The organism is Bradyrhizobium sp. LB14.3 (genome assembly GCF_040547985.1).
Taxonomy (GTDB): Bacteria; Pseudomonadota; Alphaproteobacteria; order Rhizobiales; family Xanthobacteraceae; genus Bradyrhizobium.
This window is the reverse complement of record NZ_JBEPQT010000004.1, coordinates 275,852-330,821: the sequence shown is the minus strand read 5'-3', so window position 1 is coordinate 330,821 and position 54,970 is coordinate 275,852. Positions and strand designations below refer to the sequence as shown.

Genomic DNA, 54,970 nt, shown 5'->3' with positions numbered 1-54,970 from the left:
TGCGCAAGCCTGGCTTGATCAGTTCGAGCGCACGCTGGGTGAGGCCGGCACGCTGGATGGGCTGTTCCTGGTCGAAAGCTATTGGCGCGACGTGCTGGCACTGAGCTGGAACCTGCAAACTATCGCAGGCGGCGACTCGATCAAGCGGGAGCTGACAACGCTTGCGGCAAAGGTCGCGCCGGGCAGCTTCAAGATCGCACCGAACCGTGCGCCGCCGCGCTGGGTGACGCGCGCCGGCACCAACAATATCGAAGCAATCTTCAATTTCGAAACCGTACTGGGACGCGGCAGCGGCATCGTCAGGCTTATGCCCGACGCTGCCGACGGCGACCGGTTGAAAGCGTGGACGCTACTCACCGCGCTCGACGAGCTCAAAGGGTTCGAGGAACAGCTCGGCACCTCGCGGCCGCGCGGCCAGGCCTATTCGCGCGACTTCCGCGGGCCGAACTGGCTCGACCTGCGCAACGCCTCGTGTGACTACACTAATCGCGATCCCATCGTGCTGGTGGTCGGCGGCGGCCAGGCCGGGCTCGCGATTGCGGCAAGGTTGAAGCAGTTGGGGGTCGACACCCTGATCGTCGATCGCGAGGCGCGGATCGGGGACAATTGGCGCAAGCGCTATCACGCGCTGACCCTCCATAACCAGGTGCAGGTCAATCATTTGCCCTACATGCCGTTTCCGCCGAGCTGGCCGACCTATATCCCCAAGGACAAACTCGCCAACTGGTTCGAAGCTTACGTCGATGCGATGGAGCTGAACTTCTGGACCGGCACCGAATTCGAGGGCGGCGCCTACGACGATGCCAAGGGCAATTGGACCGTCACGTTGCGGCGCGCCGACGGTGGCAAACGGACTATGCATCCGCGCCATGTGGTGATGGCGACCGGCGTCAGCGGCATCGCAAATGTGCCTGTTATTCCGACCCTCGATAACTTCAAGGGCACGCTGCTGCATTCGAGCCGCTACGAGGACGGCGAGAACTGGACAGGCAGGCGCGCCATCGTCATCGGCACCGGCAACAGCGGCCACGACATCGCGCAGGATCTCCACTCCAGCGGCGCGGAAGTGACGCTGGTGCAGCGTTCACCCACGCTCGTCACCAATATCGAGCCGTCGGCCCAACTTGCTTATGCCACCTACAACGAAGGCACGCTCGAGGACAATGATCTGATCGCGACCTCGATGCCGACGCCACTCGCGAAGAAGACCCATGTGATGCTGACGGAGCAGTCGAAGGAGCTCGACAAGGAGCTGCTCGACGGACTCTCCCGTGTCGGCTTCAGCCTCGATTTCGGCGAGGCCGGCACCGGCTGGCAGTTCAAATACCTCACCCGCGGCGGCGGCTATTACTTCAACGTCGGCTGCTCCAACCTGATCGCCGAAGGCGCGATCAAGCTCAGGCAGTTTTCCGATATCGAGGGTTTCGTCACCGAGGGCGCGCGAATGAAGGATGGCACGACCCTTCCGGCCGACCTGATCGTGCTCTCGACCGGTTACAAGACGCAGGAATATCTGGTGCGGAAACTGTTCGGCGACGACGTCGCCGACCGGGTCGGCCCGGTCTGGGGCTTTGGCGACGGCCTCGAGCTGCGCAACATGTATGCGCGCACCAGGCAGCCCGGCCTCTGGTTCATCGCCGGCAGCCTCGCACAATGCCGGATCAACTCGAAATATCTCGCACTCCAGATCAAGGCGATCGAGGAAGGGATTTTGGCGCGTGAGGCGGGCGCAACTTGAGCCTCTCCGTCATTGCGGATGCAAACGAGCACGACAGAAATAGCTAGAGGAAGGGACCACCCATGCCAGCCATTCTCGGCACCGGCGAACACCGCTACCGCGTCGTCGAAAATTTCGCGAAACTTCCCGACGGATGGCAGCTCACCGACGTCGCTTCGGTCGCGGTCGACAGCAAGGACCGCGTCTACGTCTTCAATCGCGGGGCCCATCCGATGGTCGTACTGGACCGCGAGGGCAGTTTTCTCGGCAGTTGGGGCGAAGGTCTGTTCTCGCGCGCCCATGGCCTGCACATCGATGCCGACGACAATCTCTATTGCACCGACGACGGCGACCACACCGTGCGCAAATGCACCACCGACGGCAAGGTGCTCCTGACGATCGGCATTCCCGAAAAACCATCACCGTTCATGAGCGGCGATCCCTTCCACCGCTGCACCCACACCGCGCTGTCGCCGCAGGGCGAAATCTATGTCTCCGACGGCTATGGCAATGCGCGCGTGCACAAGTTCACGCCCGATGGCAAGCTGATGAAGAGCTGGGGTGAGCCCGGCACCGATCCCGGCCAGTTCAACATCGTGCACAACATCGCCACCGACTCCGACGGTTTTGTCTATGTCGCCGACCGTGAGAACCACCGCGTGCAGGTGTTCGACGGCAACGGCAGGTACGAGACGCAGTGGAACAATCTGCACCGCCCCTGCGCGCTGTGCTGTTGCGGCGGCGGCAAAACCCCGACCTTCGTCATCGGGGAACTCGGCCCCGGCCTCGCCGTCAACCGCAAGGTGCCCAATCTCGGCCCGCGGCTGTCAATCGTGGATGCGAAGGGCAACCGCATCGCGCGGCTCGGCGGCGAGGAAGGCCCCGGCGTTGCGAGCGGAAAGTTCTTGGCCCCGCACGGCATCGCGCTGGATTCTAGAGGCGACATCTATGTCGGCGAGGTCGGCGTCACCGACTGGAAGACCAGCTTTCCGGACGAGGAGATGCCGGCGGCGGTGCGCGGGACGCGATGTTTGCAGAAGCTGGAGCGGGTGCGGGAGTAGCTGCCCCAGCAACGCCGCGACGCGCTGTCAGGAAGACGCCGGCTCCCCCGACGTCGTCCTCATTCCCGTAAATCACGGCGTTTTTGGGCGCTTTGCCACTCCCCGGCCGCATTGCTTTGCGCCGGAATAACTCGCTCAACGGGCTTCACAATCCCGTCACGCTGCATGTAGTATGTCAGTACATGCTGCTTCGCAGCGTACATTGGAGGCCAGGAGCGTTACTTGAACGCACATGTCTCGCAAGGTCATTGGCCGGTGTTGGTGCTGAATGCGGACTTCCGGCCGCTGAGTTACTATCCACTGTCTTTGTGGTCGTGGCAGGACGCGATCAAGGCGGTGTTCCTCGACCGCGTCAACATCGTCGCGCATTACGATCAGGCGGTGCATAGTCCCACGCTGCAAATGCAGCTGCCGAGCGTCGTCTCGCTCAAATCCTTCGTCAAGCCGACCACCCACCCCGCCTTCACCCGGTTCAACGTCTTCCTGCGCGATCGCTTCAACTGCCAATATTGCGGCTCGCCCGAAGACCTCACCTTCGACCACATCATCCCGCGCAGCAAAGGCGGCCAGACCACTTGGGAGAACGTGGTCGCGGCCTGCTCGCCTTGTAATTTGCGCAAGGGCAATCTCACGCCGGTCCAGGCAAAAATGTTTCCGCGCCAGCACGCCTTCGCGCCGACCGTGCACCAGCTCCACCGCAACGGCCGGCTGTTTCCGCCAAACTATCTGCATGATAGCTGGCTGGATTATCTCTACTGGGACACGGAGCTGGATCCGTAGGGTTCAGAGGCAGCGCCTCACACCCCGATCGCATTCCTTGCCACCACGTCGCGATAGAACGCCGCACTGAGTTTCGGCACGCGCCGCTCGCTCGCATCGGAACGGGCAAGAGCAGCCCCGCGACCGTGCGCCAATTCGGGAGCGCAGTGCGCAGGCGCGACCCACATTTCCGTGCGCTTAAAAAAAGAAGCCACGGCCATGGACAGGGCCTAGCGGGGCGAGCGCCGGGGGACGGAACCCGAAGCGCCGGCATCCGTTCAGAGTCGAGGCCGGATGTCTTGCGAGCGCCGACTGTCCGCGACAGACATATATGGCCTCGCCACAGCAAAAGGGGAGAATGGTTATGCCTACAAGCGAGACGGATCACGTCTACAAAATCCTGGAACTGGTCGGATCGTCGGAGACCTCGATCGAGGATGCGATCAAGAACGCGATCAGCCGTGCCGCCAAGACTCTTCGCGAGATGAAATGGTTCGAGGTGGTGCAGACGCGCGGCCACATCGAGAACGGTGCCGTGCGCCACTACCAGGTCACGCTGCGCGTCGGCTTCACGCTGGATGGATGATACACGGCAACGCCAGGCGTCGTGCACCCTGTCCTGACCGCCGCAGCTGCGGATGACGTTCGCGACGCACGCGGCGGCCATAAAGACGGAACTCTGGGCGCTCAGCAATCCGGCGCTGTCTCGCATTTGTCTCCTGGGTTCGGGCAAGATATGACTAAGGATCACGGCCGGATGTTCGGCCAATCCGAGCGTGCTGCTGTGACTGGTGGGATCAAACTCGTCCTCTTCGACATGGACAATGTCCTCTGCGACTACGACAGGGGAAAGCGTGTCGCATGGCTGGCGAAGCTTGCGGGGGCCACGAGCGAATTCGTCCACAAGGCGATCTGGGACAGCGGCTTCGAACTGCTCGGAGATTCCGGCACTCTCGATGCCGGGGACTATTTGCGGGGTTTCGGCGAGCGCATCGGCTATCCGCTGTCACTGGACGAGTGGATCGAGGCGCGACGCCGTTCAATGCAAGCCGATCCTGAGATGCTGGAGATTGCCGGCAGCTTATGTAAAGCCGTCGACATTGCCGTCCTGACCAACAACACCACGCTGGTCGCCGACCATATCAATATGCTGCTGCCGGAATTGCCGCCGCTGTTCGGCGCGCGAATCTACACGTCGGCCCGGTTCAAGACGGCGAAGCCGGACCCGCGCTGCTACCGCCTCTGTCTGTCGGAGCTCGACGTGAGGCCGGAGAACGTTCTGTTCGTCGACGATCTCGTGGCCAATGTCGCCGGCGCGCGCGAAGCGGGTCTGTTCGCGCATCACCACACCTCGGTGGAGACTTTCAGGCTGGCCCTTTCGGAGTACGGCCTGCTTCATGCATGAATACGCGCTTCGCTTTCCTCGGCCTCACGCCAGATGGCACGCCACAAAATGCCCACCTGCGCCTTCCCTCAGCTCAGGGGCGCTCTCCGAACAGCGCGGCTGGGCGATCGGACAGCGGGTGTGGAAGTGGCAGCCTGACGGCGGCTTCATCGGGCTCGGGACGTCGCCCTTGAGACGGATGCGCTCGCGCTTGAGCCTGGGATCGGGCACTGGCACGGCGGACAACAGCGCCCTGGTGTAGGGATGCTGCGGGTTACGATAGAGGTCGCTGGCCTTGGCAAGCTCGACGATGCGGCCGAGATACATCACCGCGACGCGGTCGGAGATGTGCTCGACCACCGACAAATCATGCGCGACGAAGAGATAGGTGAGGTTCAACTCGGCCTGAAGATCTTCCAGCAGGTTGATGACCTGGGCCTGAATCGACACGTCGAGCGCCGACACCGGTTCGTCGCAGACGATCAGCTTCGGCTCGACCGCGAGCGCACGCGCGATCACGATGCGCTGGCGCTGGCCGCCGGAGAATTCGTGCGGATAGCGGCGCATATGCTCGGCTTTGAGCCCGACCTTCACCAGCAGGCTCGCGACGCGATCCTCACGCTCCTTGGCCGATGAGCCAAGCTTATGGATGATCAGCGCCTCGCCGAGGATCGCGCCGATTGTCATGCGCGGGTTGAGTGAGGCGAAGGGATCCTGGAACACGAGCTGCATGTTCCGCCGCATCGCGCGCAAATCAGTGCCGCCGAGCTGGCGGACGTCTTGGCCGTCGAACACCACCTCGCCGTCGGTCGGCTCGATCAGGCGCAGCACGCAGCGTCCCGTCGTCGACTTGCCGCAGCCGGATTCGCCGACGAGGCCGAGCGTCTCGCCGCGATTGACCGAGAACGAGACGCCGTCGACCGCGTAGACGCTGCCGACCTGGCGCGACAACAGCCCGCCGTGTACGGGGAAATATTTCTTCAGGCCGCTGACGCGCAGCAGGGGTTCGCTCATGCCGCACCTTCCAACTGCGTATCGCCGAGATGACAGGCCATGCGGTGGCCGGGCGCGATCTGGCGCAGCAACGGCTCCTTCTCGGTGCAGACGTTCATGGCGTGGCGGCAGCGCGGGGCGAAGCGGCAGCCGACCGGCGGATTGATCAGGATCGGCACCGAGCCGCCAATCGCCTCCAGGCGCGTCTTGTGCTCGCTGTCGAGATCGATGCGCGGGATCGAGCGGATGAGTCCTTGCGTATAGGGATGGCCGGGATTGCTGAAGAGATCGTCGACAGGCGCCTCCTCCACCACCTTGCCGGCATACATCACGACGACCCGCTGCGCGGTCTCGGCGACGACGCCCATCGCATGGGTGATCAGCATCACCGCCATGCCGAAGCGTTCCTTCATGTCCTGGAGCAGGTCGAGGATCTGCGCCTGGATGGTGACGTCGAGGGCCGTGGTGGGCTCGTCGGCGATGATCAGCTTCGGCTTGCAGGCGAGCGCCATCGCGATCATCACGCGCTGGCGCATGCCGCCGGAGAACTGGTGCGGATAGTTGTGCACGCGGCCTTCGGCGTTGGGAATCTGCACCAGCTTCAACATCTCGATGGTGCGCTCGAGCGCCTGCTTCCTGGTCACCGCTTCGTGGCGGCGCAGGCTCTCGGCGATCTGCTCGCCGATGGTGAGCACCGGATTGAGCGAAGTCATCGGCTCCTGGAAGATGAAGCCGATTTCCTTGGCGCGGATCTCGTCGAGCTGACGGCTCGTCAGCGGCACCAGATCGCGGCCCTCGAAGATGATCTCGCCCGCAGCGATGCGGCCCGGCGGCATCGCGATCAGCTTCAGGATCGACATCGCGGTGACGGTCTTGCCGCAGCCGGATTCGCCGACGACACAAAGCGTCTCACCCCTGTTGATGGAGATGTCGACGCCGTCGACGGCCTGGAGGATGCCGTCGTCGGTCGAGAAGTGGGTCTTCAGTCCCTTGATCTCGAGCAGCGGCGCCATCAGATCACCCGCCGCGCATCGAGCGCATCACGCAGGCCATCGCCGATGAAGTTGATGGCGACCACCGCGATGAAGATCGCGCCGCCCGGAAACAGAGCCCAGTGCGGCCCGATGTCGAGGAAATCCTTGGCGTCATAGAGCAGCCGACCCCAGGTCGGTGTATCCGGAGGGAAGCCGAGGCCGAGGAAGGACAGTGTCGATTCCGCGATGATGGCGGCGGCGACGTCGATGGTGCCGGCGATGATCACCGGACCGAGCGCATTGGGCAGGATGTGGCGGACCACTTGCCGCACCGGGCTCGCCCCGAGCGCGCGCGCGGCTTCGACGAATTCCTTCTCACGGATCGACAGGAACTGCGCGCGAACGAGCCGGGCGACCGGCATCCAGCGCAAGCCACCGATCACGAGCACGATCAGGATGAAAATGCCGCCCTCCGGGCCGAACGCGGCCTTTAGCCCGTCGCGGAACAGATAGATCAGCAACAACAGCAGGGGCAATTGCGGCAGTGACAAAAAGAGATCGGTGAGCCACATCAGCCCATGGCCGAGCGCACCGCGCGACATGCCGGCAAGCGAGCCGATCAGCACGCCAACAAAGACCGAGACCAGCATCGCGGCGAGGCCGACCGCGAGCGAGATGCGCCCGCCATAGATCATGCGGGCGAGGATGTCCTGTCCGAGATCGTCGGTGCCGAAGGGATGGACCAGCGACGGCCCCTGCATGCCCGCCACGATATCGATGTCGTCGATCTTGACCCGCCAGACAAAGGGGCCGGCCACCACCGCCAGGATCAGAATGAGGAGCAGGAACGCACTGACCACGGCAAGCTTGTGGCGGCTATAGCGCCGCCACGTCTCGCGCCAGGGCGAATAGACCCGCCGCTCAGCGGAGGGAGATGCGAGGGTCAAGCCAGCCATAAAGAACGTCCGCGATGAGATTGAACAGCACGACGAGGCACGCAAAGACGAAGGTGACGGCCATCACCACCGGCGTGTCGTTTGAAAGGATGGAGGAGATCAGCAGCGAGCCGATGCCGGGGATGCGGAAAATCTGCTCGGTGACGATGGCGCCGCCGAACACCGCCGGGATTTGTAACGCGATAAGCGTGACGACCGGGATCATCGCGTTGCGCATCACGTGCTTGACGATCACCCGTCGCTGGCCGATGCCCTTGGCGCGCGCGGTGGTGACGTAATCCAGCCGAATGACGTCGAGCATCGCCGAGCGCACGAAGCGCGTCATCGACGCAGCCTGGAACAGGCCGAGCACCGCTACCGGCATGATCGCCTGACGGATCATCTCCAGCACCCAGTGAATCCCCGTGCCCTTGATGTCGGTCGTGTAGACGAAAGGCAGCCAGTCCAGCGTGACCGAGAAGATCAGGATGAACAGGATGCCGGTGAAGAAGGTCGGCAGCGAGAAGCCGACAAAGGCGAGCGTGTTGGCGACCTGGTCGAACAGCGAATAAGGTTTCGTCGCGGCATAGACCCCGACCGGGATCGCGATCAGGAGCGCCAGAATCTGCGCCGAGCCGATCACGTAAAGCGTCGTAGGCAGTCGCTGGAGAATGAGCGTGTCGACGTTCATCCGGCTGACGAAGGAGAAACCCCAGTCGCCGTGCAGCATGGCGTTGAGCCAGTGCAGGTAACGAAGGTAGATCGGATCGTCGAGGCCGAACCTCGCCCGAAGCGCGGCTTGCACTTCGGGCGGCACGTTCGGATTGGTCGCCAGTTCCGAGAACGGATCGCCCGGCGCTAGTGCGAGCACGACGAAGAGCACGAGCGAAATTCCGAGCAGGCTCGGAATCGCGATCAGGAGGCGACGCAGGACATACTGACTCATGAGAGAAGGACCCGCTCTAGGCGCGCGTGATCATTCCTCGCGATACCAGTCGAACAAATTGTCGGTCTCGTTGGCCCAGCCAGAAATGACCGGGCGCAGATTGGTGGCGGCCGCCTCGACCTTCAGGCGGTGCTGCACCGGGATGAACACGGTGTCCTGGTACATGAGGTCATTGGCCTTGATGTAGAGCGCCGCGCGCTTGACCGGATCCATCTCGCCGTCGGCGGCCTGGATGGTCGCGTCGTAGTCCTTGTTGACCCAGCGCGGGAAGTTGGTGCCCTGCCACTTGTTCTCCTTGGTGGCGACAAGGTTCGAAAGGTAGCGACGCATGTGTTGCGACGGATCGGGCTGGCTCAGCGGGATCTGGAACATCTCCATGTCGGCGTAGAACTTGGAGTAGGTATCGGGATTGCCGACGTCGGAGGAGAAGAACACGGAGGCGACGACAGATTTCAGCTCGACTTCGATGCCCGCCTTCTGGCAGGCCTGCTTGACGATCGCCTGGGTCTTCTGGCGCGGGCCGTTGATCGAGGTCTGGTAGACGAGCTTCAGCTTCTTGCCGTCCTTCTCGCGGATGCCGTCGGCGCCCGGCTTCCAGCCGGCATCGTCGAGGATCTTCGAGGCCTTCTCCACGCTGAACTCCCATGAGGTGTTCTTGGAGACGAATTTTTCCGGCCCGTTGAGGAAGTTGGCGGAGGTGCGGCCGGCGCGGCCGTAGATCGCCTTCTTGACCGACTCGCGATCGATCAGCAACGAGAGCGCCTTGCGCACCGCCGGATCGGAAAACAGCGGGTGCTTGGTCTTCATCGAAGAGCGTTCGCCATCGACCTCGGTGTTGGGATCGGTGAAGTTCAGTGCGATGAATTCAGTGTCGCCGCCGACTGCGTAGACGGTCTTTCCCTTGCCGCCCTTCTCCAGGCGCAGCAGCACGTCGTCCTCGACCTGAATGTTCCAGCCGAAATCATACTCGCCGGTCTGGATCACCGCGCGCGCGGCAGAGACGGCATCGCCGCCGCCCTTCATCTCGATCGAATCGAAATAGGGGCGGTTCGCCATGTGATAATCGGGATTGATCACGCCGCGGACAAGATCGCCCGGCTTGAACTCGACGAACTTGTAGGGGCCGGTGCCGACCGGCGAGAGGTTGCTCGGCGCCTCCCGCGATTTGGACCCCATATAGTCCTTGAACAGATGTTTCGGGATGAGGGTATTGGGAGCCCCGACAAAGGCGTCGGCCCAGAACGGCGTCGGCTTGTTGAAGACGATGCGGACCGTGAGGTCGTCCACCTTCTCGACCGTGATGTCGCGGAGCGTCCCGATCGTCAGCGCGGAGGTCGCCGGATCCTTGCCATATTCCCAGTTGAACACGACGTCGTCGGCTGTGAACGGCGTGCCGTCATGCCATTTGACGCCGGGTTTAAGCTTCCAGGTCACCGACTTGCCGTCGGCGGCGAGGCCGCCGTTCTGGATCGAGGGAATTTCGGCGGCCAGAACCAGCTTCATGTTGCCGTCGGGATCCCAACAGGCGAGCGGCTCGTAGAACAGGCGCGCGCCGTCCTGGTCCTTGGTGCCGGTGGCAAAATGCGGATTGAGCAGGGTCGGCCCCTGCCACCACAGCAGCTTGAGCGCACCACCGCCGCCGCGCTTGGTCGGCTTGTAGGTCGAGACGCCCTCAGCCATCGCGACACCGCCAAGCGCGAGGATCTGGTTGGCCAGAGGCGCGGTGAGACCCACGGCAGCCAGGCGCTGAATGAAGCCGCGGCGATCCATCCGCCCGTCCTTCACGTCACCGATCATCGAACGTAGTTCTTTATCCAGCATGGTTGTCCCCCGTCTGGTTCCCGTATGGATGCAGGCGGTCGCGCGAGGCGACCACCGGGCTTGGCTGGCGGTAGATGGCACACCGAATGGGGTGCGCGTCAACAGCGAGCGTGTGTATGCAAACGGTCTTCTGACTGTCTGTTGGGCAAAACCATATTCCGCAGCCCATCCGTTCGGCAATCCAGCATCAAAACAAGCTGGATTCCGCGCTGCACTGCAGAAAATTTGTTCGCCGGATCAGACGAAGTATCGAGGCGAAATTCTACGCCACGGACATGTCGAGCGGTGGCGCGATGTGGTCCGGCAGCGGACAGACGTAAGGCGTCCTGGCCGTCCGCTTCTCGAGGTCAGCCTTGGCGGCCTTGATCAGCTCCGGCTCCGTCAACGCCTTGATGCCGATGCCGGCCATCGCCTTGGCGGCCTGCACCATGGCCTTGTGCGCATGCGCGCTCTTGCCCTGCGCAACCACCTGCCAGGTATGGAAAGGCGTGCCGATTGCAACCGTGGGTGAATGGACCTGCACGGTCGGCACCACCCAGCTCACATCACCCACATCGGTCGAGCCGACCTGCGGGTTACGCTTGGCATCGAGTGGCACCAGGAAGTCGGCCAGCGGCCGATCGGTCGGCTCCATGCCGATCGCATAATAGACCGCGGCGATGTCCTTGTCGCTCAGCGTCGCGCGGATTTGGGTCGCGAAGGTCTTGTCGGCGTCGTCGAAATGCGGCGGGCCGAGCTCTTCCATGACCCGGTGCAGCGCCTGCTCCAAGGGAGCATTGGGCAGGATGTTGGAGACCGCGGAAATGACCTTCATCTCCATCTTGGTCTCTGTCATCAGGGCTGCGCCCTGCGCGATCTTGTTCACGCGCCCGACCAGCTCGTTCATGCCGGACAGGTCGCGGGCGCGGATCGAATAGCGCACACGCGCGTGGGCCTGCACCACGTTCGGCGCGATCCCGCCGGTATCGAGCACCGCGTAGTGGACGCGAGCATCGCTCGGCATGTGCTCGCGCATATAGTTCACGCCGACATTCATCAGCTCCACCGCGTCGAGCGCGGAGCGGCCGAGATGCGGCGAGGCTGCCGCATGCGAGGTACGGCCGGTGAAGATGAAATCGGCGCGCGTGTTAGCGAGGGACGGCGTCACCGCCACCTCCCATAAGCTGCTCGGGTGCCAGGTGATGGCGACATCAGCGTCCTCGAACGCGCCGGAGCGGACCATGAATGCTTTTGCTGCGCCGCCTTCTTCCGCCGGGCAGCCGTAATAACGCACGCGGCCCGGCAACTTGTTCTCGGCGAGCCAGTCCTTCACCGCGGTCGCGGCCAGCAGCGCCGCCGAGCCGAGCAGATTATGACCGCAGCCATGGCCATGGCCACCGGTCTCAATTGGACGGTGTTCCGCGACGCCCGCCTCCTGGCTCAGGCCCGGCAGCGCGTCGTATTCCCCCATGAAGGCAATGACCGGTCCGCCCTCACCCCACTCGCCCAACACCGCGGTCGGAATGTCCGCGACGTTCTCGGTGATGCGAAAGCCCTGATGACGCAACTCGGCGAGATGCTCTGCGGCTGACCGCGCCTCGGTGTAGCACACCTCGGGCATGCCCCAGACTTTGTCGCTGAGGTCGATGAAACGCGCCTTGATCGTGTCGATGCCACGCCAGATGTCGCTGCGGTTGTCCATGCTTCGGTCCGTGATCCCTGCGTCAAACGAAGCGGCAATGGTTAGCAGCTTCATTGTACCGCGCCTAGCACCTCGCCGAACAGCAGCCATGCGGCCAATGCCGGAGGCCGCCCTGCCGACCGAGCATGAACCGTTCCATTGCCGTTCAAAGATTTCACACGGCGTTCTCCGGAATTGTTGGGGAACGAGGCTTTCAAGACGGCCTCCTCCAGCCTAAATTATGCGTGCTTCGCGCGCCGTTCCGCTAGCCACGGCGGAGCAATGCTCTCAGCCAGGAGAACTCGATGCCCGCCCTGACCGAATGGAGAGTACCGCTGGCCAATCAGCCGCGTGCGAGCGATTATGGTTTCGATCTCGACCGCGCGCTCGCGTCCGTGGTCGGCCTGCATGCCATCATCCCGCCGGACGCCTTCAGCGCCGAGACACTGGGCACCGAACGCGCCGGCAACGGCGTCGTGATCGACGACGGGCTGGTGCTCACCATCGGTTATCTGATCACCGAAGCAGAGTCCGTGTGGCTGCATGTCGGAGACGGGCGCGTGGTGGAGGGACATGTGCTCGGCTTCGATGCTGTCACTGGCTTTGGCCTGGTGCAGGCGCTCGGCCAGCTCGACGTCGAACCCTTGCCGCTGGGTATCTCGGCCGAGACCCGGCTCGGCGACCGCGTCGTGGTCGGCGGCGCCGGCGGACGCACGCGTTCGGTTGCGAGCCAGATCGTGGCCAAGCAGGAGTTCGCCGGCTATTGGGAATATCTGCTGGACGAGGCCATCTTCACCCTTCCCGCACACCCGAACTGGGGCGGCACGGCGCTTCTCAACGAGCGCGGCGAGCTGATCGGCATCGGCTCGCTCCAGCTCGAACGCGAGCGCGACGGCAAAGCCGAGCACGTCAACATGATCGTACCGATCGACCTGTTGAAACCGATCCTGGATGATTTGCGCAAGTTCGGCCGCGTCAACAAGCCGGCACGGCCATGGCTCGGACTCTATTCGACGGAGATCGACAACCGCGTGGTGGTGATCGGGATCTCCGCCAACGGCCCGGCCGCCCGTGCCGAGCTCAAGACCGGCGACGTCATCCTCGCCGTGGACGGCGAGAAGGTCACAAGCCAGACCGGCTTCTACAACAAGATGTGGGGGCTCGGCGCAGCCGGCGTCGACGTGCCGCTGACTGTCCATCATGAAGGCGTCACCTTCGACGTCACGGTGACCTCGACCGATCGCTTCAAGCTCTTGAAGGCGCCGAAGCTGCACTGACAAACCGAACTCAAGCAAGGAAGCGACGATGACCGAGGCCGTCGTTGACGACATCGTGGCCGTGTTGCCGCCGCTGCTCAACGCGCTGGAAGCACTCGGCTTCTTCCAGCGACATTTGCACCCGCCGGCCTTTGCCACCGTGATGAATGCGATCGGCGCGCCGGACGAGGCGCTGCAAACAGCACGCGCGGCGATCAACGCCTGGCCGGAACAGTTCACCGGACTGCGCGAGCGGCTCGATCGTGCCTGCGACGAGACGCTCGCCGCCTTCGCCGGCATACGCGAGGTCGAGCGCGGCAATGGCGATCTCGTCGCGGTCTTCCGCGCGCTACGCCACGTGCCGCGCGCGCAGGAGGCACTTTATCCGCTGACGGCGCAGTTTCCGCCGGTGAGCGGCTTCTTCCTCAACGCCGCCAATCGCGAGAATGCGGACCTGTTGTCGCGGCTGGAAGCCGGCGCGGGCGAGCACACCGGCATCATCCACGACCACAACGAGCCCGGCAGCCGCGGCGGCTTTTCGGTCTACGTGCCCGAATATTACACGCCCGACCGCGCCATGCCGCTGGTGATGGCGCTGCACGGCGGCAGCGGCAACGGCCGCGGCTTTCTATGGAGCTGGCTGCGCGACGCCCGCAGTCTTGGTGCGATCCTGGTGGCGCCGACCGCGACGGGCCCGACCTGGGCGCTGATGGGTGACGATTCCGACACGCCCAACCTCATGCGCATTCTCGAAACCGTGCGCAACCGCTGGACCATCGACGCCTCGCGCATGCTGCTCACCGGCATGAGCGACGGCGGCACCTTCTGCTACGTCACCGGGCTAGAGGCCGCCTCGCCCTTCACACATCTCGCGCCGGTGTCGGCGACCTTTCATCCGCTGATGGCGGAGATGGCCGACGCCAAGCGCCTGCAGCGTCTGCCGATCTTCATCACCCACGGCAAGCTCGACTGGATGTTTCCGGTGCAGACCGCGCGGCAGATCCAGGCCACGCTCTCCGCCGCCGGCGCCGTTATCACCTATCGCGAGATCGACGACCTCAGCCACACCTATCCGCGCGAGATCAACGCAGAAGTGGTGCAGTGGCTGAACGCATGGCCGACGTCATCATAGCAAGCCCTGCCGCAGAGACACATCGGGCAACACGCCGACACGATCCCGAGCCTCACGCAGGATTCGGCGATCGACAGCACCCAAGCTGCGAAGATCTCCATCCTCGAAGAAGCCTAACGCGCGCAGCACTTGCGCTGGCTCACCGCCAAACATTCCCCTAACTGCTGCGAGCCCGCGTGGCAGCGACACTCCGGCAGAAACCATTTCAGCAATGTCCCGATAGTCCTTGGCCTCAGCACGATCGAGCGTGGCCTTGAGCTTGGTCGCCAGCAAGTCTTCCAACGACGCCACGAGTATCATGCCGTCGGCCGTCTGCATCGGGTCGTTGACGCGACCAAATCCGATATGTCCGAAAAAGGAAATTTTCACCGAGCCCGAGGGCATATCGGCCAAGATGACCATCGTATTGGGCGCATCCTGAAGGATGGCAGCGCCGTTGAGGAAGCCGAACTGCGCGCGGACGTCCCCCTTGTCCAGTGGAGCGGAGCAAAAGAAGTCGAAATCGAGCGACTCTCGATGTCCGAGTTGGAGCGCCACGGCGGTACCGCCATAGAGGACGAGTCGCAGACGCAGCGCCGGAGCAAGTAAGGGCCAAACTTCGCGCTGAGCGGCAGGCAGGATCGATAATTTTGGCTCAAAACGTCGCGGCATCGAACGCCCTTCGTGGCGCATGCTCCGGCAGCGCTGCACCTGTCGCAAAGGACAGGCGCCCGCGCCAGAATTCCCAGGAACGATCGCTGAACCAACCGGGCTCGGCGTGCAGCATGACATCGACGAGATGCGCGCTCCCCAGCGCTGCCTCCAACTGGAGAATGTCGTCGTACGTTCCGAGGTTCATGATTTGCGAAACGATGCGCCGCTCGGCAAATGGCTCCCCGTCGACCGGTCGCCACCAGAGATATTTGCGGCCGAGCTCGCGGATCAGGCTTTGTGCAGTGTCGCTTGTCATTGGTAGGAGTATAGCGTTTCCAGCCACCTTAATCCACGACCATACGGCCAATCCGGTCCGAACTTGCCTCCCGGTTGCCGACGGAACTGTCCTTGGCGATCCACGTTATCGCCCGTCACCGGAGGTTCGCCATGCAGATTTTTTTCGGAATGATCTTGGGCGCGCTGCTGCTCGGTTGCGGCGTGTACGTCTATGACTCCATGCAGACGTCGTCGGTCGCCAACGGCGAGGTCGCGACGATCAATCGCACCATCGTGAACTGGGATGTCGCCAAGGCCGACTGGGACGCGCTGCGTGATCGCGCGCACAAGGACTGGGTCCGCTTCTCCTCGAAGTAACAACACCGTATCGGGAATGAGGCGCCGTCGCGGGTCCGCGGCGGCGCCTTTCTGTTGCGCAGTGAAGATCGCTCGCGTCAGTTCATCTTGGCCTTGCGGGCGTCGGCGATGATCCGCTCGAAGTCGCTGATGCTGAGCACGCCAGGCACGCGGTACTTGCCGACGATAAAGGACGGCGTGCCGCGGAAGCCGAAGGCCTCAGCCTGTTCGTTATTGCGCTTGAGCACGGCATCGATGTCCTTGCCATGGTCGGTGAGATCGCGCTTCAGGCGGTTCATGTCGACGCCGGCGGCCGCGAGCAGATCGTCGATGCGCGACTCGGTCAGGCGCGAGCTGACACCCATCATGGCGTCGTGGGCCGGATGGTATTTGTCCTGGTATTTTGCCGCGAGAGCGATCCGGGCGGCCGTGACCGAAACGGGCCCGAGAATCGGCCAGTCCTTCATCACCAGCCTGACCTTGCCGTCGTCCTGGACGACCTGACGCAGCTCCGGCTCGAGCTTGCGGCAATAGGGGCAATTGTAGTCCGACCATTCGATAATGCTGATGTTGCCGTCGGGATTACCGGCGACGGGAACGTCGGGGTCGCGCAGCACCTTGGATTCGGTCAGCACCTCGTCATTGTCGGTGGCCGCCAACGCCGAGGCGATCGCGCCTGTCGCGAGCGCGCCGGCTCCGATCAGCGTCAATGCCGCGCGCCGCGTCGGCAAAAGGCTCTTATTCCTGATTCCGGCCATATCTCGCCCCGTTTCGGTCCCATCGCCGCAAATACGGCTCGGGGCCGGGAATTGTTACGCGTCATATAATGCGTTGCGGGCGCGATGTCATCGCCGCGCTATGCGGGGATCGCGGCCGGAGCTTGCGAAACCGTAACGCGGGGCAGCATCGCCATCAGCGTTCCGGTCATCGTGGCGATCAACGTGCTCTTGCCGTCCTGCTCGGCAAACGCCTTGGCCTCGCAAAAAGTCAGCGTGCGGCCGGGCTTGACCACCTCTGCCTTGAAGACGAAACGCTCGCCCCGGGCCGGTGCGAGCAGCGTCGTCTTAAACTCGACGGTGAGGATGTCCGCCTCGCGCGGCATCAGGGTGAAGGCGGCGACGCCGCAGGCATTATCGAGCCCAGCTGTAATAATGCCGGCGTGGATAAAACCGTTCTGCTGCGTGAGGGCCGGCGAGTGCAGCATGGCCAGCTCAACCTCGCCCGGTGCCAGGCGGACGATCACAATGCCGAGCGTGTGCATCGCCGGCTGGCCGTCGAACATGGCGACGTCAGCCGCGCGATAACCCGGGTTCTTCGGCTCGTATGCGGCCATGGCTCAGGCCTCCGCCGGCTCGGCGAGATGCCTCATGGCGATCTCGCGGATGGCATCCGTGAACGGCCCCGATTTGCGCTGGCTACGGTCCATGTGCACGACCGTGATCTCGCAGAATACGGCGATCTCGTCGGTCTCGGCATTGGCCATGTCGTGCCGGAAGCGGATCGATTTGTCCCGGATCTCGAGCAGATGACTGCGGATCCCGACAATGTCGCCGGCGAGCCGCTCGCGCTTGTAGGTGACGTTCTGCTGCACGGCGGCCATGCCGCGGCCGGAGCCGCGCGGATAGCTCGGCGTCAGCCCGAGACGGGCGAACAGATTCCAGTTGGCCTCGTTGAATTTGCCGACATACCACATGATGTTCATGTGGCCGACGTGATCGCACTGCCACGGATAGACCGTGCCGCGATCGGTCGCCTCCTGCTCCATCGCAATTTCTCCCTGCCCTTTTCCGGCCTTTGATTGCTGATACGGTAGCGTATCAGCCTCCTCCCGCGCTAGCAATACGGCACCGTATCAAGCACCGGTGAGGCTTCCTTCATGAGCGACGGCAAGGGCGATGTCTGGGTCGAGGCGGGGTTCACCGAGCTCGCCCGATCAGGGGTCGAGGGGGTGCGGGTCGAGGTGCTCGCCAAGAACCTGGGCGTTACCAAGGGCGGCTTCTACCGCCGCTTCGCCGACCGTGCCGCGCTGCTCGGTGTCATGCTGGAACGCTGGCGCGAGGGGCGCTCGACAGCGATCGCGCAGCAGACGAGTCTCGGTGGCCAAGAGCCCCGCGAGCGGCTGAAGGCGGTGATCCAGCTCTATTCCGAGCGGCTCAATCCGGACGGGATGGCCATCGAGCTCGCGATCCGGCAATGGGCCCGCTCGGACGAGGGCGCCGCGGCAGCGGTGGCAAGCGTGGACGCAGCGCGGCTGAAGCACGTCGCCGAGCTCTACCGCGCGACTGGCCTGGAAGCCGAGGCGGCTGAAGCGCAGGCCTTCCTGTTCTACTGCTTCATCTTCGGCCAGAGCCTGCTGTTCGTCGAGCGCGGCCCGCGCAAGCGATCCCAGCTCGTGGCGAAATCGGCCGAGAAGCTACTAGATTAAAGCGAGAGGCCGGAGCTTGGCTCCGGCCTCTGCATCGTCGTGAAGCTTCAGGCGGCGCCCTTCAGCTTCTTGTTGCATTCGCTGTAATAGCCGCCGCCCTTCTCGATCCACTTCATGCCGCCATTGCCGTTGGTGGCCTTGTTGGCGTTGTACTGGTCGACGCAGGTGTGGAGGCGCGCCTTGCCCGCGGTCTCCTTGGCGTATTTCGGATCGACTGCGTTCGGATAGATCGCAGGGCCGGCCGGCAGGGTCGGGGCGGCAGCGGGGGCTGCCTCCTTCTTCGCCTGCTTCGGCTCGGCGGGAGTCCCGGGCGCGGCAGGAGCAGCCGCGGTCGGAGCGGCGGCAGGCGTTGCGTCGGCACCGCACTGAGCCTTGCGGAAGTCATTCCACTTCGTGGTGCCGAGCGAGCCGTCCTTCTTGGCGGCCTGATATTTCGCGCTGCACTCCTGGGAAGTCAGCGCCTGCGCCGGCGCACTCGCCACCAGCGCGGCAAAGCCCGACAGCGCAACTGCACACAGCATTTTTGATTGAATGGTCATCCGTGGTCCTCCTCCTTGATCTTCCCCCGAGGGAAGTGAAACGAGGATTGCTATCCTAACGTGCCGCTGGCTTGCGACAAGGAAGCGATGGCTCCTGCCGCCAAAATATAGTGGTCCCTTCCGTTCAGATTGTTCATGTTGCGTTCAGCAATGCGAGCCGACGTTCCCAACCCTTCGCAATTCTCGCAAAGAAGAGTGCAACACCATGACCTTCACCTCTCGCCTCGCCGTCGTCGCCCTCGCCTCCCTGTTCGCCACCGGCACCGCCTTCGCGCAGACTGCCGCGCCGGCGGCCAAGACCGACACCAAGACCACTGCCGCCCCCGCCGACAAAAAGGCGCCGAAGGAGCACTCGGCCGAGTCACTCGAATGCTCCAAGCAGGCGGATGCCAAGGCATTGAAGGGCAAGGAGCGCAAGAAATTCCGCCGCGAATGCATGAAGGAAGCCAAGGCCGGCACGACCGCCGCCCCCGCTGACAAGAAGTAAACCCATCACGGTCTTTGCCGGCTCTCGGCGAGAGGCGCGCGCATTGCGGCATGACGTGGCCGCAATTGTGCGCCTCTTGCTGATTTGCGATAAGGCGGTGTGAAGCAAATCACCGCCTCCCTGCCGTTCGAATTGCCAAGCCGTGCCAAGATCTTGAGCACAGTGGAAACGCTCGTCATCGGCCCCGCGGGAGGCCTCGCGTTTCTGCTCGCGGGCCTTCCCGGCGGATTGATCTCGGGCTCGATGATCGCGGTCGGGATCGCTGCGATCGCCGGACGCCAATTGACGCTGCCGCCGATCCTGACCCAGACCGTGCTGGTGCTGCTCGGCATTTCGTTAGGGTCAGTCGTCTCGCGCCATCTGCTTCAACAGGTCGGTGCCTATCCGCTCACCATCGGCCTGCTTGCGCTCGCGACCTTCTGTTCGACCTTCGGCTCGAGCTATTATCTTCAGTGCGTCCACGGCTGGGACCGCACCTCGGCCTTCCTCGCCGGCAGCCCCGGCGCGCTGTCGCAGATCACGATTTTGGCGGTCGAGCGCGGCGCCGATTTGCCAGGCATCGCGGTGGTGCAGACCATGCGCGTCATCATCCTCACCGCGGCGCTGCCGATGGTGCTGGCGTTCGCCGGCGTCGCGCCCTCCGTCGCGCCTTCCCTGACGACGACGATCGCCTCGCCGCTCGACCTCGTCGAGTTGGTCGCGGCCTCGCTGGCCGCGGCGCTCCTGCTGCGGCTGATCAGGTTTCCGGCGAGCTGGATGTTCGGCGCGATGATCGGCTCAAGCGTGCTGCATGGCGCCGGCTGGGTCGAGGGCGGTCTGCCGGACTGGGTACGCGGCGTGGCGCTGGTCGGCATCGGCGCTCTGATCGGCAGCCGCTTCGCGCGGATGCGGATCAAGACGCTGGCCGGCCACATCAACGCGGCACTGGGTTCGTTTACTGTCGCCATCGCCGTCTCCGCGATCTTCGTCGGCATCGTGGCGCTCACCACACAGGTAAAATTCTCCGACGTGGTGGTCGCCTACGCACCGGGCGCGATGGACGCCATGCTGGTGGCGCTGGCCCTGACGCTGCACATCGACCCGATCTTTGTCGGCGCACATCACCTCTCGCGTTTCGTCTTCGTGACGATTGCGACGCCGGGCATCGTGCACCTGTTCGGCCGCACGCAGGACGATGTGGATGATTAGCTAGCGCTTCGCCGTCCGCACAAATCCCCACGCGGCGATCGCCGCCATCAACAACGAGATCAGCAAATTGTAGCCGGCGAGCGAGAGGCCGAGGAAGCGCCACTGCACCTCATCGCAGCGGACCACCTTCACGGTGTCGAGCCGCGACAGCAGATCGGTGGCGCTGCCGAGATTGACGACCGGACCGGAGCAGTCGGTCGGTCCTTTCCAGAAGCCCCATTCGACGCCGGAATGATAGGCGCCGAGCCAGGCATTGGCGAGGCTCGCCAGCGCAAGGATCGCAAGGCCCGCGAGCAACAGCGGCCTCGGCGCACCGCGCCGCACCGCGAGTGCGATGAGCAGGCCCAGCGGGATCGCAAGGTAATAGGCGTAGCGCTGCTCCAGGCAGAGCGGACAGGGCACGATCCCGAGCACCAGCTGGAAGAACCAGGCGCCCGCGATGGTCGCGGCTGCAATCAGCGTGACCACGAGCGAAGCAGCCAGCGCGGGGTTCGTGGCCGCCGGTTTGAACGCAGGTATTGCGGCACTCTGGGTCGTCACGGCAGCCTCTTTCGGATGGACGCTGACTTAAGCCTCTAACCCCGCCCCACGCGGCTGTCGAGAACGGCGGGATCACTTTGGCGCGGGTTGACCCCGTCCGGTCCATGGCTATAGTCCGCCGGCTTCGCGACGCCCTGTTTGGGGCTGACCGAGGGCCCCTGTGGCGGAACTGGTAGACGCGCTCGACTCAAAATCGAGTTCCGCAAGGAGTGCTGGTTCGATTCCGGCCAGGGGCACCAGACCATTCCTCGGCACCGATACGTAGCAAACATTCAGTGGCCTGGACCGTTCTGAACACGTGACGCTCGACATCGTTCGCGCGTCACGTCACCATCGCTCTTTCAAGATGGGGAGCTTATGTCTCTGTTTGTTCAGAAGAGTGCGATCATATCAAGTTGCGACCTCTACCGCTACGAGCTGCGGCGCATATGGAATGACTCACTGCCTCCCTACGTATCTGGCATGCTCAATCCGTCGACTGCTGACGATAAGATCGACGATCAGACGATCGTTCGCAACATCAGGCGCGCTGAAGCACGTGGCTGCGGCTCGCTCATCGTGTGGAATCTCGGCGCTGGCCGTGCGACTGATCCGGAGGTCTGGAAAGCGATGGCCGATCCCATTGGGCCCAACAACGACGCTCACATTGAGCGTATCCTGACAGAGTGTCGCACGCGCAAAGGCATCGCCGTCGTGGGTTGGGGCAATGACGGTTCATTCATGTGCCGCGACAAAGTAGCAGTCCGCATCGCCGCGAAAGTCGGTGTTGCGTTCCACTGCGTTGCAATGAACAAGGGTGGACAGCCCAAGCACCCGCTCTACGCCGGTTACGCCAAACCACTCATCCCATGGCGCTGTGGAAAATCTTAAAATTCGTTAGACTTTACAAGGCGGATACTCAGCCCATCGTCTTGAATCTCCAACGTATTTTCACTATATTCTAATGTGAAACGACTGATTCGGGATTGACGTCATGTTGGGCGGGGACGAACTCCTGCGGATGCAGCGCGAGCAGTTCCGGCATGATGAACGCAATCACAAAGACATCTTGTGTTTGCCGAAGCCGGACCGCCTGAAGCACTACGGTCTGCATTATGCAAAATACGTTGGCCGTCTTGCGCGCGGCTCATCGGAAGAGAAAAGGAGCGAGCAGACCCTGATCGACGCGATCTTGGTAACGCTCAGTGCTGCCAACACGCTCTTGCAAGACCTCTCGAAGGCTGACCTTTCGCCAGAGCAACCCGCATCGGATCAGATCGATCCTCTGCGCGTCTTCGCGGACGCTATGGGCCGCTTTGCTGATGCCTGTGAGAAGATCGATCACTTTGAAGACAATCACACGCTCGCTTTAGATGCCAACATCGATGTGATGCGGTGGCTTTTGAACACCGCAGTTGAGCACAAGATCGACATTCACGGCGCGATCAAGAAGCGCCGCGCCGAAATTTCCAAGCGACATTTCTATATCGCCGACTGAAGGCTCTCCCATGGTTGAAAGCGCGCTGGCTGCACCGCCACAGGACGGTCCATCGCCTCTTCCTGATAACGTCCCTCTTGGCTTTTGGAGCGGTGAAACCCTCTTAGAAATTCAGAAGAGCGGCGTCGAACTCATCAAGCCGTTTCACGAAGAGCAGATCGATTGCAACTGCTACACCCTTCGGATGGGCGACCACTACTTCGTCACATCCACAAAGGGCGACTCTGAGCCGCCCACCAAAACCAAGGTCGCATCGAAGCAGGACTTCAATATTCCAGCGGGACAATTCGCCTTCTTGATTTCCGAGGAAGAGGTATTCATCCCACGGTACGCAATGGCGTTCATTTCGATGCGGACGGCCTTCAAGTTTAAGGGCCTTGTAAACATCTCCGGCTTCCACGTAGACCCTGGCTATAAGGGAAAGCTCATCTTTGCTGTGTTCAACGCTAGCCCAACCACCATTCAAATCACGGGGGGCGAACCACTTTTCAAAATCTGGTTTGCTTCGATCGATCAGACCTCCGGCAAACGCCACGTCTTCGACAAACCTCCAATCGAGGAGATCGACAAAGAACTCATGCGCGGGATGACGCGTGAGCTTTTGTCCTTGCAACAGCTAAATGACAAAATCAGGGATGTTGACGACGCTGTGAACAAGAAGCTGGTAGCCGTCGAAGCCAATCTTACAAAACAGTTCTCAGAACAAAAGTCGACGATCGATAATCTGAATACGAGCGGACTGTTCAACTGGCCGTAATCGGCATGGTCATAGTGTCGATCCTCACGATAGCTTGGCCAACGCTGCGGAGCTTGGGAGATCTGACTGCACAGTTCCTCCCTCAAAGGCCAGCTTCGCCGTCAGCACCTCCATCAACGCCACCCGCCTCAGCACCTTCTTCTCAAACTACGCCGCCAGCGCAAATGCGGCCACCGGGTAATCCATAGGTCGGTACTTTCACAGAAACTTACACATACGCGGCCAATTGGCTGTAAGCATCTGATTTACCGAGCATATTGCAAGGCCATACAAGTCTCAAAATCGAGCTCTGCAAGGAGTGCTGGTTCGATTCCGGCCAGGGGCACCACGCTTCGCTATTTCGGGCTTCGCGTGGCGCAGCCACGCCGAACCGAAAAGGCGAAGCGTGTCCGGCGAAGCCTCTTGGCGAAGACGGACTTGCGCTCCCCCTCCACTAGCCATCGTCACATCCCCACTGTATAAGCCGGTAGCTTCTTCACTTGACCGAAGAGGCTCACATGAACGACCTGCACGCGTGGCTTTCGCAACAGCACCACGGCCTGCGAACCTTCCGTATCTTTCAGCAAAAGCTCGAAACGCTCGGCCGAGACGATCCTTCCCAGCGCGGGCTGTGCCGCATGTTGAGCGGCCTTGTCGACAATTATGTCGAGGCCTTTGACGAGGCCCCGCTGCCGGTCGAAATCGCCGATGGCGCGTATCACCGCCTGCTCACACTGGTTGAGGGCATCGACCTTCGGGGCGATGCCGACCGCCGGCTCGCCGACATCAACCGCGTGGCGGAGACTCGGATCTGGCAGTAAGGCGGAAGTGCCGCTCGCCGCAGGCGTTCGACTTCGTCCGGCCAGTGCCTATATCGGGTGGCAACGCGTACTGATGCAGAGAGCAGATTCAATGGCCAGGAGACGCACGACGGAAGCGGACGCCGACGACCTCCCCCGCTTCTTCGTCTGGGTCCGGGGCCTCGAAGGCCCCGAGCCGCAAAAATGGATGGCGATGGATTTCGGCGTCCGCGACTGGAAGCGGCCGCTGGTGCTGGCGTATCTGGAGCTGCCGGAGGGCGAGCGACACTTGCCGTTGTCGGCGCTGGCCCGGCGATATCCGGCGCCGCGGGGAGAGGCTTCGTAGAGAAGCCTTTCGGGATACGCTCAGGAGAGATTTCGAGGGTGTCCTCCCGTAAGTCAACCCATCTGTGGCCTACCTCACTTCCCCCGTGCCGCCGTCGGCGTCAGGCCGAACCTCCGGCGGAAGCAGCGGTTGAAATAAGACAGGTCGTTGAAGCCACAGGCGAAGGCGATGTCGCTGATGCGGTCTTCGCGATGGGCGAGAAGATCGGCGGCCTTGCGCAGGCGCAGCTCGTTGAGGCGCGTGGTGAAGCTGGCGCCGGCCTCGAACAGCAGCTCGTTGACGTAGCGTTCGGAGAGGCCGGCAGCGGCGGCGAGTCTTTGCGCGGAAAAGTCCGGCTGGTGGAAGCGCGCCTCGAGGATCGACAACACGGCTTTCAGCCGCACGGCGCGCAGGCCCCCGCGTCGCGCGGCGACGGCGACATCGCTGCGGGCGCCGAGACCGATCGCGGCGAGATCGAGCAGATGGGCGGCGATCGCCATGTCGGCTTCGTCGACGGCTGCGGGATAGCGAAGCAGCAGATCGCTGTAGTCCATCGCCAGTGTCAGCGCGCCGCCGGGTTCGAGTTCACAGCCGACGAGATCGTCCACGTTGGCGACCATCGCGCGCAGCGTGTCGACCGGCAGATGCACGTTGGTGAAGCGCTTGTGGCTCGCGCCGTCGGCGGCGAAGAACGGCTCATCCAGCTTGAGCAGCACCATCGATCCCGGCCGCATGGTGAATTCGCGGCCGCGATGGACCACCCGCGAAGGACGATCGCCGGTGTTGCGGGCGAGGCAAAAGCGGTCGTCGCCGGTCTCAAGCACCTGGCGCTTTTCGCGCCGGACCGTGACGAAGCTGCCGTCGCAGCGTCCGAGCATGGTGGTGCCGATATGAATCGAGTTCATCGTGGCGCGAAACGGCACGTCGGACGCCGGATCGAGCTCGCCGGTGTTGGAGAAATGCTCGAACAACTCGGCGAAGCGGATGAAGCGCTGCCGGTCGGACAGGTCCCGCGGCAACATGTCGGTCGAAAGCGTCTTCCGGATGACGGACATCGAAAGACCTTCCAAAAGGACGTTTGGGAAAAGCTCATGCACGGAAGCGTCCCGAAGCCTGGCAGGTCTAAAATGAACGCCTGCCAAACACCGGCAAGCGCAGGCTATCAGCACGCCAACGTGAATCAAGCTGCGCCGGTCAGTCCAAGCCGCGCCGCCGTCGGCGCCGGACAGTCCAAGACGGCCCGCACAAGCGGGCCCTATTCAGGCGGCGGGTGCGACTTCCCGGCACATAAGGGACCGCATCCGGGCAAACGGGCGGCCCCATCCTGACGCCCGCTGGAGGAGACGACGACATGCGAACCTCTCTACCCCGCAGCCTCGTGCTCGGCGGCGCCATCGCGACCAGCCTCTGCATCGGTTACGCGCTGGGCGCGCAGCCGCACATGGACGAAGCCATCGCGATCCTGCAATCGGCGCGCGTCGAGCTCGGCAAGGCCGAGCCGAACAAGGGCGGCCATCGCGAGAAGGCGATCGGGCTGATCGACCAGGCCATCGCCGATGTGCGCGCCGGCAGTGCGTTCGCCGCCGGCCATTGAAGCAGCGTCATTCGGGAGGACAAGACATGATGCGAACAATGTTTGCCGCAGCTCTCGCGCTCGGCGCGATCACAGGCTCTGCCCAGGCCATGCCGCTCGCCCCGCTCGGTGCGGGCGCGAATGGCGACGTCATCGCAGTCGCCGGCGGCTGCGGCGCCGGCTGGCACCGCGGTCCCAATGGCGGCTGCCTCAGGAACTATGCCAACCCGGCCGCGCATGCTTGCCCGCGCGGCTATCATATCGGCCCCGGCGGCGCGTGCCGTGGCAATGGCCGGTAAAGGCTGAACACTCCGCCTCTCCCCGTTCACCGGACCGTTCACCGGGGAGAGGCGCCTGCCGCGACGGCGCGTTCCTGCTTGCTACCTCAGCGGGATCGTGTGCAGAATGCACCTGCATTTTCACGACCCAATTATTGCAACCATTAATTGACTCCGGGGAGTGCTGCCCGGCTCGGGCCTGAAGCGCGTCCCCGTCGAATTGCCGGAGGGGCTCATGCCACACCAGGATGGTGCGCCGAACGCCGATCCTGTCGGACCGGAACACGCGCATATCGAGACGCATGCCGGCGGGACCACCACCGCCATCCCGCCAAAGCGCAAGCTGGTGCTGTTCGCCGACGGCACCGGCAATGCGTTCACCACCCAGGAATCCAGCGTCTGGCGTCTCTACGAAGCGCTCGACCACACCCAGCCGGACCAGATTGCCTACTACATCAAGGGCGTCGGCACCGCCGGCTGGGCGCCGCTCGCCGCGCTCGACGGCGCCACGGGCATCGGCGTGCCCGGCAACGTCCGCAAGCTGTACCGCTTCCTGTGCTGGAATTGGCGAGAGGGCGACGAGATCTACATCTTCGGCTTCAGCCGCGGCGCCTTCACCGCGCGCACCCTGGCATCGCTGATCGCGAGCCAGGGACTGGTGCCGGCGGAAATCAAGGGCGAGCCGGTCTCGCATGAGGAGATGGAGCGCAACGCCATGGCCGCGTGGCGGGAATACCGTCGCGATACCGTGCCGTTGAAGAAGAGCCTGCCGACGATCTGGATCGCGCGCTTCATCCGCGATGTCCTGCTCTATCTCTATCATGCGATCTGCCGGCACCGCTCCTACGCCGATGTCCGCTCGGCGATGAACGGCCGCAAAGAGATCGACATCGAATTTCTCGGGCTGTTCGACACGGTCGAGGCTTTCGGCGTCCCGATCGAGGAGCTACGGGTCGCGATCGACTGGGCGATCTGGCCGATCTCGTTCCGCAATCACCGGCCTTCGCGCAAGGTGAAGCACATCTCGCATGCGCTGGCGCTGGACGACGAGCGAACCACCTTCCATCCGCTGCGGATCGACCAGAGCCATTTGGCGCCCGACCAGACGGTCGAGGAGGTGTGGTTCACCGGCGTGCATTCCGACATCGGCGGCGGCTATCCGGAATCCACGCTATCCTTCGTGCCGCTGGTCTGGATGGCCGATCAGCTCGACGGACGGCTCCGCTTCCAGGACGGCGAGATCGAACACTTTAGGAAATACCAATCGGCGACCGGACCGAAGCACGATTCGCGCAGCGGCGCTGCCGTGCTCTACCGCTACGGGCCGCGCCCGATCCTCGCTGGTCAGGTCAATGGCGGGCTGCCGGTGGTGCACTTCGCCGTCATCGAACGCATGCTGTTCGGCTGCGACGACTATGCGCCGATCATGCTGCCGGCGGACGCGCTGGTGCTGACGCCCGATAGCAGCAAGCTGAACCTCGTCGAGGACGGCACGCGCGAGGCCATGAAACAGGCCTATCTGGCGAAGGCCCAAGACCCGCGGCGCGAGACGGAGGCCGAAGCCTTCACCCGCATGAACACGCCCAGTGCCGAAATGGCCAGGCTCACCCGCGACACCGTGTGGTGGCGGCGCGTCGCCTATTTCTCGCTGCTGTTCATGGTCGGTGTAATCGCGGTCTGGCCGTGGATCGCCCGCAGCCTGATCGGGGTGTCGAAGGACAATGGTCTGCAAGGCACAATGGTGCTGCACGCCATCGCCACCATCGATTGGCTCGTTGGCGCCGTGCTGGGGCCGCTGGCCAATCTTGTCAGGAATGTCCTGCCATCCTATGCGGCGCCGTGGCTCGACATCACGCTGTACTATCCGTTCGCGACCTCGATCGTCCTCGTCATCACCTACCTGATCTGGCGCAGGAACACGGTGCTCCGCGACACCATCCAGGAACGCGCGCGGCTGGCCTGGAGCAGGCCACACCGCATGGCAAGCCAGCGGCATCTCGACGAGCCCGGCTTGCTGCTCCGCTTCGCCCGATGGATGCGGCTGAATGCGGGACCGGCGCGCCTTCTCTTCACCAAGCTCGTGCTGCCCGGCATCTTTCTGTTCATCATCTTCTACTCGGCCCTGCTCATTGGGGCGACCAGCGTCTTCACCGCCCGCACCGCGACCGGAAATATCTGCACGACTCCGGGGTCAGAGGCCGGCACGCCGGTGCTCGACGAACCGATCCATGCGCGCGGCCGCTTCGCGACGAAGGAGTTTTGCTGGTGGAGCGGCCTTTCGGTCGAGAAAGGCCGCTCATACCGCGTCTGGGTCGAGATCGAGGATCCCTGGTTCGACCGGACCATCTTGAGCGGCACAAATGGCTTCAAGACCTATTTCACGGCTCACTACCTCGCCCTGCCGACGCTCCGTCAGTTCGGCGCCGCCTGGTTCCAGCCCGTCGTGCGCGTCGGTACGAAGGGAATGAGCGACGTTCCGCTGAAGGCCGTCTACGTCATGCCGGCCGACGAATTGCCGCGCCGGATGAATCCGACCATTCCGGTCGAGGACGATGCGGATCAGACCAAAGGCAGGTATCCGACCCAGCTCGACAAGACGAAAGGGTTCGCGGCACTTCCCGACGACGATCCGTTCAAGCTCTCAGTGCGCAAGCTCGGGCCCTTCGAGCCGGTGCCGAATGATCCGACCGCGCGCGCGATCTGGGACGAACAGAAGCTGTCGGGACGGCTGGTCGCGGAATTCGTCGCGCCCGATGCCGGCGATCTGTTCTTCTACGTCAACGACGCCGTCCAGATTTATCCGACGCTGCTCCCGGCCGCGTTGCGCCCGGCGAAGCTCGACGTTGTCCTGGGGCCCTATGAGCAGTTCTACAAGAACAATGCCGGCACCGCGCGCATTGTCGTGCAGCGACTGCCGAGTCCGCCCATGCCGCAGGATAAACCGGCCGCGACGAAGCCGTAGACACCGCGTCGCGGATGCCAAGTGGTCGCCGTGCGCCCCCATGATTATGGGTGTCGCGGTGCCGCGCCACGGCTAGGCTTGGGCTCTCGCCGCGGGGGACACGCGGTGCAGGACGATGATCATGACCGAACAGGGCGAGACGGGTGAAGCCATCACCATCCTCCTCGTCGAGGACGACGCGCCGACTTGCTGGCAGCTCCAGCACTCGGCTCCTGGCGCGAGCGCGCGACCGCGCAATTGCGCTCGCACGAGATCGCGCTCGACTGGCAGGTGGGACGCCGCGCGCTGCGGGGCGACACTCAATCTCAGTCCGGATTCCTCAGGCACGCGCGTGCGGCTGCAATTGCCGCAGATTTTTCCCGACAGCGATGCTGCCAACGGCTGAAATGCCCCCCTCCGAACGTGTGGGACGCGCGGAGAGAGGGACGGGCCGGATAATTTGCCTGCGGAGGACGGGGGGTTCGTCCGCAAGGCTCCTTCGCCCGAACTCTTTCGTCGTTCTCAGCGCACGCCGACGCGATTGACCGGACCACCGCCATTCATCGGCGTGCCCGCGCGCACGCCGACACCGGGCGCACCGACACCCGGCGTCGCCACCACGACCGCGGCGGCCGGCGCAACCACCACCGCTGCTGTCGGCCGCACCACGCAGCCCTTGGGTATGCCGACCGTCTTGCAATAGACCACAGCTTGCGCCGGGCTCGTGCCCAGCGACACCATCGCCGCACCTGTCAGCGCCAAAATCGTCAGCCCGGCGCTCAGCGCTCCCGCTCTTTTCGACATCTTGCTCTCCTGCTTCCCGTTCGGCGTCCCGATGCAATCACCGGGTCTCGCAGCCGACGTGCAGCCTGAATGACAAAAGACGGCGCGCGGATACATGCCATGAAAATGGGGGTACGGCGTCCGGGCGGGCGGGCCGATGCCATGAACATGGCATGGACCAGCGTGCGGCCTTCGCGAGATGGTCCGGCTCGCTTGATCCCAGGCGAGGCCAACGACCTTCTCAAAGAGGTGTTTTATGAAATTTTCGATTCTTACCGCGCTGCTGCTCGCCACCACCGCCCTGCCCGCCGCTGCGCAATCCGGTCCGACCCCGCAGGAGCAGATGGCCTGCCGCAGCGATGCCGGCAAATTCTGCGCCGAACACATCGGCAAGCCGCCGCAGATGAATGCCTGCCTGCGCGAGAACAAGTCGAAGCTTTCGGATGGCTGCCGCAAGGTCGTGGAGTCCCACGGCGGGTGAGCAATTGCGTCCACCGCACAAATCTCGCCGGCGCTATTGCGTCAGGCCGTAGACGTCGATGCGCCCGTCATAGGTCGGGCGATAGATGCGGCCTTTCCAGACGATCGGACGATTGAACTTGGGATGCGTGAAGGCATGCTCGGGTCCCCAGTTCTCGCTGTCCCAGATCACCTGGAGCCGCCTGGAGCCGTCGGGATTGGTGGCGAAATTCTGCGCGTCGTAGATCAGGAAGCGGCCCGGACTGAGCAACATGTTGCTGTCCTGATAGGGCACCATCGCCACGATGATGCCATCAGCGCCGTTGTTGGCGGCAAGCGTGATGCTCCAGCCGGGCATGCCGCCCGGCGGACGCGGCGATTGCGGCGAGGCGATCTCATTGCCGCCGGCGAGATAGGCCGTGGTCCCGTCGGCTGCGATCGACCACGCCCGCAAGGCGCTGTTCTCGCCGCCGACAAAATGCATCGTGCCGTGGACGGCGGACTGAAACAACAATGGCGTGCCATGCAGGTGACGCGTCGCGCCGCCCGGAAACAGGTTCAGCTCCATCGGTGACGCCGGCGCCGGCGGCACGCCAGGATCGAAATACGTGTACAGGATCGGCGGCATGCGAAGCTTGTCGTAGTTCGCCGCAAAATGGCCGGCCGCAAGATCGCCCGGTTGCGTGTCGCCAAGCGCATTGGCATTGCCGGTGTAGAGGACTCCATCCTTGCCCGCTGCCAGCACGGCATGGGCGGAAGCGACATAGACCGGACCGCCGGAACCGAAATCCTGGTCGCTCCACATCGACTCGTTCATCGCCTCCATGTGATGCGCCACGATCGGCGCGATCTGCGCATCGGTTGCACTGCGACCTGACGTGACCGCGACATGCGGCATCTCGCGCGCATGACGAGGCTTGAGCGGCATTCCCATGCGCCTGGCATGCGCAATCACGGAAGGCAGGGATACGTTGGACGGCAAGGCCGCCTCGTCATCGTCGTCCGCGGCCGCTGCGACCGCGGCGGCGCCGACCCGGTTAGCGTCGGTCCATGGCGCCCACCACGACATGACCTCGAAATGCGCGTGGTTTCCCGTGCGCAAGGCGAGCCGCACGATGCTCTCGCCGAAATCGCCGTGTTGCGGCGAGAACGCCCCGTTGCCGGTGATGATATAGATCGAACCGTCGGGAGCAACGGCAGGTCCCGCCCCGCTCTGCCACAATCCGCCGCCGGAGCCGGTGACGGTGGAGCACCATGTGGCAGCGAGCCGCCAGGCATGGACGTCCACCGCAATCAACCAACCACGCGCCGTCTTCGACGTCTCCGCGATCGTGCCGAAGGGAATCAGCACGTGGTTCTGCGTCAGCGTCAAGGCGCTGCGCTGCTTGCGTTGCGCCGAGACGAATTTCTGCATCGGCAAGCCGCCCGGCGGCGTGTAGACCGCGCCCTCGAGATTCAAGAGCCCGTGCACCTTCGAGCCGTCGCGAATCCGCAGCGCTGCGAGAAAGTGCTGCCCCTTGGCGACGCTGCCGTCGTTGCTGATCCAAACGCAGGCATAGAGAATACCTGCGCCTTCATCGATCACGGGCGTCGAGAGAATGCCCCAACGGACGTTGGTCATGTGGCCGTCGATCGTCCTCGTTCCGACGATCGGACGTCCGAGATTCGTCGCCCAGATCTGGTGGCCGGTCACAGCGTCGAATGCATAGACCCAGTTGCCCATGCTGGCCTGGAAGATCAAATCGCGGGTCTTGCCATCGGCCATGTGCACGCCGCCGACCGCCAGCGGCTGCGCCTCGAGCCTTGGATCGTCGGGAATCCGAAGGCTGAAGAGTTTGACGATGCCCTTCGTGCGGATGGCGGTCGCCGTCAGCACCGTTTCCGAATTGTTCGCACCGGTACGGGCGTGGTCGTAGCTGCGGGTCGTGACGGAAGTGGGCATGGTTAGCCCCCGAATGCCAAAACGCTTCCAGCGACAAGCAGACAGGCCCCGGCGAACGACCGTCCGCTTTCGGTACTTGCGTTGCACCAACCGGACGCCACGGCTCCGCACGAAAATCCGAGGCCAGCCATCGCGGCGCTCGACAGCGCCACAAGGCCGACATGGTCCGGCGCGTGCGACACGACATTGTCGATCGCAAGCAGCGGCGGCAGGACGTAGACCCAGCCCGCCGCCTGTGTCATGCGATGTGCGACCGGAAGACGCAGGACCAACAACGCGCCACACGAGATCAGCGCGACCGCGGCAAGACCGCCTTCGGCCGGCACACCGACACCGAGCGCAGAGCCTAGTGCGTCACAAACGCCGAACATCAGAATCAGAGGCAGCACATGCCATCGCGGAACGACGAATACGAGCGCGAAGGCCACGATGAGGCTATCGGCGGACGTCCACAACAGATGCACTGACATGGAAACCATGACGCGGCCTCTGGCTGGCTACGTCAATCATGCATTGAACGCAGATCGTCTGGAAGTTGAAAGTGGAGGCAAGCGCCTCCCCAGAACAAACCGCCGCTCACGATCGCGTGCGCGGCGGCGAACAGGGCGGTGTCAGGCGCTAATCGTCGTCGGCGCCGAACATCCTGATCTGCGGGAAGCCACTGCCCGGACGGATCACGACGTCCCGAGTGCTGGAATCTTCACGAACGTTGCGCGCGACATCGTCCCAATCGGTCTGATCGCGCATGCCGCGGGGGTCGTAACGACGGCGCTCGGCCCAACGCTCGCGGCGATCCATCCGGCGCCGTTCGGACGTGGCACGCTTCACGTCAGAATCCCTGGCCTTGGCATTGGCATTGTCCTTGGCATTGTCAGATGAAGAGGACGGCACCGTCGAAGCCTGCTGCTCGGCGGGTTTTACGACTTGCGGAGGCGAAGCTGCTGCCGGCTTGAATTGCTCCTTGGGCGGCTCGACTGCGGCTGCTTGCGAGGGATGCGGCGCGGGCGATTCAGCGTTTTCCTGGGTAGTCTGCGTCTCGGATTTGGCCTCAGGCTTTGCTTCGTCCTGCGCCTGCGCAGGCACGACGACTATCGCGCCGAACGCTTTTGAGCCGGTGAGATATTGGACGCGCTCCGAGGGCGCACTCGTTGTTGTCGGTGCGGCGACTGGTTCAGCACGCTGCGCCATCTTGCCGGTATCCGGCCCCTGCTTGGGCGCGATTGGGTGCATGATATTGCCGGCGACGATGCCGCCGCCGAGACCAATCGCCATGGCGGCGACGATCGTTCCGGCACCGACGAAATAAGCTATCGAGGCGCGCATCGATCCACTCCCTCTTTGGAGCGGGTAACGCCTTGGGATTGCCCGATGTTCCAGAAGCGAGCGCGCGGTTCCCTAACCTATGCGTCAGATTTGCTGCGCGACCTTCTCGAGCCCGATGATGCGGGCGAGCTTGCGCACTTCCTCTTTCTGGTCGTCACGCAGCTGGAACAGCAGCGGCATCGCGGCCGACTTCAACTGCTGGACCTCGTCGCAATTGGGATCGATCGGCACGCCCTGCACGTTCGGATTGGACAGCTTGTTTGCCGAGATCTTGCGGACAACGTTGCGCAGCGCTGTCTCGACCGAAGGCCAGTAATATTCCTGCGACGACGACAATTTCAGACGGTCCCGGATGCCCGAGATCTGCACGTCGGAAAGCAGCGAATAGGATTTCTGCGGCTGCGGCTTGGCCACGACCTTCGGCTTGGCCGGGACTTCGACGGCCGGAACCTCTGAAGCGGCCGGAGCCTCGTTCACGTTCGCCTTGGGCATCGGGAAATCGGACGGCGTGGCGGCAGCGAACGCCTGGCGCAGCGGCTCGGCCAGCACGGGCATTTGCGAGAGCTTGTCGGCTGGAACCTGAACCGGGTCGATTGCGGCCGAAGCCAGCGCCAGCGTCGGAACCAGACGGTCGGCCTTGGCAGCCCGGTTGGTTGCAAGCGGCTTAGGCGGCGTCTGCGAGATCATCTCAGCGCTGACGCTTGGCACGCTGTCACGGCCGAGAATGGCAGTGGTGGCGGCGCCGAGGACGAGGAAGCAGGTCAGCACGACGATGGTGATGGCTTTCGACAAACGTCTCTCCGCGTCCGACTTCAAGTCCACGTGATCACTGCTTGGAAACTGGGCGATAATTAAGGCCTAACCGAGCCATTGCGGCGGCAATCGCGCAGACTGCGGCGACATCGCCCGAAAAACTCAAAAAGATCAGGCAGCTAGCGCCAGATCGTAGGCGTCTTGGATGTCGGCCACGATCTCCGAGGCCTCCCAGACGCCGCGCGGCTCGACCGATTGCAACGTCACCGTCCAATTGCCGCCCCGGCGGGTGCGGGGGACACTGACAATGTCGAAGCGCACACTGCGGCACAGCGGATGGCGGGCCAGCGCATGGGCTACGCGAACGCGAATTTCGTCCAGCGAAGCCGCCGTCTTGGCGTTGAGATAGTCGAAGTCCATCGCCTGTCCCTCTCGGTCCTGATTGGCGCCGTGAGAGGGATTCTTGCCGGGCGTTGGTTAATCTGCCGTTAAGTGAGGGGCTTCGAAGGAGCGCTCGATTAACTGTGATGGGGACAACGGGCCCCTGCCGGCCTCCGCAGTTTTACGGGGAGAGGCGGTCACCCCCCTCTCGATACTCGGCGACCGTCCGCGCGACGAGATCGTCGACCGCCATCACGTCGGTCACGCCAGATATCGAATGCCCGCCGCTCCAGATATCGCGCCAGCGCTTTGGGCGGCTCTCGCGTGCGTTGACGTCGATGTCCTTGCCGATGTCGATCGCGCCCCGCGCCGGCAGATCGTCGGGGTCGAGACCGGCTGCCACGATCGACGGCTTGAGCATGCTGGTCTGCAGGCCCGTGAACGCGGTGGTCAGCAGAATGTCGTCCGCGCTGCCGTCGACCAGCATTCGCTTGTGACGCTCGTCCGCCATGCTCTCGCGCGTCGCTATGAATTTTGTGCCCATGTAGCCAAGATCGCAGCCGAGCACTTCGGTCGCACGCAGCGCGCGACCGTCGCTGATGCCGCCCGCGAGCACGACGATGCCATCGTAGAATGCGCGCACCGCGCGGACGAACGCAAACGGGTTGAGCCAGCCGGTCTGCCCGCCGGCGCCCGCGGTGAGCAGTACGAGCCCGTCGGCGCCGGCCTCCGCCGCGCGCTGGGCGTGGCGGATCGAGGCCACGTCCGCCAGCACCAGCGCGCCAGCTTCATGCAGCGGCTTCAACACCGGCTCGGGCGATCCAACGGAGGTAATGACGATCTCCGGCTTGTGGCGCAGCAGCACAGCGAGATCCTGCTCCAGCCGCACATTGGAGCGATGCACGATCAGATTCGGGCAGAGTGGCGCGGCCCTGCGGCCGGTTTGATCCTCGTGATGGCGCAGCCGCGTCTCGATTTCGGTGAGCCACGCCTCAAGCTGTTCCGCGCTACGACAGTTCACAGTGGGGAAGCTGCCGATCACTCCGTTACGGCAGGCCGCGACCATGAGCTCGACGCCCGACACCAGAAACATCGGCGCCGCGATCAAAGGCAGATTGAGACGATCGCGAAAGCGTTGCAGTCGATCGGACGTCACAAGCCTCCCTGTCACTCTTGCCTCCTTGCGCGGGCTTTGTCGTTCCATCCCGCATTCCCTGTGCTAGCCTTGCGCGCAACATTGGCACGTCAAACGCCGATGACAAAGCAATGAGGAAACATATGCCCGATCCGCTCCACGCATCGTCTCCGGCTTGTGCGCAGACGCTACGGGCACTGTCGCGCTATCCTGGCCGCACCGCTTTCGCCTGGCCCGGCGGATCGCTGAGCTATCAGGGCACAATCGACCTGATCGGACGCATCCAGAGCGTATTCATGCGCCTTGGATTGCAGCCCGGCGCGCGTGTCGCTCTCCTCACCGCCAATCGCGCCGACACCTGGTGCGCCGGTGTCGCCGCGCAATTGTCCAGGCTCTGCATCACCTGGCTGCATCCTCTGGGGTCGCGAGGAGACCAGCTCTTCCAGCTCGAGGATTCCGGGGCCGAGATGCTGGTGGTCGATGCGGCCTCCTTCCGCGAGCGCGGCGGCGAGCTCGCCACACAGGCGGGGCAGCTCAAGGCGGTCTTCACCATGGGACCGGCCGACTATGGCGTCGACCTGTTGCAGGCGATCGAGATCGAAGGCCACGCCACCGCGCTGTGCCTCGCCGGCGCCGACGATCTCGCGACACTGAACTACACCGGCGGGACGACCGGAAAATCCAAGGGCGCGCTGCGCTATCATCGCGAGAACAGCGGGGCGGCAGGTGCGATCCTCGCCGACTTCGAAATTCCAGAGGCGGCGCGCTATCTGACGGTCGCTCCGATCAGCCATGTCGCGGGCACAAAGGTGCTGCCGACCCTGATGCGCGGCGGCACCGTCCACATGCTGAAGGGTTTTGATCCCGAGGCGGTACTGGCCACCATCGCGCGCGAGCGGATCAATTTCACATTGTTCGTGCCCACCATGATCTACGTGCTGCTCGATCATCCCGCGCTGGGCAAGACCGACCTCTCCTCGCTCGAGCTCGTGCTCTATGGCGCCTCCGCGATGTCGCCGAGCCGGCTGATCGAGGGGATCGAGCGCATCGGGCCGGTGTTTTCGCAGCTCTACGGCCAGACCGAATGCTATCCCGTCTCGGTGCTGCGCAAGGCAGATCACAATCCCAAGACGCCGGAGCTGTTCCTGTCCTGCGGCTTCCCGATCGCGGCGTGCGAGGTCAAGATCCTCGACGACAACGACCAGGAGGTGAAGACGGGCGAAGCCGGCGAGATCTGCGTGCGCGCTCCACATGTCATGGCGGAGTACTGGAAGCGGCCGGACATCACCGCCGAAACGCTGAAGAACGGCTGGGTGCATACCGGCGACATCGCGCGCAAGGACGATCGCGGCTACATGTTCATCCTCGACCGCAAGAAGGACATGATCGTCTCTGGCGGTTTCAACATCTTTCCACGCGAGGTCGAGGACGTGCTGTCGCAGCATGCGGACGTGGCGATGGTCGCGGTCGTCGGTATCCCCGACGAGAAATGGGGCGAAGCCGTCACCGCCGTCGTCGTCCTGCGCGAGGGCGCAAAATCTGATGCCGATGAGCTGATCAATCTGGTGAAGACGCGAAAGGGCTCGGCGCATGCGCCGAAGCAGATCCAGTTCGTCAAGCAACTGCCGATGACCGGCGTCGGCAAGGTCGACAAGAAAGTACTGCGCGCGAGCTTTTGGGGCGGACGGGACCGGATGGTGGGATAGACACCCCGGAATTCTACGGTGTCGTTGTGGCCCCGGCACCACAACGCGCAACGGAGTGAGTGCCGGCGATGCCCACGCAATTGCGCGCGAATCAGGGAATCAACTAGACCGCTAGCGGGGCTGGGAAGCGGAGTGTGAAATGAGAGTCGCTTCCCTGGAAAGTGCGTTGGCCGCGGTCACGTTGATCACGGCCATCATCGTGGTGCTGTGGGAGATCAAGATCTTCTACGGCGTGTGAACAGGCAGGATGCCGCGCCGAACAAGAGACCTTCGAACAGGAGGCTCGCGACTAGGCATCCCTTCCGCGGCGGCGGAAGCCTGCCGTTCAACCGGCCAAGGGAGCGATCGCGGCGCTCGCCGTCAAGCTCACCGCTTCTCGATCACCAGGCTTTGCACCGCGCGGCCGAAATAGCCCTGCCGGTCGGCGAGCCGCGACATCGCAAGCCCGGCGCCGTCAGGACCGATCCAGGAGTCGCCGTCGAGCAGGATCCATTCGCCGATCGGCTGGCGCGAAAAGCTGACGGTGAGGTCGGCGTTGATGTAGGTCCAGGCGCGGAAGTCGAGCGTCGAGGCGGTGCCGTTGGAGAAATCGGCGGCGACCACGGCGCGCATCGCCTGCGAGAGCGCTTCGCCTGCGATCAGGGGATGGTCGACCCGAAACCAGATCGCGCCCGCGCCGGCTTGGCCGAAGCGGCCGCGCGCGGCGCGCATCGAGACCGAACGTACGAACGGGCTGGTGGCGGCATGACCGTCCTCGACCAGCGAGTCCTCGGGCGACGGCAATTCGACCGGCAGCGCCTTGACGTCGTCGGGGAGCGCCAGCGCCTGGCGCTTGATCTTGAGCACGGTCGCGCCGACGACCTGCACGCCGTCGGCGAGCAGCTTGACCCCGCAGAGCTGGATCTTGCGGCCCTCGCGCAAGATCTCGGTCGCAATCGTGAGCGGCGCCACCGGCACGGGGCGCATCAGATCGATGGTGACGCGCGCGATGTCCATCGTTACAGGCGTCGGAATGCGCTCAGCCGCCCATGTCACCAGCGAGGCCGGCGCCGAACCGTGCTGCATACGCTGGTCCCACGGGCCCGCGGCGTCCGGGCTGGTGACGACGCTGTTGCCGTCGACGCGGTAAATGGGGGTCATGTCGTACTCGATCTCGGGTGGCGTTCCCCGCACGCAGCGTAGCGCTCTTGCGGTGCGCTGCTGATCCGGGGTCCAGTTGTCGTGGCGATGGGTCCCGGCTCTGCGGCGCGGCACCATAGCGCGTCGAAGACGCGCGTGAACGCGCTTATGACGCCGCACCGGGTCCGGGACACCACAGCGATCACAACGGCGGATCGACCGCTTCGTCGTATTCCTTCTTGAATCGCGCGATCATTTCGGCGGCGGGCACGATGCCGTCGATGCTGCCGACACCCTGGCCCGAACCCCAGATTTCCTTCCAGGCTTTTGGCTTGGCGCGCTCGCCGGAGGCGTCGGTGCCGAAGTTCATCTTGGAGGGATCGGAGGTCGGCAGGTTTTCCGGATCCATGCCGGCGGCGAGGATCGACGGCTTCAGATAGTTGCCGTGCACGCCGGTGAAGAGGTTGGAATAGACGATGTCGTCGGCGTTCGCGCCCGCGATCATCTCCTTGTACGTCTCGACCGCATTGGCTTCCTTGGTGGCAATGAAGGCCGAGCCGATATAGGCAAAGTCGGCGCCCAGGATGCGCGCGGCGCGGATCGCCTTGCCGTTGCCGATGGCGCCTGACAGCGCGATCGGGCCGTCGAACCATTTTCGCGTCTCGGCAACGAAAGCCAACGGCGAGATCGTGCCGGCATGGCCGCCGGCGCCGGCCGCGACCAGGATCAGGCCGTCGGCGCCCTTCTCGATCGCCTTGTGCGCGAATTTCTGGTTGATCACGTCGTGGAAGACGATGCCGCCCCAGCCGTGCACGGCCTGATTGAGCTCTTCGCGAGCACCGAGCGACGAAATGACCATCGGCACCTTGTACTTGGCGCAGAGCTGCATGTCGTGATCGAGCCGGTTGTTCGATTTGTGCACGATCTGGTTGACCGCGAACGGCGCCGACGGCTTGTCGGGATGGGCGCGGTCATAGGCCGCGAGCTCTTCGGTGATCCGCGCCAGCCACTCGTCGAGCAGTTCCGGCGGCCGCGCGTTCAGCGACGGAAACGATCCGACCACACCCGCCTTGCACTGCGCGATCACAAGATCGGGCACCGAGATGATGAAGAGCGGCGAACCGATCACGGGGATCGACAGGCGTCCCTTGAACAAGGCAGGCATGGACATTGCGAGAAGGTCCTCTGTTGGCGGTCAAATAGAAGTTGGGGGCCATACCAACAAGGCAATCTTTCCACTGTCAAGTATGCGTTCTGACGCCGTGGCGGACGCCGTTACCGCAATTCCAAGCTACGGAATTCGCTGCGGGACGACGACATCACGCAATCAGATCCGGATTGATCAGCCGCTCGAATGAGAACATCTCGTCCCATGTCTCCTGCGTCAGCAGCTTGCGCTCGACCACGACGATCTGGTGCAGCGATTTGCCGCTCTTGTAGCCCTCGCGCGCGATCTCGGCGCATTGCTTGTAGCCGAGCAGCGGCTTCAGCACGGTGACGATGCCGAGCGAATTGAGCACCATGTTGCGGGTGTGCTCTTCGTTGGCAGTGATGCCCACGACGCAATTCTCGCGCAGGCTGTTGACCGCGCGCTCCATGGTACGGATCGAGAAGAACAGCGCGAACGAGATCACCGGCTCCATCACGTTGAGCTGGAGCTGGCCGGCGGACGCTGCGAGCGTCACCGTGGTGTCGAGGCCGATGACGAGGAAACTGGTCTGGTTGACGACCTCGGGGATCACCGGATTGACCTTGCCGGGCATGATCGAGGAGCCCGGCTGAAGCTGCGGCAGGTTGATCTCGTTGAAGCCCGCACGCGGCCCCGAGGCGAGCAGGCGGATGTCGTTGCAGATTTTTGTCAGTTTGCTAGCGGTGCGTTTGAGCACACCGGAGAGCTGCACATAGGCGCCGGTATCCGACGTCGCCTCGACGAGGTCGCCGGCTAGGATGAAGTCGATGCCGGTGAGCGCGCTCAGGTGCCGGACCGCAAGTTTTGGATAGCCATGCGCCGCGGTGACGGAGGTGCCGATCGCAGTGGCGCCGAGATTGACCTCGCGCAGCAACGCGCGCGCCTCCGAGATGCGATCGACCTCCTCGCCCATCGTGGTGCCCCATCCGCGGAATTCGGCGCCGAGCGACATCGGCACCGCGTCCTGCAAATGTGTGCGGCCCATCTTCAGCACGCGCTCGAACTCCCGGCCCTTGGCGAAGAACGCCTCCTGGAGCTGGCGTAACGCGGTCATGTAGCTCTCGAGCCGCAGGATCAGCGCCAGCCGAAAGGCAGTCGGATAGGTGTCGTTGGTTGACTGGCCGTAATTGACGTGATCGTTGGGGCTGACATGCTGATAGTCGCCCTTGGCAAAGCCGAGCGATTCCAGCGCGAGATTGGCGATCACCTCGTTGGCGTTCATGTTGGTGGAGGTGCCGGCGCCGCCCTGGATGAAGTCGGTGACGAACTGGTCCATCATGTCGCCGGCGATGACGCGGTCGCAGCCCACGATGATGGCTTCCGCGACTTTGGTGTCCACCGCGCCGAGATCGCGATTGGCCATGGCCGCAGCCTTCTTCACGTAACCGAGCGCCTTCACGAAGTAAGGCTCCTGGTTCATCGGAATGCCGGTGATGTGGAAGTTCTCCTTCCCGCGGATGGTCTGGACGCCGTAATAGATGTCGTCGGCGATCTCACGCTGTCCGAGGAAGTCCTGCTCCGTACGGCTCATGGGCGCTCCTTGCTTGCTCGCGCGACGTCCTCAGTTCTGGCACAACGCGCTGGTGACGAAGGTATCAGTGCGGCAGTCGTCCGGCTTGCGTTGCCTGCCCGGGATCAGAACCTTGGCCGAGCATTTCTCCGCGGAATCGGCATTCAGGCTCTTGCCTTCCGTGTAGCCCTTGCTCTGGCAGAGTTTGTCGGCGGCGAGCTTGCAATCGGGCGCGCCGTTCGACGAGGCCGGACAGGCCACGCGTCCCGACACCATGCTCGACGGCTTCGCCAGGCGCGACAAATCGTTGATGGTCTCGCTCGGGCTTTTGATCGGCGGCAAGATCGAGGGCAGCTTGTCGAACAGCTTGCCCATTTCGTTGATCAGCCCGGGATTGTCCTCACGCGCCGGCGGTGACGAAGGAGCTGATGTCGAGGGCGGCGGCGCGGCCTGCGGTCCTTGCTCCTGCAGGCCGAGCGCTGGCGGCGCGGATTGCGGCCATCCGGTACCGCCAGCAGCCAGCAGGAGCGAAAGCACCGCAAATATCAGCGTCCCCGGTCGCAGGACCGGAATGCCGGATCGAAGCATCATGACGGCAACCGTAGCCGAACCCGGCGCGGCCGCAAAGCGCCTCGGGTTAGATCAATTTGGGTTAGATCAACTTGATCGCGATCACAAAGCCGAGCACCAGCACGGCGGCGCCGATCGCCACCCAGAGACCGAGATGCTTCTCGATCCTGACCCGGATCCAATCGCCATAGCGATTGAGCAGGATCGCGACGATGAAAAAACGACCGCCGCGCGCGACGATCGAGCAGATCATGAACAGGACGAGATTGTAGCCGGCAAAGCCCGAGGTGATCGTGACGAGCTTGTAGGGGATCGGCGTCAGTCCCTTGAGCAGGATGATCACCGCGCCCCACTCGGCATAGGAGGCGCGAAAGGCATCGACCTTGTCGCCGAGGCCATAGACCTGGATCAGCCAGTGACCTACCGAGTCGAACAGCAGCGCGCCGATGGCATAGCCGAGCAGGCCGCCCAGCACCGACGTCGCGGTGCAGATCGCCGCATAGACCCAGGCGCGCTGCGGGCGAGCCAGCGACATCGGAATCAGCATCACGTCCGGCGGGACGGGAAAGAAGGAGCTTTCTGCGAAAGCCACGGCACCCAGGATCCAGAGCGCGTAAGGCTTGTGAGCGGCGTCGATGCACCAATCGTAGATACGTTTCAGCATGGCGCCGCGATGAAGCACCATCGGACGGATTTGTCCATCGCCAGTTTTGTGACGTTTCTAGTGGCGCTTCCGCGCCACGCGACCCTCGATCGCGACAATTGGCCGCCTGGCGGCCACGCGCGGTGACGCAACTTTGGGCAGCTTCATCGCCGATTTCGGCAGCTTCTCGGCGATGCCGAGCATGTCTTCCCGCCGGGTCATTTCCCGCCAGACGTCCGCGGGACGCACGCCGGCCGAGGCCCAGAGCACAGTGAGATTGTAGAGCAGATCGGCGCTTTCCCGGATCACGGCTTCGCTGTCGCCATTGACCGCATCGATGACCACCTCGATGGCCTCTTCGGCCAGTTTTTTCGCCATTTTGGAGGGCCCACGCTGAAACAGCCGGGCTGTACGCGATGTTGCCGGATCAAGGTCCCTGGCCGCGAGTACAGCCAGATATAGCCGCTCAAGCGAATCACTCATGGTCCTGAAAACTACTCTAAACCAATGGCGGGCGCGTTAACGTCTGACAATAAACTGCCAAACAGGCCATCGCGGCAAGCGCGACGGCCTGTTGTCGTCAATTCTTCGTAGCCGGGCTTAGTAACAGGTCGAGGCGTAGCCTTGGCCACCCTGCGCGGACTGATAAGGACCGCCGCAACGGTGGAACGGGCGCGGACCAATATACGAGTCGCTGCCGTAATAGACCGGGCCGTCATCATAGTAGGCCGGCCCGCCACCGTAATAGGCCGGGGCATCATAGGCGTAGGCGTCACGGCTCGCGGCGATCGCAAGCCCGGTGCCGATGGCGCCGGCAATGGCCGCGCCGGCAAGGGCCGCACCGCCGCCGCCATGCCAGTGGCGGCCGCCGGCGTATGAGGCGGTCGGGGCGACCGCGGTCAACGCCAGCACCGCGGCGGTGGCAATAGCGGCCTTGCGGCCGGCAAACTGCGAAAAGCTGTCAAACATGTCCTGGACCCTCCTTGGGACCTCGAATGGTGCCTGACGACAGGCTCATGTCTTTCAAACACCCACATCCCATGTTGGGTTCCCCAACCCCAACACAAGCTGAACGGGGTTGCGTGATCGTGACGCAACCGCCGCTCATCCGCCGTTCATGTTGGCGCGGAGAGACTGCTCCGCCAGCCGGCGCTGCGAGCGTCACGAGATCACAACAAGGCGAGACCGGCGCGACTGATGTTCAGATTCAAGACGACCGCCCCTCGCTGCCTGCAAGCCCTTGCAATCTCGCTTGCCGCGCTGACTGCACGCGATGTCACGGCGGCTGAGACCGCCGCGCCCTCTATTGCGATCCACTTCGCCTTCGACCGTCCGATCGATGCAAGCATGGCGCCGTTCTTCCTGGCTGCAAAGGACGGCAGCTTCGGCGCCGAACGTCTCAACGTCTCCTTCAGCAGCACGGCCGGATCGTCGGAGGCGCTCGCGCGCGTCGCCAAGGGCGAAAGCGAGCTCGCGCTGGTCGACATCAACGAGCTGATCCGCTTCCGCGATAAGGACGATGCGGCACCGGTCAAGGCGGTGTTCCTGCTGTTCAACCGTGCGCCCTACGCGATCGTCGCCCGCAGGAGCCGCGGCATCCATCTGCCGCCCGATCTCGACGGCAAGACCGTCGGCGTCGCCGATAGCGACCTGTCGATGCGGCTGTGGCCGGCGCTAGCGCAGCAGAACGGCATCAACACGGCGCACATGAAATTCCACAGGATCAGCGCCGCCGTGCGCGAGCCGATCCTCTCCGCGGGACAGGTCGATGCCGTCGCCGGCTTCAGCTATCTCTCGGGAGTGAACCTGCGCGATCGCGGCGTACCCGGCGGCGATCTCGTCGTGCTTCGCTATGCCGACTATGGCTGCGAGGCTTATGGCTTTGCCGTCGTGGTCAACCCGGCTTTCGCCGCGGCCAAGCCGGACGCCGTGAAGGGATTCGTGCGCGCATTGATCGCAGGCATCAACGCGACCGTAAAAGAGCCGGCGCGTGCGGCGGACGAAGCCGCGAGCCGCATCGACGACGGCGACCGCAATCTCGAATTGGCGCGCCTGCGCACCGTCCTCGTCGACAATATCCAGACCGACGAAGTCCGTCGCAACGGCCTCGGCGGCATCGACCCCGCGCGCATGGACCGCTCGATCGACCAGATCGCGCAGGATTTCAAATTCCGCAAGAAGCCGGTTGCGGGGGATATCTTCGACGACCGGTTCCTGCCGCCGGTTGCAGGGCGGCTGATCAACTGAACATCGTGGTGCATCACTTTCGAATTTGAAAACGGTGATGCCTATCGGGTCGATTTCGAGCAATATCACTAACACCGAGCCGAGATTGACTCGGCGTGGAGCTGCCATGGTCGAATATCCTGCCAAGCGAAATCCCCGCCGCTGTCCCGTTCATCCCGGCGCGGTGCTTCGCGAGGACATGCTGCCGGCCTCAGGCAAGACCAAGGTTGAGATCGCGCGCCTGTTAGGCATCTCGCGGCAACATCTTCACGATATCATGGAAGAGAAGAAGCCTCTGTCGCCGGAGGTAGCGGTCCGTGTCGGGAAGCTGTTTGGAGGCGGCGCCGGGATCTGGGTCCGGATGCAGGCTGCCCACGACACCTGGCACGCGGAACAGACGGTGGACGTCAGCCATATCCCCACGTTGAAGGTGGCCTGAGCCGTCCACACCAATGTAGTCTTGCAGCCGTTCAACTGGTTGACTGACGACCTTCCCACGGTTCAGCGTATCGCATGCCCATCCTCCGTCTCTACACCCGCGTTCTCGAACTGCTCGGCAAGGAAGCAGGGCTCGGCTGGCTGCTGGCGTTTGCCAATCTCCTGCTTGCCGCCTCGCAGTTCGCAGAACCCGTGCTGTTCGGCCGGATCGTCGACGTGCTCTCCGGCAAGACGGTTGCCGGATCGGATTCGGCCTGGCCGTTTCTGATGGCCTGGGTGGCATTCGGGCTGTTCACCATCGCCTGCAGCGCGCTCGTGGCCTTGCAGGCCGACCGGCTCTCGCACCGCCAGCGCCAGGCGGTGCTGACCGACTATTTCGAGCACATCCTGCAATTGCCGCTGACCTTCCATTCCGGCACACATTCGGGCCGGCTGATGAAGGTGATGCTCAACGGCACCGATGCGCTGTGGCGGCTCTGGCTCGGCTTCTTCCGCGAGCACTTTGCCGCGATCCTGTCGGTCGTGGTGCTGCTGCCGCTATCATTGTACCTGAACTGGCGGCTCGCGATCCTGCTGTTCGTGCTTTGCATCGTCTTCACGGCGCTGACGACCTTCGTGGTGCGCAGAACCTTCGGCATGCAGATGGAGGTGGAGGAGCACTATAGCGAGCTCTCCGCGCGGGCTTCCGACGCCCTCGGCAACGTCGCGCTGGTGCAGAGTTTCGTGCGCGTCGAATCCGAGGTGAAGGGCTTGCGCTCCGTCGCCGACCAGTTACTCGCGGCGCAAATGCCGGTGCTGTCGTGGTGGGCGCTCGTCACCGTCATCACGCGCGCCTCCACCACCATCACCGTGCTCGCGATCTTCACACTGGGCATCTCGCTGCACGACCAGGGGCTGACCTCGGTCGGCGAAATCGTGATGTTCGTGAGCTTCGCGACGCTTCTGATCCAGAAGCTCGAGCAGGTCGTGAGCTTCATCAACAACGTATTCATGGAAGCCCCGCGCCTGCGCGAGTTTTTCAACGTGCTCGATGCCGTGCCCGCGGTGCACGACCGACCCGATGCGATCGACGCGGGTCGGCTCTCCGGCCTCGTCGAATTCAACGACGTCACCTTCTCCTATGACGGCAAACGGCCGGCGATCGAGGATCTCTCCTTCACCGCGCTGCCAGGCCAGACCATTGCGCTGGTCGGCGCGACCGGCGCCGGCAAGTCGACGGCGATTGCGCTGCTGCATCGCGCCTTCGATCCGCAGTCCGGCTTCATTAGGATCGACGGCATGGACGTGCGCGGGGTGACGCTGACATCGCTGCGGCGGAACATCGGCGTGGTCTTTCAAGAGGCGCTGCTGTTCAATCGCTCGATCGCGGAGAATCTGCGCGTCGGCAAGCCGGACGCCACTGAGGCGGAGATGCGCAAGGCGGCAGGGCGCGCACAGGCGCTCGAATTCATCGAGCGCAGCGGCGGCTTCGAGACCAATGCCGGCGAGCGCGGCCGCATGCTGTCCGGCGGCGAGCGCCAGCGACTGTCGATCGCCCGCGCACTGCTGAAAGATCCGCCACTTCTGATCCTGGACGAGGCGACCAGCGCGCTCGACGCCGTCACCGAGGCCAAGGTGAATGCCGCTCTCGACGAAGTGATGAAGGGACGCACCACCTTCGTGATCGCCCACCGTCTCTCCACCATCCGCAATGCCACGCGGATCCTGGTGTTCGAGAACGGGCGTGTGATCGAAAGCGGAACTTTCGATGAACTCGTGGCCAAAGGCGGCCATTTCGCCGAGCTCGCCAGGGCCCAGTTCATGGTTCGGGAGAACGCACGGGCCAGCGTGACAGCTGCTGAGGCTGCCGCGACTGCCGCCCAGTCGCCTTAGCAAGTGTTCATGGGACCGTCGAAATTCGGCCTATTTCATTGCGGAATACCCCGCTGATGCCCCTATTCCCGACGCACCAGCCGGTATAGGTTTGCGACGCCGCAAGCGGCGGCGCTGGATTCAGAACCGAACATCAGATCACGAGAGCCGACCGGAACCGGCGGGTCTCCAAGGACCGGAATCGGATAGTGCACGCTCTTCGCCCGCTGCTTCGTAAATCCCTGTTCAACCTGTTCGCTGCGACACTCGCATGCGCCGCATCGCTCGCGCCGCGCGCGGCGAGCGCCGAAGCATTGCTGCTGATCGAGGCCGACACCGGCAAGGTGTTGCAGGCGGAAAACGCGACCATTCCCTGGTATCCGGCTTCTGTCACCAAGATCATGACCGCCTATGTCACGCTGAAGGCGGTCAAGGACGGCAAGCTCACGCTCGACACGCTGATTACGGTGTCGCCGACAGCGGCCTCGCAATCGCCCTCGAAGATGGGATTCCGTCCGGGAACACAGCTCACCGTCGACAATGCGCTGAAGATGATGATGGTGAAGTCGGCGAACGACATGGCCGTTGTGCTCGCCGAAGGCGTCGGCGGCTCGATCGACGGCTTCTCCGCGATGATGAACGACACCGCGCAGAGACTCGGCATGACGCAGACGAGCTACGTCAATCCGAACGGTCTGCCCGCCGACGGCCAGATCACGTCGGCGCGCGATCTCGGCATTCTCGCGCGCTCGTTCCTGCGCGACCTGCCGGAATACGAATACTTCGTGCACATCCCGGCGATCCGCTTCGGCAAGCGCGTCACTGGCAATTTCAACAAGCTGATCGGCCGCTATCCCGGTGCCGATGGTTTCAAGACCGGCTTCATCTGCGCCTCGGGCTACAACCTCGTTGCGTCGGCGACACGCAATGGCCGGAGACTGATTGCGGTGGTGCTCGGCGCCAATTCCGGCACCGCGCGCGCGGTGAAGGCAGCCCAGCTGCTCGAGCGCGGCTTCTCGCAAGACAATCTCACCTGGCTCCGCCCCTCGCTCGGCACCGTCGAAAAGCTGGTGCCGGTCGACGCCTCGCCCCCGAACCTGCGCGAGGACATGTGCGGCGGCCATCGCAAGCGGCCCGCCAGCGATGACGACGACGCACTGATCGCCACCAATGGCGGCACGAGCGGATCGGCCTCCGCCACCGGCGGCGAAGCCCAGGTGACGTTCTTCACCGCTGGGCTTCAACCACCCTTGATGAAGGCCTCCGAGCTGATGGCCACGGCCGCGGCGGCCGCGGAGCCCGTGCTGGTCTATACCGGCCCGACCCGCACCGGTACCGCCCTGATCGCCGCGGTCGCGGCCGATGCCGACCAGCAGGCCACCCCAAAGCCGCGTGGCAAGAAGTCGCGCGTCGCCAAGAAGCCTGACGCGGCCGACAAGCCGAAGGATGCCAAGACGGACGCCAAGACCGAGGCCAAGACCGAGGCCAAGACGGCGGCGGCGAAGCCGGTTGCCAAGCCAGCCGACGGCAAGAGCGCTGCCAAGCCGGCCGGGACCAAGCACGCTGTGGCCAAGTCGGATTCAGCAAAGTCCGATGCGGCGGCAAAACCTGCGGCAAGCGGCGATCAGGCACCCAAGCCCGCCAAGCCAAAGGCAGCGACCAAGCCCGCCGCCAAGCCGGCCAACAACAGTTAGCGGCGCGCCGAGCTGAGACCACGCCCACTTTGCACTGCGGCCGCGCGGTTTGGCAGGATTCCGGTAGCCACTCCCTGGCCTTTGCCCTAAGTCACGACGACTTGCCACCCGTTCCGGCAAGCTCGATACTGGCGGCAATGAGGCAAGCCCGAGACACAACGGGCTCTGGTAAATGAGGGGAGTTTTCGATGGAGCGCATCTGGCTCAAGCAATATCCGCCCGGCGTGCCTGCTGATATCGAGCCGACGCAATACTCATCGCTGGTCGACCTGTTGGAGGAGAGCTTTTCGAAGTTCGCCGACCGCAAGGCGTTCATCTGCATGGACAAGTCGATCAGCTATCGCGACCTCGATCAGATGTCGGTCGCGCTGGCCGCATATCTGCAAGGCCGTGGGCTCCAGCGCGGTGCTCGCGTCGCCCTCATGATGCCGAACGTGCTGCAATATCCGGTCGCGACCGCCGCGGTGCTGCGCGCCGGTTTCGCCGTAGTCAACGTTAACCCGCTCTACACACCGCGCGAGCTCGAGCACCAGCTCAAGGATTCCGGCGCCGAAGCCATTATCGTGCTGGAGAATTTTGCCCATACCGTCGAGCAGGTGATCGCGAAGACGGCTGTCAAACACGTCATCGTCGCCAGCATGGGCGACCTGCTCGGCTTCAAAGGCGTGATCGTCAATCTCGTCGTCCGCCGCGTCAAAAAGATGGTACCGGCCTGGTCGCTGCCGGGCGCGGTATCCTTCAACGATGCGTTATCGGCTGGCCGCGGCGCGACGTTCAACAAACCGAAACTGTCGCCCGGCGACGTCGCCTTCCTGCAATATACGGGCGGCACCACCGGCGTCTCCAAGGGCGCCACCCTGCTCCACCGCAACATCGTCGCCAACGTGTTGCAGAACGACGCATGGCTCCAGCCGGCGATAGTCGCCCCCCCGCATGTCGATCAGCTCATGATCGTTTGCGCGCTGCCACTCTACCACATCTTCGCGCTGACGGCCTGCTACCTGCTCGCGGTGCGCGCCGGCGGCTGTAATCTGCTGATCCCCAATCCGCGCGACATCGCAGGCTTCGTCAAGGAGCTGGCAAAATACCAGGTCAACAGCTTCCCGGCTGTGAACACGCTCTACAACGGATTGATGCACCATCCCGATTTCAAGAAGCTCGACTTCTCCAAGCTGAAGATTTCCAACGGCGGCGGCATGGCGGTGCAGCGCCCCGTGGCCGAGCAGTGGAAGGAGGTGACCGGCTGCTTCATCGCCGAAGGCTACGGCCTGTCGGAGACATCGCCGACGCTGACCTGCAATCCCGCGACCACGACCGAGTTCTCGGGATCGATCGGCATTCCCGTGCCCTCGACCTGGATTTCGATCCGCGACGACGACGGCAACGAGCTGCCGCTCGGCCAGCCCGGCGAGATCTGCGCCAAGGGCCCGCAGGTGATGTCGGGCTACTGGAACAGACCGGACGAGACCGCGAAGGTGATGACCGCCGACGGCTATTTCCGCACCGGCGACATCGGCGTGATGGACGAGACCGGCTACACCAAAATCGTCGACCGCAAGAAGGACATGATCCTGGTCTCCGGCTTCAACGTCTATCCCAACGAGATCGAGGAAGTGATCGCGAGCCATCCGGGCGTGCTCGAATGCGCCGTGATCGGCATTCCCGATTCCAAGTCGGGCGAGGCGGTGAAAGCGTTCCTGGTCAAGAAGGATCCGAATCTCACGGCCGAAGCCGTGATCAAGTTCTGCCAGGAGCAGCTCACCGGCTACAAGGTGCCCAAGCAGATCGAATTCCGCACCGACCTGCCGAAGACCAATGTCGGCAAGATCCTGCGCCGGCAATTGCGCGACGAGAAGAAGGCGGAGGCGGCGTAGGCCGCTCCCTGGATTCATGACTGACGTAGGCGACATTACGCCGGCCGGCATTCTCGCGTTCTGGCGGGAGGCCGGTCGCGAGCGCTGGTACAAGCACAGCGACGCTTTCGACGCGGAGGTCAGGCGTCGCTTTCTTCTGCTATGGAAGAGGGCAACCGCCGGCGAGCTGGCCTCCTGGGAAGACAGCGACGAGGGCGCGCTGGCGCTCGTCATTGCGCTCGACCAGTTTCCCCGCAACATGTTCCGCGGCACGGCGGAAGCCTTTGCCAGCGACGCGCTGGCGCGCAACGTCGCCCGCCGCGCAATCGAGAGGGGCACAGATCGCAGGATCGATCCCATCCTGCTCGAATTCCTCTATTTGCCCTTCATGCATTCCGAGCACCTATCCGACCAGTTGCATTGCGTCGCGCTGTTTCAGAACACCGACAACGCCGAGAACCTGAAATACGCGCGGGAGCACGCCGACATCATCCAGCGGTTCGGCCGCTTCCCCCACCGCAACCGGCTCCTGGGACGCGAGACCACCGAGGACGAACAGGCCTTCCTCGACGGCGGCGGTTTTGCCGGCTGATGACATAACGGTGAAGGACCGCGCCCCTCGCCGCCTCCCAACCTGCAACATTGTGCAGCGCCGCCGCACGGTCTAAAAAGCGGGACCGATTTTCAGGGAGACTTCACGATGACCATCCAGACTGGCGACAAGCTGCCCGAGGCGAAATTCCGCGTGATGACGGCGGAAGGTCCGCAGGTGAAGACCACCGACGATATCTTCAAGGGCAAGAAAGTGGCGCTGTTCGCGGTGCCCGGCGCCTATACCGGCACCTGCCACAAGATGCATCTGCCGAGCATCTTCCTCAACGCCTACGCCATGAAGGACAAGGGCGTCGAGACCATTGCCATCGTCTCCGTCAACGACGCCTTCGTCATGAACGCCTGGAAGCGCGACACCGACCAGCGCGACGAGGCCATCTTCCTCGCCGACGGCAATGCCGACTTCGCCAAGGCGATCGGCATGGAGCTCGACGCCTCCGGCAACGGTCTCGGCATCCGCTCCAAGCGCTATTCGATGCTGGTCGAGGACGGCGTGGTCAAGAAGCTGAACCTCGAGGCGATGCCCGGCAAGGTCGAGGTGTCCGGCGGCGATACGCTGCTCGGGCAGTTGTAAGGCGGCCAGCGCTTTTAGCCTTAACCACAACTGTCATCGCCCGCGAGAAAGCGGGCGATCCAGTACGCCGAGACCTCTCGGCTGAATGATAAGCGTCTCTGGGATCGCCCGGTCAAGGCCGGGCGATGACAGTTGAGAATGAGGCGACGACGCCTCGCGCTATTCCGCCACCCGCTGCTGCAACCGAGCCTTCACGATCCCGTCGCGCGCGAGCTGATCGGCGCGTTCGTTCTCGGGATGCCCGGCGTGGCCCTTGACCCAGTGCCAGCGCACGTGATGCGCCTTCAGCGCGGCATCGAGGCGCTGCCATAGCTCGACATTCTTCACCGGCTTCTTGTCGGCGGTGCGCCAGCCATTGCGCTTCCAGCCATGGATCCAGCCGGTGATGCCCTGACGGACATATTGGCTGTCGGTGTAGAGATCGACGGTGCACGGTTTCTTCAGTGCTTCCAACGCGGAGATCGCCGCCATCAACTCCATCTGGTTGTTGGTGGTGTGACGCTCGCCGCCGTTCAGCTCCTTTTCCTTGTCGCCGAACTTGAGGATCGCGCCCCAGCCGCCGGGCCCGGGATTTCCCGAGCAGGCGCCGTCGGTATAGATCGTGACAACTGGAATCTCGCTCACGCGACCAGTCCTGACGGCATCAGCCCATAGTCGCGCACGGTGGAAACACTCTGGTGGAAGCGCAGCTTGCGGACATATTCCAGCGGATCCTTTGGCCGAACCAGTGCGCCAGGCGGAACGTTGAGCCAGTCGACCAGCCGCGTCAGCAGGAAGCGGATCGCGGCGCCGCGCGCCAGCAGCGGCAGTGCTGCCTGTTCCGCCTCGGAGAGCTTTCGCACGCGGCCATAGGCATTGAGGAAGGCGCGCGCCTTGGTGACGTTGAAGGAATGATCCGGCTCGAAACACCAGGCGTTGAGGCAGATCGCGACGTCATATGCCAGCATATCGTTGCAGGCGAAAGTGAAGTCGATGATGCCCGAGAGCTGGTCGCCGAGGAAGAAGACGTTGTCGTTGAAGAGGTCGGCATGGATCACGCCTTCGGGCAAAGGCTTCGGCCAGACCCCGCTCTCGAGGTAGTCGAGCTCGGCGGCGAGGAACGCGCGCAAGCCGGGCTGCACCTCGTCGGCCCGGTGTGACGCCGCATCGAACAGCGGCCGCCAGCCCGAGACCGAGAGCGCATTCGGACGCTTGATCGCGAAATTGGCGCCCGCAAGATGCATCTTCGCCAGCGCCCCGCCGACGCCCGCGCAATGGGTCGCGCTCGGCTTGCGCGGCCAGACGCCTTCGAGAAAGGTGATGATCGCGGCCGGCCGGCCCGACAGCTCGCGCAGCGCCTCGCCGTCTCTTCCCTTCACCGGCAGCGGGCAGTTGATGCCGTGCTCGGCGAGATGCGTCATCAGCGCGAGAAAGAACGGCAAATCGTTCTTCGCCACGCGCTTCTCATAGAGCGTGAGGATGAACGAGCCCTGGGTCGTATGCAGCAGGAAGTTTGAATTTTCGACGCCCTCGGCGATGCCCTTGTAGGAGAGCAATTCGCCGAGATCGTATTGGTTCAGGAAGTCCGCAAGCTCGTCGGCGGCAACGTCGGTGTAGACCGCCATGAAAGTCTACTCGGCGGCGGCTTCGGGGCGCACCTGACGCGGCAGCGGGAAGAACTCGTTCTCTTCCGCGGCCGAGACCGTCTCCACATGCAGCGTGAAGCGCTCGGCGAACGCGTCCATGATCTCCTCGACGATCACTTCCGGTGCCGAGGCGCCCGCGGTGATGCCGAGGCTGGTGATGTTCTCGAAACGCTTCCAGTCGAGGTCGGCGGCGCGCTGCGCCAGCACCGCGATCGGGCAGCCCTCGCGTTCCGCGACTTCGCGCAGGCGCTGCGAGTTCGACGAGTTCGGCGCACCGACCACGATCAGGGCATCGACCACCGGCGCCACCTTCTTCACCGCGAGCTGGCGGTTGGTGGTGGCGTAGCAGATGTCTTCCTTGTGCGGCCCGTTGATGTTCGGGAAGCGCTCCTTCAGGAGTGCGACGATCTCCGCGGTGTCGTCGATCGACAGCGTGGTCTGAGTCACGAAGGCGAGGTTGTTCGGATCCTTCGGCGCAATGGTCTTGGCGTCCTCGGCGGTCTCGATCAGGGTGACGGCGCCGACGGGGAGCTGGCCGAGCGTACCGACCACCTCAGGGTGATGGGAATGGCCGATCAGGAAGATTTCGCGGCCGCGCTTGAAATGGATCGCGGCCTCGCGGTGCACCTTGGTCACCAGCGGGCAGGTCGCATCCAGCGAAAACAGATTGCGCGACGTGGCGTCGGCCGGAACCGATTTCGGCACGCCATGGGCCGAGAACACCACCGGCGCAGTGGTGTTTTCCGGGATCTCGGCAAGCTCCTCGACGAAGATCGCGCCCTTCTTCTTCAACCCGTCGACGACGTATTTATTGTGCACAATCTCGTGGCGAACATAGACGGGGGCGCCGTATTTATCGAGCGCCCGTTCCACGGTGTCGATCGCCCGGACCACCCCGGCACAGAAGCCACGGGGAGAACAAAGCACGATCTTAAGGTCTGGTTTGGCTGACATTGAGCGATCTCGGGACCGAATCACCTCGCCAAATGGGCGGGAAGCGGTCGATGGATGAATAGGGCTTGGGAACGAGCTTACAGCGACTTCAGAGGGAATTGGGCCCCCTTTCGGGCGCTGTCAAGGCACTATCTATAGCAGAACCATTGCGTGACTACCCCCTCCGGGCTTATATAGCCCGAATTCCCAGTCATCGCTGATGACCACCGGTTTCGCCTCCAAAAGGGGTGGGCGAAGCACAAAGGAGATTTGCCATGAGCAACGCACCGCTGATGCCCAAGGCGACCGCCGTTTGGCTGCTCGACAACACCGCGCTGACCTTCGACCAGGTCGCCGATTTCACCAAAATGCACCCCCTTGAGGTGCGCGCGATCGCCGACGGCGACGCGGCGCAGGGCATCAAGGGCATGGATCCCC

General features: G+C 63.7%; 60 protein-coding genes, 1 tRNA gene and 1 pseudogene (2 of these 62 cut by a window edge). 31 read left to right on the top strand and 31 right to left on the bottom strand.

Annotated elements, in window-relative coordinates; genetic code table 11:
* The 5 genes from ABIB00_RS11785 to ABIB00_RS11765 form a co-directional block, all read left to right on the top strand.
* Positions 1-1,738, top strand: the 3' portion of a protein-coding gene (locus ABIB00_RS11785; RefSeq protein ID WP_354104430.1) for a flavin-containing monooxygenase. It extends 32 nt beyond the left edge of the window; only the last 1,738 of its 1,770 coding nucleotides appear in the window; its start codon lies beyond the left edge, outside the window; its stop codon occupies positions 1,736-1,738.
* 62 nt (positions 1,739-1,800) lie between these two features.
* Positions 1,801-2,778, top strand: coding sequence for a peptidyl-alpha-hydroxyglycine alpha-amidating lyase family protein (locus ABIB00_RS11780; RefSeq protein ID WP_354104429.1), 978 nt, complete (start codon positions 1,801-1,803; stop codon positions 2,776-2,778).
* A gap of 222 nt (positions 2,779-3,000) precedes the next feature.
* Positions 3,001-3,558 (top strand): HNH endonuclease, encoded by a 558-nt coding sequence (locus ABIB00_RS11775; protein ID WP_247445180.1) that lies wholly within the window; start codon positions 3,001-3,003, stop codon positions 3,556-3,558.
* Between the two features lie 343 nt (positions 3,559-3,901).
* Positions 3,902-4,123 (top strand): dodecin, encoded by a 222-nt coding sequence (locus tag ABIB00_RS11770; RefSeq protein ID WP_247339886.1) that lies wholly within the window; start codon positions 3,902-3,904, stop codon positions 4,121-4,123.
* Positions 4,124-4,294: 171 nt separating this feature from the next.
* Complete coding sequence (locus ABIB00_RS11765; protein ID WP_247339987.1) at positions 4,295-4,942, top strand: HAD family hydrolase; 648 nt, start codon at positions 4,295-4,297, stop codon at positions 4,940-4,942.
* A gap of 24 nt (positions 4,943-4,966) precedes the next feature.
* Here the strand turns inward: ABIB00_RS11765 and ABIB00_RS11760 are convergent, their stop codons facing one another.
* From ABIB00_RS11760 to ABIB00_RS11735, 6 genes are all read right to left on the bottom strand, one after another.
* The gene (locus ABIB00_RS11760) at positions 4,967-5,935 is read right to left on the bottom strand and encodes an ABC transporter ATP-binding protein (protein ID WP_247339884.1); all 969 of its coding nucleotides are present in this window, start codon (positions 5,933-5,935) and stop codon (positions 4,967-4,969) included.
* The gene (locus tag ABIB00_RS11755; RefSeq protein WP_247339882.1) at positions 5,932-6,927 is read right to left on the bottom strand and encodes an ABC transporter ATP-binding protein; all 996 of its coding nucleotides are present in this window, start codon (positions 6,925-6,927) and stop codon (positions 5,932-5,934) included. The genes ABIB00_RS11760 and ABIB00_RS11755 overlap by 4 nt, the downstream gene beginning before the upstream one ends.
* Positions 6,927-7,844 carry an ABC transporter permease gene (locus tag ABIB00_RS11750; protein WP_247445183.1) on the bottom strand — a complete coding sequence of 306 codons (918 nt, stop codon included), beginning with the start codon at positions 7,842-7,844 and terminating at the stop codon, positions 6,927-6,929. The genes ABIB00_RS11755 and ABIB00_RS11750 overlap by 1 nt, the downstream gene beginning before the upstream one ends.
* Positions 7,810-8,769, bottom strand: a complete 960-nt coding sequence (locus tag ABIB00_RS11745) for an ABC transporter permease (RefSeq protein WP_247445184.1) — start codon at positions 8,767-8,769, stop codon at positions 7,810-7,812. The genes ABIB00_RS11750 and ABIB00_RS11745 overlap by 35 nt, the downstream gene beginning before the upstream one ends.
* A gap of 30 nt (positions 8,770-8,799) precedes the next feature.
* Positions 8,800-10,590, bottom strand: a complete 1,791-nt coding sequence (locus tag ABIB00_RS11740; protein ID WP_354104428.1) for a peptide ABC transporter substrate-binding protein — start codon at positions 10,588-10,590, stop codon at positions 8,800-8,802.
* Between the two features lie 262 nt (positions 10,591-10,852).
* Positions 10,853-12,271, bottom strand: coding sequence for a M20 family metallopeptidase (locus ABIB00_RS11735; RefSeq protein ID WP_247339870.1), 1,419 nt, complete (start codon positions 12,269-12,271; stop codon positions 10,853-10,855).
* Positions 12,272-12,555: 284 nt separating this feature from the next.
* Here ABIB00_RS11735 and ABIB00_RS11730 point away from each other — a divergent pair, with 284 nt between their 5' ends.
* The gene (locus ABIB00_RS11730) at positions 12,556-13,527 is read left to right on the top strand and encodes a S1C family serine protease (RefSeq protein ID WP_354104427.1); all 972 of its coding nucleotides are present in this window, start codon (positions 12,556-12,558) and stop codon (positions 13,525-13,527) included.
* Positions 13,528-13,555: 28 nt separating this feature from the next.
* Complete coding sequence (locus ABIB00_RS11725) at positions 13,556-14,638, top strand: phospholipase (RefSeq protein ID WP_354104426.1); 1,083 nt, start codon at positions 13,556-13,558, stop codon at positions 14,636-14,638.
* On the opposite strand, the gene ABIB00_RS11720 is transcribed toward ABIB00_RS11725, so the two are convergent.
* The gene (locus ABIB00_RS11720) at positions 14,633-15,289 is read right to left on the bottom strand and encodes a nucleotidyl transferase AbiEii/AbiGii toxin family protein (protein WP_354104425.1); all 657 of its coding nucleotides are present in this window, start codon (positions 15,287-15,289) and stop codon (positions 14,633-14,635) included. The two genes, ABIB00_RS11725 and ABIB00_RS11720, sit on opposite strands and share 6 nt — an antisense overlap.
* Positions 15,273-15,587, bottom strand: a complete 315-nt coding sequence (locus ABIB00_RS11715) for a hypothetical protein (RefSeq protein WP_247339866.1) — start codon at positions 15,585-15,587, stop codon at positions 15,273-15,275. The genes ABIB00_RS11720 and ABIB00_RS11715 overlap by 17 nt, the downstream gene beginning before the upstream one ends.
* Positions 15,588-15,718: 131 nt before the next feature.
* Here ABIB00_RS11715 and ABIB00_RS11710 point away from each other — a divergent pair, with 131 nt between their 5' ends.
* A complete protein-coding gene (locus ABIB00_RS11710; RefSeq protein ID WP_354104424.1) occupies positions 15,719-15,925 on the top strand; it encodes a hypothetical protein in 207 nt (68 codons plus the stop codon).
* A gap of 77 nt (positions 15,926-16,002) precedes the next feature.
* Here the strand turns inward: ABIB00_RS11710 and ABIB00_RS11705 are convergent, their stop codons facing one another.
* The 3 genes from ABIB00_RS11705 to ABIB00_RS11695 form a co-directional block, all read right to left on the bottom strand.
* Positions 16,003-16,662, bottom strand: coding sequence for a DsbA family protein (locus tag ABIB00_RS11705; RefSeq protein WP_354104423.1), 660 nt, complete (start codon positions 16,660-16,662; stop codon positions 16,003-16,005).
* A gap of 98 nt (positions 16,663-16,760) precedes the next feature.
* Entirely contained in the window at positions 16,761-17,237 is a 477-nt protein-coding gene (locus tag ABIB00_RS11700; RefSeq protein WP_354104422.1) for a PaaI family thioesterase, read from the bottom strand.
* A gap of 3 nt (positions 17,238-17,240) precedes the next feature.
* Positions 17,241-17,669, bottom strand: coding sequence for an acyl-CoA thioesterase (locus ABIB00_RS11695; RefSeq protein WP_354104421.1), 429 nt, complete (start codon positions 17,667-17,669; stop codon positions 17,241-17,243).
* A gap of 111 nt (positions 17,670-17,780) precedes the next feature.
* Between ABIB00_RS11695 and ABIB00_RS11690 the strand changes: the two genes are divergently transcribed.
* The gene (locus ABIB00_RS11690; RefSeq protein ID WP_354104420.1) at positions 17,781-18,329 is read left to right on the top strand and encodes a TetR/AcrR family transcriptional regulator; all 549 of its coding nucleotides are present in this window, start codon (positions 17,781-17,783) and stop codon (positions 18,327-18,329) included.
* 47 nt (positions 18,330-18,376) lie between these two features.
* On the opposite strand, the gene ABIB00_RS11685 is transcribed toward ABIB00_RS11690, so the two are convergent.
* On the bottom strand, positions 18,377-18,868 hold the full coding sequence (locus ABIB00_RS11685) for a hypothetical protein (RefSeq protein ID WP_354050346.1): 492 nt from the start codon (positions 18,866-18,868) through the stop codon (positions 18,377-18,379).
* Between the two features lie 205 nt (positions 18,869-19,073).
* Here ABIB00_RS11685 and ABIB00_RS11680 point away from each other — a divergent pair, with 205 nt between their 5' ends.
* Positions 19,074-19,355, top strand: a complete 282-nt coding sequence (locus tag ABIB00_RS11680) for a PsiF family protein (RefSeq protein WP_247339852.1) — start codon at positions 19,074-19,076, stop codon at positions 19,353-19,355.
* Positions 19,356-19,454: 99 nt separating this feature from the next.
* Positions 19,455-20,543, top strand: coding sequence for an AbrB family transcriptional regulator (locus ABIB00_RS11675; RefSeq protein ID WP_354104419.1), 1,089 nt, complete (start codon positions 19,455-19,457; stop codon positions 20,541-20,543).
* Here ABIB00_RS11675 and ABIB00_RS11670 read toward each other — a convergent pair whose 3' ends face one another.
* Positions 20,544-21,083: a disulfide bond formation protein B gene (locus tag ABIB00_RS11670; protein ID WP_354104418.1), complete on the bottom strand. Its 540-nt coding sequence runs from the start codon at positions 21,081-21,083 to the stop codon at positions 20,544-20,546. It abuts the gene before it with no gap.
* A gap of 154 nt (positions 21,084-21,237) precedes the next feature.
* Between ABIB00_RS11670 and ABIB00_RS11665 the strand changes: the two genes are divergently transcribed.
* From ABIB00_RS11665 to ABIB00_RS11640, 6 genes are all read left to right on the top strand, one after another.
* Positions 21,238-21,322 (top strand) — tRNA-Leu (locus ABIB00_RS11665).
* 118 nt (positions 21,323-21,440) lie between these two features.
* On the top strand, positions 21,441-21,953 hold the full coding sequence (locus ABIB00_RS11660; protein ID WP_354104417.1) for a DUF1643 domain-containing protein: 513 nt from the start codon (positions 21,441-21,443) through the stop codon (positions 21,951-21,953).
* Positions 21,954-22,056: 103 nt separating this feature from the next.
* Positions 22,057-22,560 (top strand): hypothetical protein, encoded by a 504-nt coding sequence (locus tag ABIB00_RS11655; protein ID WP_354104416.1) that lies wholly within the window; start codon positions 22,057-22,059, stop codon positions 22,558-22,560.
* Between the two features lie 10 nt (positions 22,561-22,570).
* A complete protein-coding gene (locus ABIB00_RS11650; protein WP_354104415.1) occupies positions 22,571-23,317 on the top strand; it encodes a dCTP deaminase domain-containing protein in 747 nt (248 codons plus the stop codon).
* 497 nt (positions 23,318-23,814) lie between these two features.
* On the top strand, positions 23,815-24,117 hold the full coding sequence (locus tag ABIB00_RS11645; protein WP_354104414.1) for a hypothetical protein: 303 nt from the start codon (positions 23,815-23,817) through the stop codon (positions 24,115-24,117).
* Between the two features lie 91 nt (positions 24,118-24,208).
* A complete protein-coding gene (locus tag ABIB00_RS11640) occupies positions 24,209-24,442 on the top strand; it encodes a hypothetical protein (protein WP_247339847.1) in 234 nt (77 codons plus the stop codon).
* A 74-nt stretch (positions 24,443-24,516) separates the two neighbouring features.
* Here the strand turns inward: ABIB00_RS11640 and ABIB00_RS11635 are convergent, their stop codons facing one another.
* Entirely contained in the window at positions 24,517-25,476 is a 960-nt protein-coding gene (locus ABIB00_RS11635) for a helix-turn-helix transcriptional regulator (protein ID WP_354104413.1), read from the bottom strand.
* A 296-nt stretch (positions 25,477-25,772) separates the two neighbouring features.
* On the opposite strand from ABIB00_RS11635, the gene ABIB00_RS11630 reads away from it, so the two are divergent.
* The 4 genes and pseudogenes from ABIB00_RS11630 to ABIB00_RS11615 all read left to right on the top strand — a co-directional run.
* Entirely contained in the window at positions 25,773-26,015 is a 243-nt protein-coding gene (locus ABIB00_RS11630; protein WP_354104412.1) for a hypothetical protein, read from the top strand.
* Positions 26,016-26,041: 26 nt separating this feature from the next.
* Entirely contained in the window at positions 26,042-26,293 is a 252-nt protein-coding gene (locus tag ABIB00_RS11625) for a GCG_CRPN prefix-to-repeats domain-containing protein (RefSeq protein ID WP_502916572.1), read from the top strand.
* A 214-nt stretch (positions 26,294-26,507) separates the two neighbouring features.
* The gene (locus tag ABIB00_RS11620; RefSeq protein ID WP_354104411.1) at positions 26,508-29,234 is read left to right on the top strand and encodes a T6SS phospholipase effector Tle1-like catalytic domain-containing protein; all 2,727 of its coding nucleotides are present in this window, start codon (positions 26,508-26,510) and stop codon (positions 29,232-29,234) included.
* Positions 29,235-29,355: 121 nt separating this feature from the next.
* Positions 29,356-29,437, top strand: a pseudogene (locus ABIB00_RS11615) (DNA-binding response regulator); the annotation flags it as partial.
* Between the two features lie 298 nt (positions 29,438-29,735).
* On the opposite strand, the gene ABIB00_RS11610 reads toward ABIB00_RS11615, so the two are convergent.
* Positions 29,736-30,017 (bottom strand): hypothetical protein, encoded by a 282-nt coding sequence (locus tag ABIB00_RS11610; protein WP_354050355.1) that lies wholly within the window; start codon positions 30,015-30,017, stop codon positions 29,736-29,738.
* Between the two features lie 235 nt (positions 30,018-30,252).
* Here ABIB00_RS11610 and ABIB00_RS11605 point away from each other — a divergent pair, with 235 nt between their 5' ends.
* The gene (locus tag ABIB00_RS11605; protein ID WP_354050357.1) at positions 30,253-30,477 is read left to right on the top strand and encodes a cysteine rich repeat-containing protein; all 225 of its coding nucleotides are present in this window, start codon (positions 30,253-30,255) and stop codon (positions 30,475-30,477) included.
* Positions 30,478-30,510: 33 nt separating this feature from the next.
* Here the strand turns inward: ABIB00_RS11605 and ABIB00_RS11600 are convergent, their stop codons facing one another.
* The 6 genes from ABIB00_RS11600 to ABIB00_RS11575 form a co-directional block, all read right to left on the bottom strand.
* Positions 30,511-32,397 carry a PQQ-binding-like beta-propeller repeat protein gene (locus ABIB00_RS11600; RefSeq protein WP_354104410.1) on the bottom strand — a complete coding sequence of 629 codons (1,887 nt, stop codon included), beginning with the start codon at positions 32,395-32,397 and terminating at the stop codon, positions 30,511-30,513.
* Positions 32,398-32,399: 2 nt separating this feature from the next.
* Complete coding sequence (locus tag ABIB00_RS11595; RefSeq protein ID WP_354104409.1) at positions 32,400-32,876, bottom strand: hypothetical protein; 477 nt, start codon at positions 32,874-32,876, stop codon at positions 32,400-32,402.
* Between the two features lie 139 nt (positions 32,877-33,015).
* Positions 33,016-33,720, bottom strand: coding sequence for a hypothetical protein (locus ABIB00_RS11590; protein ID WP_354104408.1), 705 nt, complete (start codon positions 33,718-33,720; stop codon positions 33,016-33,018).
* A gap of 84 nt (positions 33,721-33,804) precedes the next feature.
* Positions 33,805-34,512: a hypothetical protein gene (locus ABIB00_RS11585; RefSeq protein WP_247339826.1), complete on the bottom strand. Its 708-nt coding sequence runs from the start codon at positions 34,510-34,512 to the stop codon at positions 33,805-33,807.
* A 132-nt stretch (positions 34,513-34,644) separates the two neighbouring features.
* Complete coding sequence (locus ABIB00_RS11580; protein ID WP_247339825.1) at positions 34,645-34,893, bottom strand: hypothetical protein; 249 nt, start codon at positions 34,891-34,893, stop codon at positions 34,645-34,647.
* Positions 34,894-35,035: 142 nt separating this feature from the next.
* Positions 35,036-36,010: an NAD(P)H-dependent flavin oxidoreductase gene (locus ABIB00_RS11575; protein WP_354104550.1), complete on the bottom strand. Its 975-nt coding sequence runs from the start codon at positions 36,008-36,010 to the stop codon at positions 35,036-35,038.
* Between the two features lie 122 nt (positions 36,011-36,132).
* Between ABIB00_RS11575 and ABIB00_RS11570 the strand changes: the two genes are divergently transcribed.
* Complete coding sequence (locus ABIB00_RS11570; RefSeq protein ID WP_354104407.1) at positions 36,133-37,695, top strand: AMP-binding protein; 1,563 nt, start codon at positions 36,133-36,135, stop codon at positions 37,693-37,695.
* Between the two features lie 366 nt (positions 37,696-38,061).
* Here the strand turns inward: ABIB00_RS11570 and ABIB00_RS11565 are convergent, their stop codons facing one another.
* The 7 genes from ABIB00_RS11565 to ABIB00_RS11535 all read right to left on the bottom strand — a co-directional run bounded on the left by ABIB00_RS11565 (position 38,062) and on the right by ABIB00_RS11535 (position 43,695).
* Positions 38,062-38,835, bottom strand: coding sequence for a thioesterase family protein (locus ABIB00_RS11565; protein ID WP_247339823.1), 774 nt, complete (start codon positions 38,833-38,835; stop codon positions 38,062-38,064).
* A 181-nt stretch (positions 38,836-39,016) separates the two neighbouring features.
* Entirely contained in the window at positions 39,017-39,985 is a 969-nt protein-coding gene (locus tag ABIB00_RS11560) for an NAD(P)H-dependent flavin oxidoreductase (RefSeq protein ID WP_247339822.1), read from the bottom strand.
* A 148-nt stretch (positions 39,986-40,133) separates the two neighbouring features.
* Complete coding sequence (locus ABIB00_RS11555; protein ID WP_247339821.1) at positions 40,134-41,534, bottom strand: aspartate ammonia-lyase; 1,401 nt, start codon at positions 41,532-41,534, stop codon at positions 40,134-40,136.
* 30 nt (positions 41,535-41,564) lie between these two features.
* A complete protein-coding gene (locus ABIB00_RS11550; RefSeq protein ID WP_354104406.1) occupies positions 41,565-42,104 on the bottom strand; it encodes a hypothetical protein in 540 nt (179 codons plus the stop codon).
* A 61-nt stretch (positions 42,105-42,165) separates the two neighbouring features.
* The gene (locus ABIB00_RS11545; RefSeq protein ID WP_354104405.1) at positions 42,166-42,768 is read right to left on the bottom strand and encodes a YqaA family protein; all 603 of its coding nucleotides are present in this window, start codon (positions 42,766-42,768) and stop codon (positions 42,166-42,168) included.
* Positions 42,769-42,804: 36 nt separating this feature from the next.
* Complete coding sequence (hisE, locus tag ABIB00_RS11540) at positions 42,805-43,209, bottom strand: phosphoribosyl-ATP diphosphatase (protein ID WP_354104404.1); 405 nt, start codon at positions 43,207-43,209, stop codon at positions 42,805-42,807.
* A 117-nt stretch (positions 43,210-43,326) separates the two neighbouring features.
* Positions 43,327-43,695, bottom strand: a complete 369-nt coding sequence (locus ABIB00_RS11535; protein WP_354104403.1) for a hypothetical protein — start codon at positions 43,693-43,695, stop codon at positions 43,327-43,329.
* 228 nt (positions 43,696-43,923) lie between these two features.
* Here ABIB00_RS11535 and ABIB00_RS11530 point away from each other — a divergent pair, with 228 nt between their 5' ends.
* From ABIB00_RS11530 to ABIB00_RS11500, 7 genes are all read left to right on the top strand, one after another.
* Positions 43,924-44,973: an ABC transporter substrate-binding protein gene (locus tag ABIB00_RS11530; protein ID WP_354104402.1), complete on the top strand. Its 1,050-nt coding sequence runs from the start codon at positions 43,924-43,926 to the stop codon at positions 44,971-44,973.
* 106 nt (positions 44,974-45,079) lie between these two features.
* Positions 45,080-45,391 (top strand): HigA family addiction module antitoxin, encoded by a 312-nt coding sequence (locus tag ABIB00_RS11525; protein WP_247445221.1) that lies wholly within the window; start codon positions 45,080-45,082, stop codon positions 45,389-45,391.
* Between the two features lie 74 nt (positions 45,392-45,465).
* Complete coding sequence (locus tag ABIB00_RS11520; protein ID WP_247351215.1) at positions 45,466-47,262, top strand: glucan ABC transporter ATP-binding protein/ permease; 1,797 nt, start codon at positions 45,466-45,468, stop codon at positions 47,260-47,262.
* A 188-nt stretch (positions 47,263-47,450) separates the two neighbouring features.
* Positions 47,451-48,935 (top strand): D-alanyl-D-alanine carboxypeptidase family protein, encoded by a 1,485-nt coding sequence (locus ABIB00_RS11515; protein WP_354104401.1) that lies wholly within the window; start codon positions 47,451-47,453, stop codon positions 48,933-48,935.
* A 188-nt stretch (positions 48,936-49,123) separates the two neighbouring features.
* Complete coding sequence (locus ABIB00_RS11510; protein ID WP_354104400.1) at positions 49,124-50,809, top strand: long-chain fatty acid--CoA ligase; 1,686 nt, start codon at positions 49,124-49,126, stop codon at positions 50,807-50,809.
* A gap of 16 nt (positions 50,810-50,825) precedes the next feature.
* A complete protein-coding gene (locus tag ABIB00_RS11505; RefSeq protein ID WP_247445223.1) occupies positions 50,826-51,380 on the top strand; it encodes a DUF924 family protein in 555 nt (184 codons plus the stop codon).
* Between the two features lie 108 nt (positions 51,381-51,488).
* Positions 51,489-51,974 (top strand): peroxiredoxin, encoded by a 486-nt coding sequence (locus ABIB00_RS11500; RefSeq protein WP_247351225.1) that lies wholly within the window; start codon positions 51,489-51,491, stop codon positions 51,972-51,974.
* A gap of 159 nt (positions 51,975-52,133) precedes the next feature.
* On the opposite strand, the gene rnhA is transcribed toward ABIB00_RS11500, so the two are convergent.
* From rnhA to ispH, 3 genes are read right to left on the bottom strand one after another with little or no spacing between them, the layout of a single operon-like run.
* Complete coding sequence (gene rnhA / locus ABIB00_RS11495) at positions 52,134-52,598, bottom strand: ribonuclease HI (RefSeq protein WP_247445225.1); 465 nt, start codon at positions 52,596-52,598, stop codon at positions 52,134-52,136.
* Positions 52,595-53,578 (bottom strand): homoserine kinase, encoded by a 984-nt coding sequence (locus tag ABIB00_RS11490; protein ID WP_354104399.1) that lies wholly within the window; start codon positions 53,576-53,578, stop codon positions 52,595-52,597. The genes rnhA and ABIB00_RS11490 overlap by 4 nt, the downstream gene beginning before the upstream one ends.
* 6 nt (positions 53,579-53,584) lie before the next feature.
* Positions 53,585-54,553 (bottom strand): 4-hydroxy-3-methylbut-2-enyl diphosphate reductase, encoded by a 969-nt coding sequence (gene ispH / locus ABIB00_RS11485; protein WP_247351230.1) that lies wholly within the window; start codon positions 54,551-54,553, stop codon positions 53,585-53,587.
* A 254-nt stretch (positions 54,554-54,807) separates the two neighbouring features.
* On the opposite strand from ispH, the gene ABIB00_RS11480 reads away from it, so the two are divergent.
* Positions 54,808-54,970 carry the start of a DUF1013 domain-containing protein gene (locus ABIB00_RS11480; protein ID WP_247445227.1) on the top strand. The gene runs 533 nt beyond the window's last position, so 163 of the gene's 696 nt are visible here — the first part of the coding sequence; its start codon is at positions 54,808-54,810; its stop codon lies beyond the right edge, outside the window.

Coding starts and splice junctions, on each gene's coding strand:
- ABIB00_RS11780 (WP_354104429.1), top strand. CDS start 1,801: ATGCCAGCCATTCTCGGCACCGGCGAACACCGCTACCGCGTCGTCGAA.
- ABIB00_RS11770 (WP_247339886.1), top strand. CDS start 3,902: ATGCCTACAAGCGAGACGGATCACGTCTACAAAATCCTGGAACTGGTC.
- ABIB00_RS11765 (WP_247339987.1), top strand. CDS start 4,295: ATGTTCGGCCAATCCGAGCGTGCTGCTGTGACTGGTGGGATCAAACTC.
- ABIB00_RS11760 (WP_247339884.1), bottom strand. CDS start 5,935: ATGAGCGAACCCCTGCTGCGCGTCAGCGGCCTGAAGAAATATTTCCCC.
- ABIB00_RS11755 (WP_247339882.1), bottom strand. CDS start 6,927: ATGGCGCCGCTGCTCGAGATCAAGGGACTGAAGACCCACTTCTCGACC.
- ABIB00_RS11750 (WP_247445183.1), bottom strand. CDS start 7,844: ATGGCTGGCTTGACCCTCGCATCTCCCTCCGCTGAGCGGCGGGTCTAT.
- ABIB00_RS11745 (WP_247445184.1), bottom strand. CDS start 8,769: ATGAGTCAGTATGTCCTGCGTCGCCTCCTGATCGCGATTCCGAGCCTG.
- ABIB00_RS11740 (WP_354104428.1), bottom strand. CDS start 10,590: ATGCTGGATAAAGAACTACGTTCGATGATCGGTGACGTGAAGGACGGG.
- ABIB00_RS11735 (WP_247339870.1), bottom strand. CDS start 12,271: ATGGACAACCGCAGCGACATCTGGCGTGGCATCGACACGATCAAGGCG.
- ABIB00_RS11730 (WP_354104427.1), top strand. CDS start 12,556: ATGCCCGCCCTGACCGAATGGAGAGTACCGCTGGCCAATCAGCCGCGT.
- ABIB00_RS11725 (WP_354104426.1), top strand. CDS start 13,556: ATGACCGAGGCCGTCGTTGACGACATCGTGGCCGTGTTGCCGCCGCTG.
- ABIB00_RS11720 (WP_354104425.1), bottom strand. CDS start 15,289: ATGCCGCGACGTTTTGAGCCAAAATTATCGATCCTGCCTGCCGCTCAG.
- ABIB00_RS11715 (WP_247339866.1), bottom strand. CDS start 15,587: ATGACAAGCGACACTGCACAAAGCCTGATCCGCGAGCTCGGCCGCAAA.
- ABIB00_RS11710 (WP_354104424.1), top strand. CDS start 15,719: ATGCAGATTTTTTTCGGAATGATCTTGGGCGCGCTGCTGCTCGGTTGC.
- ABIB00_RS11705 (WP_354104423.1), bottom strand. CDS start 16,662: ATGGCCGGAATCAGGAATAAGAGCCTTTTGCCGACGCGGCGCGCGGCA.
- ABIB00_RS11700 (WP_354104422.1), bottom strand. CDS start 17,237: ATGGCCGCATACGAGCCGAAGAACCCGGGTTATCGCGCGGCTGACGTC.
- ABIB00_RS11695 (WP_354104421.1), bottom strand. CDS start 17,669: ATGGAGCAGGAGGCGACCGATCGCGGCACGGTCTATCCGTGGCAGTGC.
- ABIB00_RS11690 (WP_354104420.1), top strand. CDS start 17,781: ATGAGCGACGGCAAGGGCGATGTCTGGGTCGAGGCGGGGTTCACCGAG.
- ABIB00_RS11685 (WP_354050346.1), bottom strand. CDS start 18,868: ATGACCATTCAATCAAAAATGCTGTGTGCAGTTGCGCTGTCGGGCTTT.
- ABIB00_RS11680 (WP_247339852.1), top strand. CDS start 19,074: ATGACCTTCACCTCTCGCCTCGCCGTCGTCGCCCTCGCCTCCCTGTTC.
- ABIB00_RS11660 (WP_354104417.1), top strand. CDS start 21,441: ATGTCTCTGTTTGTTCAGAAGAGTGCGATCATATCAAGTTGCGACCTC.
- ABIB00_RS11655 (WP_354104416.1), top strand. CDS start 22,057: ATGTTGGGCGGGGACGAACTCCTGCGGATGCAGCGCGAGCAGTTCCGG.
- ABIB00_RS11650 (WP_354104415.1), top strand. CDS start 22,571: ATGGTTGAAAGCGCGCTGGCTGCACCGCCACAGGACGGTCCATCGCCT.
- ABIB00_RS11645 (WP_354104414.1), top strand. CDS start 23,815: ATGAACGACCTGCACGCGTGGCTTTCGCAACAGCACCACGGCCTGCGA.
- ABIB00_RS11640 (WP_247339847.1), top strand. CDS start 24,209: ATGGCCAGGAGACGCACGACGGAAGCGGACGCCGACGACCTCCCCCGC.
- ABIB00_RS11635 (WP_354104413.1), bottom strand. CDS start 25,476: ATGTCCGTCATCCGGAAGACGCTTTCGACCGACATGTTGCCGCGGGAC.
- ABIB00_RS11630 (WP_354104412.1), top strand. CDS start 25,773: ATGCGAACCTCTCTACCCCGCAGCCTCGTGCTCGGCGGCGCCATCGCG.
- ABIB00_RS11625 (WP_502916572.1), top strand. CDS start 26,042: ATGATGCGAACAATGTTTGCCGCAGCTCTCGCGCTCGGCGCGATCACA.
- ABIB00_RS11620 (WP_354104411.1), top strand. CDS start 26,508: ATGCCACACCAGGATGGTGCGCCGAACGCCGATCCTGTCGGACCGGAA.
- ABIB00_RS11610 (WP_354050355.1), bottom strand. CDS start 30,017: ATGTCGAAAAGAGCGGGAGCGCTGAGCGCCGGGCTGACGATTTTGGCG.
- ABIB00_RS11605 (WP_354050357.1), top strand. CDS start 30,253: ATGAAATTTTCGATTCTTACCGCGCTGCTGCTCGCCACCACCGCCCTG.
- ABIB00_RS11600 (WP_354104410.1), bottom strand. CDS start 32,397: ATGCCCACTTCCGTCACGACCCGCAGCTACGACCACGCCCGTACCGGT.
- ABIB00_RS11595 (WP_354104409.1), bottom strand. CDS start 32,876: ATGGTTTCCATGTCAGTGCATCTGTTGTGGACGTCCGCCGATAGCCTC.
- ABIB00_RS11590 (WP_354104408.1), bottom strand. CDS start 33,720: ATGCGCGCCTCGATAGCTTATTTCGTCGGTGCCGGAACGATCGTCGCC.
- ABIB00_RS11580 (WP_247339825.1), bottom strand. CDS start 34,893: ATGGACTTCGACTATCTCAACGCCAAGACGGCGGCTTCGCTGGACGAA.
- ABIB00_RS11570 (WP_354104407.1), top strand. CDS start 36,133: ATGCCCGATCCGCTCCACGCATCGTCTCCGGCTTGTGCGCAGACGCTA.
- ABIB00_RS11565 (WP_247339823.1), bottom strand. CDS start 38,835: ATGACCCCCATTTACCGCGTCGACGGCAACAGCGTCGTCACCAGCCCG.
- ABIB00_RS11560 (WP_247339822.1), bottom strand. CDS start 39,985: ATGTCCATGCCTGCCTTGTTCAAGGGACGCCTGTCGATCCCCGTGATC.
- ABIB00_RS11555 (WP_247339821.1), bottom strand. CDS start 41,534: ATGAGCCGTACGGAGCAGGACTTCCTCGGACAGCGTGAGATCGCCGAC.
- ABIB00_RS11550 (WP_354104406.1), bottom strand. CDS start 42,104: ATGATGCTTCGATCCGGCATTCCGGTCCTGCGACCGGGGACGCTGATA.
- ABIB00_RS11545 (WP_354104405.1), bottom strand. CDS start 42,768: ATGGTGCTTCATCGCGGCGCCATGCTGAAACGTATCTACGATTGGTGC.
- hisE (WP_354104404.1), bottom strand. CDS start 43,209: ATGAGTGATTCGCTTGAGCGGCTATATCTGGCTGTACTCGCGGCCAGG.
- ABIB00_RS11535 (WP_354104403.1), bottom strand. CDS start 43,695: ATGTTTGACAGCTTTTCGCAGTTTGCCGGCCGCAAGGCCGCTATTGCC.
- ABIB00_RS11530 (WP_354104402.1), top strand. CDS start 43,924: ATGTTCAGATTCAAGACGACCGCCCCTCGCTGCCTGCAAGCCCTTGCA.
- ABIB00_RS11525 (WP_247445221.1), top strand. CDS start 45,080: ATGGTCGAATATCCTGCCAAGCGAAATCCCCGCCGCTGTCCCGTTCAT.
- ABIB00_RS11520 (WP_247351215.1), top strand. CDS start 45,466: ATGCCCATCCTCCGTCTCTACACCCGCGTTCTCGAACTGCTCGGCAAG.
- ABIB00_RS11510 (WP_354104400.1), top strand. CDS start 49,124: ATGGAGCGCATCTGGCTCAAGCAATATCCGCCCGGCGTGCCTGCTGAT.
- ABIB00_RS11505 (WP_247445223.1), top strand. CDS start 50,826: ATGACTGACGTAGGCGACATTACGCCGGCCGGCATTCTCGCGTTCTGG.
- ABIB00_RS11500 (WP_247351225.1), top strand. CDS start 51,489: ATGACCATCCAGACTGGCGACAAGCTGCCCGAGGCGAAATTCCGCGTG.
- ABIB00_RS11490 (WP_354104399.1), bottom strand. CDS start 53,578: ATGGCGGTCTACACCGACGTTGCCGCCGACGAGCTTGCGGACTTCCTG.
- ispH (WP_247351230.1), bottom strand. CDS start 54,553: ATGTCAGCCAAACCAGACCTTAAGATCGTGCTTTGTTCTCCCCGTGGC.